Source organism: Frigoribacterium sp. PhB107, from assembly GCF_003751515.1.
Classification (GTDB): Bacteria; Actinomycetota; Actinomycetes; order Actinomycetales; family Microbacteriaceae; genus Frigoribacterium.
Genome location: NZ_RJKU01000005.1, coordinates 57,672 through 114,110, shown reverse-complemented (window position 1 = coordinate 114,110; position 56,439 = coordinate 57,672). Strand labels below are relative to the sequence as shown.

General features: G+C 71.7%; 54 protein-coding genes (2 of these 54 running past the window's edge). 35 read left to right on the top strand and 19 right to left on the bottom strand.

What is annotated here, in order from left to right:
- The 7 genes from EDF18_RS15965 to EDF18_RS16425 all read left to right on the top strand — a co-directional run.
- Positions 1-524: the end of an LPXTG cell wall anchor domain-containing protein gene (locus tag EDF18_RS15965; protein ID WP_148050113.1), read on the top strand. The gene continues 1,078 nt to the left of window position 1, outside the view; 524 of the gene's 1,602 nt are visible here — the last part of the coding sequence; the start codon falls outside the window, past its left edge; the stop codon is at positions 522-524.
- Positions 525-824: 300 nt separating this feature from the next.
- Positions 825-1,871, top strand: coding sequence for a hypothetical protein (locus tag EDF18_RS15960; RefSeq protein ID WP_123548833.1), 1,047 nt, complete (start codon positions 825-827; stop codon positions 1,869-1,871).
- Positions 1,872-2,016: 145 nt separating this feature from the next.
- Complete coding sequence (locus EDF18_RS15955) at positions 2,017-2,568, top strand: YbhB/YbcL family Raf kinase inhibitor-like protein (RefSeq protein ID WP_123548832.1); 552 nt, start codon at positions 2,017-2,019, stop codon at positions 2,566-2,568.
- A gap of 214 nt (positions 2,569-2,782) precedes the next feature.
- A complete protein-coding gene (locus EDF18_RS15950; RefSeq protein WP_123548831.1) occupies positions 2,783-4,009 on the top strand; it encodes an FAD-dependent monooxygenase in 1,227 nt (408 codons plus the stop codon).
- Between the two features lie 64 nt (positions 4,010-4,073).
- Positions 4,074-4,586 carry a MarR family winged helix-turn-helix transcriptional regulator gene (locus EDF18_RS15945; protein ID WP_123548830.1) on the top strand — a complete coding sequence of 171 codons (513 nt, stop codon included), beginning with the start codon at positions 4,074-4,076 and terminating at the stop codon, positions 4,584-4,586.
- A 161-nt stretch (positions 4,587-4,747) separates the two neighbouring features.
- Positions 4,748-5,284 (top strand): putative immunity protein, encoded by a 537-nt coding sequence (locus tag EDF18_RS15940; protein WP_123548829.1) that lies wholly within the window; start codon positions 4,748-4,750, stop codon positions 5,282-5,284.
- A 252-nt stretch (positions 5,285-5,536) separates the two neighbouring features.
- On the top strand, positions 5,537-5,683 hold the full coding sequence (locus EDF18_RS16425; protein ID WP_158614707.1) for a hypothetical protein: 147 nt from the start codon (positions 5,537-5,539) through the stop codon (positions 5,681-5,683).
- 85 nt (positions 5,684-5,768) lie between these two features.
- Here the strand turns inward: EDF18_RS16425 and EDF18_RS15935 are convergent, their stop codons facing one another.
- The 3 genes from EDF18_RS15935 to EDF18_RS15925 all read right to left on the bottom strand — a co-directional run bounded on the left by EDF18_RS15935 (position 5,769) and on the right by EDF18_RS15925 (position 7,977).
- Complete coding sequence (locus EDF18_RS15935; RefSeq protein ID WP_123548828.1) at positions 5,769-7,088, bottom strand: hypothetical protein; 1,320 nt, start codon at positions 7,086-7,088, stop codon at positions 5,769-5,771.
- Positions 7,089-7,297: 209 nt separating this feature from the next.
- Positions 7,298-7,663: a multidrug efflux SMR transporter gene (locus tag EDF18_RS15930; protein ID WP_123548827.1), complete on the bottom strand. Its 366-nt coding sequence runs from the start codon at positions 7,661-7,663 to the stop codon at positions 7,298-7,300.
- Entirely contained in the window at positions 7,663-7,977 is a 315-nt protein-coding gene (locus EDF18_RS15925; protein ID WP_123548826.1) for a multidrug efflux SMR transporter, read from the bottom strand. Before EDF18_RS15925 ends, EDF18_RS15930 begins: the two co-directional genes overlap by 1 nt.
- Positions 7,978-8,101: 124 nt before the next feature.
- Here EDF18_RS15925 and EDF18_RS15920 point away from each other — a divergent pair, with 124 nt between their 5' ends.
- A complete protein-coding gene (locus EDF18_RS15920) occupies positions 8,102-8,725 on the top strand; it encodes a TetR/AcrR family transcriptional regulator (protein ID WP_123548825.1) in 624 nt (207 codons plus the stop codon).
- A 340-nt stretch (positions 8,726-9,065) separates the two neighbouring features.
- On the opposite strand, the gene EDF18_RS15915 is transcribed toward EDF18_RS15920, so the two are convergent.
- Both EDF18_RS15915 and EDF18_RS15910 read right to left on the bottom strand, forming a co-directional pair.
- Positions 9,066-10,112: an NAD(P)-dependent alcohol dehydrogenase gene (locus EDF18_RS15915; protein WP_123548824.1), complete on the bottom strand. Its 1,047-nt coding sequence runs from the start codon at positions 10,110-10,112 to the stop codon at positions 9,066-9,068.
- A 149-nt stretch (positions 10,113-10,261) separates the two neighbouring features.
- Positions 10,262-11,392, bottom strand: coding sequence for an MFS transporter (locus tag EDF18_RS15910; RefSeq protein ID WP_233569207.1), 1,131 nt, complete (start codon positions 11,390-11,392; stop codon positions 10,262-10,264).
- Between the two features lie 386 nt (positions 11,393-11,778).
- Between EDF18_RS15910 and EDF18_RS15905 the strand changes: the two genes are divergently transcribed.
- The gene (locus tag EDF18_RS15905; RefSeq protein WP_123548823.1) at positions 11,779-13,212 is read left to right on the top strand and encodes an MFS transporter; all 1,434 of its coding nucleotides are present in this window, start codon (positions 11,779-11,781) and stop codon (positions 13,210-13,212) included.
- A 101-nt stretch (positions 13,213-13,313) separates the two neighbouring features.
- Here EDF18_RS15905 and EDF18_RS16420 read toward each other — a convergent pair whose 3' ends face one another.
- Together EDF18_RS16420 and EDF18_RS15895 are read right to left on the bottom strand one after the other, a co-directional pair.
- Complete coding sequence (locus EDF18_RS16420; protein ID WP_158614706.1) at positions 13,314-14,099, bottom strand: hypothetical protein; 786 nt, start codon at positions 14,097-14,099, stop codon at positions 13,314-13,316.
- Between the two features lie 174 nt (positions 14,100-14,273).
- Positions 14,274-15,029, bottom strand: coding sequence for a VanZ family protein (locus tag EDF18_RS15895; protein ID WP_123548822.1), 756 nt, complete (start codon positions 15,027-15,029; stop codon positions 14,274-14,276).
- Positions 15,030-15,124: 95 nt separating this feature from the next.
- Here EDF18_RS15895 and EDF18_RS15890 point away from each other — a divergent pair, with 95 nt between their 5' ends.
- A complete protein-coding gene (locus EDF18_RS15890; protein WP_123548821.1) occupies positions 15,125-15,316 on the top strand; it encodes a hypothetical protein in 192 nt (63 codons plus the stop codon).
- A gap of 324 nt (positions 15,317-15,640) precedes the next feature.
- Here EDF18_RS15890 and EDF18_RS15880 read toward each other — a convergent pair whose 3' ends face one another.
- Positions 15,641-16,219 (bottom strand): MarR family winged helix-turn-helix transcriptional regulator, encoded by a 579-nt coding sequence (locus EDF18_RS15880; protein WP_158614705.1) that lies wholly within the window; start codon positions 16,217-16,219, stop codon positions 15,641-15,643.
- A 170-nt stretch (positions 16,220-16,389) separates the two neighbouring features.
- Between EDF18_RS15880 and EDF18_RS15875 the strand changes: the two genes are divergently transcribed.
- The 6 genes from EDF18_RS15875 to EDF18_RS15850 all read left to right on the top strand — a co-directional run bounded on the left by EDF18_RS15875 (position 16,390) and on the right by EDF18_RS15850 (position 22,444).
- Complete coding sequence (locus tag EDF18_RS15875; RefSeq protein ID WP_123548819.1) at positions 16,390-17,835, top strand: hypothetical protein; 1,446 nt, start codon at positions 16,390-16,392, stop codon at positions 17,833-17,835.
- 335 nt (positions 17,836-18,170) lie between these two features.
- Positions 18,171-18,743, top strand: coding sequence for a hypothetical protein (locus EDF18_RS15870; RefSeq protein ID WP_123548818.1), 573 nt, complete (start codon positions 18,171-18,173; stop codon positions 18,741-18,743).
- Between the two features lie 70 nt (positions 18,744-18,813).
- Complete coding sequence (locus EDF18_RS15865; protein ID WP_123548817.1) at positions 18,814-19,413, top strand: helix-turn-helix domain-containing protein; 600 nt, start codon at positions 18,814-18,816, stop codon at positions 19,411-19,413.
- On the top strand, positions 19,410-20,864 hold the full coding sequence (locus EDF18_RS15860; RefSeq protein WP_123548816.1) for an MFS transporter: 1,455 nt from the start codon (positions 19,410-19,412) through the stop codon (positions 20,862-20,864). Before EDF18_RS15865 ends, EDF18_RS15860 begins: the two co-directional genes overlap by 4 nt.
- 9 nt (positions 20,865-20,873) lie before the next feature.
- A complete protein-coding gene (locus tag EDF18_RS15855) occupies positions 20,874-21,395 on the top strand; it encodes a tetratricopeptide repeat protein (protein ID WP_123548815.1) in 522 nt (173 codons plus the stop codon).
- A gap of 305 nt (positions 21,396-21,700) precedes the next feature.
- Complete coding sequence (locus tag EDF18_RS15850; RefSeq protein WP_123548814.1) at positions 21,701-22,444, top strand: SDR family oxidoreductase; 744 nt, start codon at positions 21,701-21,703, stop codon at positions 22,442-22,444.
- Positions 22,445-22,568: 124 nt separating this feature from the next.
- Here the strand turns inward: EDF18_RS15850 and EDF18_RS15845 are convergent, their stop codons facing one another.
- Positions 22,569-22,994 (bottom strand): VOC family protein, encoded by a 426-nt coding sequence (locus EDF18_RS15845; protein WP_123548813.1) that lies wholly within the window; start codon positions 22,992-22,994, stop codon positions 22,569-22,571.
- Between the two features lie 109 nt (positions 22,995-23,103).
- Here EDF18_RS15845 and EDF18_RS15840 point away from each other — a divergent pair, with 109 nt between their 5' ends.
- From EDF18_RS15840 to EDF18_RS15825, 4 genes are all read left to right on the top strand, one after another.
- Complete coding sequence (locus tag EDF18_RS15840) at positions 23,104-24,081, top strand: YafY family protein (protein ID WP_199732476.1); 978 nt, start codon at positions 23,104-23,106, stop codon at positions 24,079-24,081.
- A 184-nt stretch (positions 24,082-24,265) separates the two neighbouring features.
- Positions 24,266-25,171, top strand: coding sequence for a sugar phosphate isomerase/epimerase (locus EDF18_RS15835; protein WP_233569206.1), 906 nt, complete (start codon positions 24,266-24,268; stop codon positions 25,169-25,171).
- 129 nt (positions 25,172-25,300) lie between these two features.
- A complete protein-coding gene (gene iolG, locus EDF18_RS15830) occupies positions 25,301-26,305 on the top strand; it encodes an inositol 2-dehydrogenase (RefSeq protein ID WP_123548810.1) in 1,005 nt (334 codons plus the stop codon).
- Between the two features lie 7 nt (positions 26,306-26,312).
- Positions 26,313-27,095 (top strand): TIM barrel protein, encoded by a 783-nt coding sequence (locus EDF18_RS15825; protein ID WP_123548809.1) that lies wholly within the window; start codon positions 26,313-26,315, stop codon positions 27,093-27,095.
- Between the two features lie 28 nt (positions 27,096-27,123).
- Here EDF18_RS15825 and EDF18_RS15820 read toward each other — a convergent pair whose 3' ends face one another.
- Positions 27,124-28,308: a Gfo/Idh/MocA family protein gene (locus EDF18_RS15820; RefSeq protein WP_123548808.1), complete on the bottom strand. Its 1,185-nt coding sequence runs from the start codon at positions 28,306-28,308 to the stop codon at positions 27,124-27,126.
- 169 nt (positions 28,309-28,477) lie between these two features.
- Between EDF18_RS15820 and EDF18_RS15815 the strand changes: the two genes are divergently transcribed.
- The 4 genes from EDF18_RS15815 to EDF18_RS15800 all read left to right on the top strand — a co-directional run bounded on the left by EDF18_RS15815 (position 28,478) and on the right by EDF18_RS15800 (position 32,363).
- Positions 28,478-29,446, top strand: coding sequence for a sugar ABC transporter substrate-binding protein (locus EDF18_RS15815; protein ID WP_123548807.1), 969 nt, complete (start codon positions 28,478-28,480; stop codon positions 29,444-29,446).
- 69 nt (positions 29,447-29,515) lie between these two features.
- Positions 29,516-30,559, top strand: coding sequence for an ABC transporter permease (locus tag EDF18_RS15810; protein WP_123548806.1), 1,044 nt, complete (start codon positions 29,516-29,518; stop codon positions 30,557-30,559).
- Positions 30,556-31,524, top strand: a complete 969-nt coding sequence (locus EDF18_RS15805; RefSeq protein ID WP_123548805.1) for an ATP-binding cassette domain-containing protein — start codon at positions 30,556-30,558, stop codon at positions 31,522-31,524. The genes EDF18_RS15810 and EDF18_RS15805 overlap by 4 nt, the downstream gene beginning before the upstream one ends.
- Positions 31,525-31,601: 77 nt before the next feature.
- On the top strand, positions 31,602-32,363 hold the full coding sequence (locus EDF18_RS15800) for a GntR family transcriptional regulator (RefSeq protein WP_123548861.1): 762 nt from the start codon (positions 31,602-31,604) through the stop codon (positions 32,361-32,363).
- A gap of 48 nt (positions 32,364-32,411) precedes the next feature.
- Here the strand turns inward: EDF18_RS15800 and EDF18_RS15795 are convergent, their stop codons facing one another.
- From EDF18_RS15795 to iolD, 3 genes are all read right to left on the bottom strand, one after another.
- Positions 32,412-33,134 (bottom strand): NADPH-dependent F420 reductase, encoded by a 723-nt coding sequence (locus tag EDF18_RS15795; protein ID WP_233569205.1) that lies wholly within the window; start codon positions 33,132-33,134, stop codon positions 32,412-32,414.
- Between the two features lie 78 nt (positions 33,135-33,212).
- Entirely contained in the window at positions 33,213-33,824 is a 612-nt protein-coding gene (locus EDF18_RS15790) for a TetR/AcrR family transcriptional regulator (protein WP_123548804.1), read from the bottom strand.
- A gap of 134 nt (positions 33,825-33,958) precedes the next feature.
- Positions 33,959-35,836: a 3D-(3,5/4)-trihydroxycyclohexane-1,2-dione acylhydrolase (decyclizing) gene (iolD, locus tag EDF18_RS15785; protein WP_123548859.1), complete on the bottom strand. Its 1,878-nt coding sequence runs from the start codon at positions 35,834-35,836 to the stop codon at positions 33,959-33,961.
- 6 nt (positions 35,837-35,842) lie between these two features.
- Here iolD and EDF18_RS16415 point away from each other — a divergent pair, with 6 nt between their 5' ends.
- Positions 35,843-35,986 (top strand): hypothetical protein, encoded by a 144-nt coding sequence (locus tag EDF18_RS16415; protein ID WP_158614704.1) that lies wholly within the window; start codon positions 35,843-35,845, stop codon positions 35,984-35,986.
- Here the strand turns inward: EDF18_RS16415 and iolB are convergent.
- The 4 genes from iolB to iolC are packed head-to-tail and all read right to left on the bottom strand — an operon-like array spanning position 35,968 to position 40,409.
- A complete protein-coding gene (gene iolB, locus EDF18_RS15780; RefSeq protein WP_123548803.1) occupies positions 35,968-36,885 on the bottom strand; it encodes a 5-deoxy-glucuronate isomerase in 918 nt (305 codons plus the stop codon). The genes EDF18_RS16415 and iolB overlap by 19 nt on opposite strands.
- Before the next feature lie 35 nt (positions 36,886-36,920).
- Positions 36,921-38,450, bottom strand: a complete 1,530-nt coding sequence (locus EDF18_RS15775) for a CoA-acylating methylmalonate-semialdehyde dehydrogenase (RefSeq protein WP_123548802.1) — start codon at positions 38,448-38,450, stop codon at positions 36,921-36,923.
- A gap of 26 nt (positions 38,451-38,476) precedes the next feature.
- Complete coding sequence (locus EDF18_RS15770; RefSeq protein WP_233569204.1) at positions 38,477-39,436, bottom strand: class I fructose-bisphosphate aldolase; 960 nt, start codon at positions 39,434-39,436, stop codon at positions 38,477-38,479.
- Positions 39,423-40,409 (bottom strand): 5-dehydro-2-deoxygluconokinase, encoded by a 987-nt coding sequence (iolC, locus tag EDF18_RS15765; RefSeq protein ID WP_123548801.1) that lies wholly within the window; start codon positions 40,407-40,409, stop codon positions 39,423-39,425. Before iolC ends, EDF18_RS15770 begins: the two co-directional genes overlap by 14 nt.
- A 117-nt stretch (positions 40,410-40,526) precedes the next feature.
- Here iolC and EDF18_RS15760 point away from each other — a divergent pair, with 117 nt between their 5' ends.
- From EDF18_RS15760 to EDF18_RS15745, 4 genes are all read left to right on the top strand, one after another.
- The gene (locus EDF18_RS15760; RefSeq protein WP_123548800.1) at positions 40,527-40,991 is read left to right on the top strand and encodes a hypothetical protein; all 465 of its coding nucleotides are present in this window, start codon (positions 40,527-40,529) and stop codon (positions 40,989-40,991) included.
- 149 nt (positions 40,992-41,140) lie between these two features.
- Positions 41,141-42,352 (top strand): DUF4232 domain-containing protein, encoded by a 1,212-nt coding sequence (locus EDF18_RS15755; RefSeq protein ID WP_148050112.1) that lies wholly within the window; start codon positions 41,141-41,143, stop codon positions 42,350-42,352.
- 104 nt (positions 42,353-42,456) lie between these two features.
- The gene (locus EDF18_RS15750) at positions 42,457-42,705 is read left to right on the top strand and encodes a DUF4287 domain-containing protein (RefSeq protein WP_123548798.1); all 249 of its coding nucleotides are present in this window, start codon (positions 42,457-42,459) and stop codon (positions 42,703-42,705) included.
- A 220-nt stretch (positions 42,706-42,925) separates the two neighbouring features.
- Complete coding sequence (locus EDF18_RS15745) at positions 42,926-44,398, top strand: hypothetical protein (RefSeq protein ID WP_123548797.1); 1,473 nt, start codon at positions 42,926-42,928, stop codon at positions 44,396-44,398.
- A gap of 76 nt (positions 44,399-44,474) precedes the next feature.
- Here the strand turns inward: EDF18_RS15745 and EDF18_RS15740 are convergent, their stop codons facing one another.
- Complete coding sequence (locus EDF18_RS15740; protein ID WP_123548796.1) at positions 44,475-46,376, bottom strand: ABC transporter ATP-binding protein; 1,902 nt, start codon at positions 46,374-46,376, stop codon at positions 44,475-44,477.
- A 309-nt stretch (positions 46,377-46,685) separates the two neighbouring features.
- On the opposite strand from EDF18_RS15740, the gene EDF18_RS15735 reads away from it, so the two are divergent.
- From EDF18_RS15735 to EDF18_RS15725, 3 genes are read left to right on the top strand one after another with little or no spacing between them, the layout of a single operon-like run.
- A complete protein-coding gene (locus tag EDF18_RS15735) occupies positions 46,686-47,624 on the top strand; it encodes a DUF1837 domain-containing protein (RefSeq protein WP_148050111.1) in 939 nt (312 codons plus the stop codon).
- Positions 47,621-50,200, top strand: a complete 2,580-nt coding sequence (locus EDF18_RS15730) for a DEAD/DEAH box helicase (protein WP_123548794.1) — start codon at positions 47,621-47,623, stop codon at positions 50,198-50,200. The genes EDF18_RS15735 and EDF18_RS15730 overlap by 4 nt, the downstream gene beginning before the upstream one ends.
- Positions 50,201-50,206: 6 nt before the next feature.
- A complete protein-coding gene (locus tag EDF18_RS15725) occupies positions 50,207-50,575 on the top strand; it encodes a DUF3892 domain-containing protein (protein ID WP_369878407.1) in 369 nt (122 codons plus the stop codon).
- Between the two features lie 117 nt (positions 50,576-50,692).
- On the opposite strand, the gene EDF18_RS15720 is transcribed toward EDF18_RS15725, so the two are convergent.
- Entirely contained in the window at positions 50,693-51,847 is a 1,155-nt protein-coding gene (locus tag EDF18_RS15720) for an ROK family transcriptional regulator (protein WP_199732475.1), read from the bottom strand.
- A 98-nt stretch (positions 51,848-51,945) separates the two neighbouring features.
- Between EDF18_RS15720 and EDF18_RS15715 the strand changes: the two genes are divergently transcribed.
- The 3 genes from EDF18_RS15715 to EDF18_RS15705 form a co-directional block, all read left to right on the top strand.
- Complete coding sequence (locus EDF18_RS15715; protein ID WP_123548791.1) at positions 51,946-54,261, top strand: alpha-galactosidase; 2,316 nt, start codon at positions 51,946-51,948, stop codon at positions 54,259-54,261.
- A 212-nt stretch (positions 54,262-54,473) separates the two neighbouring features.
- Positions 54,474-55,829, top strand: a complete 1,356-nt coding sequence (locus EDF18_RS15710) for an ABC transporter substrate-binding protein (RefSeq protein WP_123548790.1) — start codon at positions 54,474-54,476, stop codon at positions 55,827-55,829.
- Positions 55,829-56,439 carry the 5' portion of a carbohydrate ABC transporter permease gene (locus EDF18_RS15705; RefSeq protein ID WP_123548789.1) on the top strand. 343 nt of this gene lie beyond the right edge of the window, so the window shows 611 of its 954 coding nt (coding positions 1-611); it begins with the start codon at positions 55,829-55,831; its stop codon lies beyond the right edge, outside the window. Before EDF18_RS15710 ends, EDF18_RS15705 begins: the two co-directional genes overlap by 1 nt.

The following is a 56,439-nucleotide window of genomic DNA, read 5'->3' as shown; positions in this document are numbered from 1 at the left end:
TCACCAGCCCCACGGAGGGGCAGGTCGTCACGGGCGGCACCGTCACGATCTCGGGCACCGGCCCCGTCGGCACGGGCATCGTCCTGACCGTCGCCGACTCGTCGTTCCTCGACGGGACCGTCACCGAGACCCCCGCCGCGGGCCGCTTCTACATCACCGACCTCGCCGACCCGATCCTGGTCGACGACGCGGGCAACTGGACCGTCTCCGTCGAGCTGCTCCCCGGTGAGTACGTGACCCAGGCGATCGCTGCCGAGCTGAACGCAGACGGCTCCGTGAACGAGACCGGAGGTGTGTCCGAGCCTTCGAACGTCGTCGCCTTCTCGCTCGTCGCGGCCCCGGCCGCTGTGGTACCTCCCGTCGTGACGCCGGCGGCTCCCGTCGCCCGTCCGGCAGGTCTCGCCTACACCGGGTCCGAGGCGTCGCAGGGCGTCGTCGGCGCCGCGCTGCTGCTCCTCCTCGGCGGAGGGCTGCTCGTCGCCGCCCGTCGCCGCCGTGCGCTGACCGTCGACTCGGCCGAGTAGCACCGCACCGCACCACCGCACCTCAGCTGCACCTCAGCTGCACCTCGCCCGCCCCGGGCGGCACCACGGACTTCCGTGGTCGTCGCCCGGGGCGGGCGTCGCTCTGGCTGGCGCGGCATGCCCCCTGGACGCGGGCGAGTTCGTCGTCCGCGGGCTGTGGCGACGGCCCGCTCGCGACGAACAGGCCCGTGGTCGATCGGTCAGACGAGCCGAGGAGGCGGGCGAGCAGACGAGGCAGTTCGGATGACTTCCGCAGGTCCTCCCGGGGGTCTGCACATCGGGGGCCAGCACGATGTGCTCATGCCCGACTTCAAGCGTCTCCTGGGCGCCGCCGCGAAAGCGCTCGGCGACTCGAACTCCTCCTCGTCCTCCCGCAACGGCCAGCCGCCGCGACCGGGCGCCGGCTCCGGGTCCAGCTCGGGTTCCGGCACCGACTGGCGTGACCTCGTCCGCACGGCGGCCGACAAGCTGACCGGCGACGGCAACCAGCAGCAGCAGGGCGATCAACGAGGAGGCGGCCCGCAGCAGGGGCAGGCTGGCTACGGCCAGCAGGGGCAGGCCTACGACCAGCAGGGCCGGCAGGGCTACGGCCAGCAGCGGCAGAGCCAGCAGGGCGGCTACGACGGGCGTCGGCAGGGCGAGCAGCAGCGCCCGGCCCAGCAGCACGGCGCGTCCGGCGCTCCCCGCGCGACCGAGGCCGACCGCGTCGCCCTCGGCAAGTACGACTACCTCCTCCGCACGGCCGAGCCCGAGCAGCTCGAGCAGGTGCACCGCGACGCGTTCGCCCGCCTGACCCCGCAGCAGCGCGAGCTCGTCCAGGCCCGCCTCACGGAGGAGCTGCCCGCCCACGAGCAGCCCCGCAGCGGCAGCACCGACGACCTCGCACGGGCCGCCACCCGCGGCGAGACCGTGCACCCCGGGCTGATGCAGCGCGTCTTCGGCGGCCACGGACGCCCCGGCCAGGGCTCGGGCGGTGCCGCCACCGGCGCACGTCAGGGGTCGGGCGCAGGAAGGTTCGCCGCGGGAGCAGCGGCGGGCGCGGGAGTCGCCGCACTCGGCGGCCTCGCACTTGCGGTCGCTGGCGGTGCCGCCGTCAGCAGCGTCGCGGGCCCGCTCCTCTCGGGAGCGCTCGCGAACGGCGTCGACTTCGGCGGCCTCGCCGAGAACTTCGGGCTCGAGGGCATCGCCGGGCTCTCCGAGGGCCTCGGCGGCCTGACCGAGGGCGTCGACGGCATCGCACAGGGCGGCGAGGAGTACCTCACCGGCCTCGGCGAGCAGGTCGGCGGCCTCGGCGAGGGCTTCCAGATCCCCGGGCTGGGCGACCTCGGCGGTCTCTTCGACCGCTAGCGCGCCTCCTGCGGCACCACACCTGCCCGCACCCGCGGGCCCCGCTCAGACCCTCGTGCGCGCACGGGGGTCTGCGCGGTTTCCGAGGGTGCCGGAGCATGATCCCCCAGGAGGCGCCACCCGGCCGCCCCAGGAAAGGACCGTCATGAGCGACACCACCGGAAACGACCCCTTCGCCCGCCTCCCCGAGGTGCCGAGCTTCACCGTCACGAGCGCCACCGTCGAGGACGGCGCCCCCTTCGCGCAGCAGCAGTACTCCGGGGCCTTCGGCGTCCCCGGCGGCCAGGACGTGTCGCCGCAGCTCTCGTGGTCGGGTGCCCCTGAGGGCACCAAGAGCTACGCCGTCACCGTCTACGACCCCGACGCCCCCACGCAGTCGGGCTTCTGGCACTGGGCCGTCGCGAACATCCCGGCGTCCGTGACCGAACTGCCCGAGGGCGCCGGCGACGCGACCGGCGCGCAGCTCCCCGAGGGGGCGTACCAGTTGCCGAACGACTCGCGGGCTCCCTCGTTCATCGGTGCCGCACCTCCTGCGGGCCACGGCCAGCACCGCTACTTCGTGACGGTGCACGCGCTCGACGTCGAGGACATCGAGGTGCCCGCCGACGGGACGCCCGCGTTCCTGAACTTCACGATCGCGTCGCACATCCTCGCGCGCGCCACGCTCGTCGCGACCGGCGAGATCCCCGCCGAGTAGCCGGCCCAGGAGGCGGCAGCGGCACGGGTTGCCCCGAACTGCTGCTCCCGACTCACGGGGGCAGCAGTTCGGGGCGACTCGCCGTCGCCACCTGCCGCGTGTGCCGGGGCTAGGGCAGCCTCGGCAACATGTGCTTTCACTGTGGAGTCACATCATGGTGAAGCTAGTCTGACGTCATGCAGCCGAGATCGGCCGCTCCACGGAAGGCTCCACGATGACCACACCCCCCTCCTCCCCGGCCGCGCGCCCCCGCGTCCTCGTCACCGGAGCGAGCATCGCCGGCCCGGCACTCGCCTGGGGCCTCGCGAAGTCCGGCTTCGACGTCGTGCTGCTCGAGCGCTCCGCCGAGCCCCGCGAGACCGGCCAGAACATCGACGTCCGCGGGCTCGGTCGCGAGATCCTGACCCGGATGGGCGTCGAGGAGGCGGTGCTCGCGAACCTGACCGGCGAGGACGGCACGCGCTTCGTCGACGAGTCCGGCCGCCCCTACGCCGTGTTCCCGAGGGAGGAGGGGCAGGACGGCCCCACGGCGGAGGTCGAGATCCTGCGCGGCCGGCTCGCCGGCATCCTCGCGGACGTCGTCCCCGCCGACGTCGAGCGCCGCTTCGGCGACTTCGTCGTGGGGGCCGAGCAGGACGCGACGGGCGTCGACGCCACCTTCGACAGCGGCGCCGAGGAGCGTTTCGACCTGTTCCTGGTGGCCGAGGGGCGCAGCTCGCGCACCCGCCGCCTCCTCTTCGCGGACGAGACCGAGCTGCGCGACTTCGGCGTCAGCATCACGTACGGCACGATCGACCGCCGGCCCGGCGACGTCGACTCCTGGGACTGGTTCACCGCGGCCCGCGGCCGCGTCGCGTCGGTGCGGCCCGACAACCTCGGCACGATCAGGGCGTGCATGTCGTTCGAGTCCGAGCCGATGGGCTTCGAGGGGCTCCCGGTGGAGGCGCAGCTGCAGCTGCTGAGGGAGCGCTTCCGAGGTGCGGGCTGGCAGACCGAGCGCATCCTCGACGGCTTCGACGCCCGTCCGGACGAGTTCTACACGCAGCGGATGGAGCAGGTCGTCATGTCGACCTGGAGCCGGGGCCGCATCGCGCTCGTCGGCGACGCCGCCTGGGGCTCGGGCCCGACGGGCATGGGCACGACGCTGTCGCTGGTCGGTGCGCACATCCTCGTCGGCGAGCTCGCCGCGAACCCGGATCGCCCGGCGCATGCCTTCGCCCGGTACGAACGGCAGATGCGTCGCTACGCCGACAGCGCGCAAGGGCTGCCGCGCGGCGGGGCGAAGCTGATGCACCCGTCGTCGGGCGCCGGGGTGAAGGCGATCCAGACGATGCACCGCGTCACCGCGTCGCGGCCGGTCCGGAAGTTCTTCCAGGCGAACCTGCTCACGAGCGAGAAGCACGTGCCGGTGCTGGCCGAGTACCCGCAGCTGCGTGCCTGAGGCCGGCGACCCAGGGCCCGATGCGGGGACGATCGCGACGACGTCTCGATGGGAGGATCGACCCATGACGACGCCGACGCCGCCCCCGCCGACGCCGAGGACGCAGGTGCTCGAGGCCCTGCGGCACTACGCCGTGACCTACCAGGAGTCGGCCCACCAGCTCGCCCGCTGGATGGAGCTGCCGACCGTCGACGGCACGGCCCTCGGCGAGGTGATCTGGGCCGAGCGCGAGGACGCGCCGCTCACGCCGGCGAAGCTCTCGAGCAGGATCGGCCTGACCTCGGGCGCGACGACCGCCCTGCTCAACCGGCTCGAGGCCCAGGGCCTGGTCGCCCGCAGCCGCGAGAGCACCGACCGCCGTGTCGTGACGCTGCGGGCGACCGAGCAGGCGCACGAGCGCATCGAGCCGTTCCTTCGCCGGGGCGGTGCCGCCCTCGAGGCGGCCCTGGACGACTACGACGACGAGGCGCTGGAGGCGGTGCGCGCGTTCCTGACGCGGCTCGCCGCGGTGCTGCCAACCGCCTCCGACGCGTCGCCGCCGCCGCCCGCGGACGAATCGCCGACCACCGCCTCCTGAGGGACCGCCGCCTCCTCGAGCCCCTCCGTCTCTCGGCGGCCCTCCGCCTCCCGGACGACGTCTCGACGAGTTGCCCCGAACAGCTGCCTCCGAGCGAGCGAGGCCGCACGTCGGGGCAACTCGTCGTCGACGCGGCGCGGGCGCCGTGCCAGGGTGCAGGGATGACCTCCCCGCAGGCGCTCTCGGAGACCGATCGCCGGCTCGTCGCCGCGTGGGCGGCCGACTGCGCGGAGCGCGTCCTGCCCCTCTTCGAGCAGGAGGCGCCCGCCGACGACCGCCCTCGCGACGGCATCACGCGCACCCGCGCCTTCGCCCGCGGAGAGCTCGACGCCGTCGGCGAGATCCGTCGCCGCTTCGTCGCCGGTCGTGCCGCACAGGCCGTGACCTCGCCCGCGGCCAGGGCCGCCGCGTGGTCGGCAGGGCAAGCGTCGGGCGTCGCGCACATGGGCGCGCACGCCCTGGGCGCCGCGGCCTACGCCGTGAAGGCCGTCACCCTGGCCGCCCCCGACGACGACGGGACCGCAGGAGGCGCGGCCGAGATCACCTGGCAGCTGCGGCACCTGAGCCCGCCGGTCCGCAGGGCTCTCGCGCGCCTCCCCCTGCTCGGAGAGGACAGCTCGGGCCCGCTCGGCACCGGCCTGCTCGCGTCGGGCACGCTCGGCGACGCGATCCGCACGCTCCAGGGGGGCCTGCGCTAGCCGCCCGCGCCTCCCCTCGCGCTCGCACTCGCGCTCGCACTCGCACTCGCACTCGCACTCGACGAGTTGCCCCGAACCGCTGCCCTGAGCCCCGGGAAGCAGCAGTTCGGGGCAACTCGACGCCGCCACTGTCCACTTCGCGAAGGCAGCCGACCGCGTCGCTAGATGCTCTAGCCGACCGTGACAAGATGCACATGCATCGAAATCCGACGTCGACCCCATGCAGCGCAGAGCTGCCGAGAGGAGCCCACCATGAGCATCATCCGCCCCACGAGCCCCTTCTCCGAGGTCCGCGACCACGAGCGCCAGGTGACGCTCTTCGTAGTCGCGTCGTCGGCCGTCGCGACCTGCGCCAGCCTCGTCGTCGGGATGCTCTTCCTCCTCGGCCTCAGCCACTGACACGTCGCCTCCCGCGTTCCGGGACGCCGACGGCCCCGCACCCTGACGAGGTTGCGGGGCCGTCCTGGCGTCGGGGCGACCAGCCCTAGGAGCGGCGGCCCCGGAGGCGCGACGCAGCCACGGCCACGCTGCCGGCGGCGACGAGACCGGCGGCCAGCACGAGCCACGCCGACGCGTCCGAGCCGGTGTAGGCGAGGCCCGCCGGGCGCGTCGTGCGCACCGGGACCACGGCGACCGGCGCGACGGCGGTGGGGACGACGGCGGCCGGCGCCGTCGGGACGGGCAGGACGGGCGCCGCGGCGGCGACCGAGAACTGCACGGGCACGGAGAAGTCGGAGGCGGCGCTCCCGTCACGACGGAGCACGGCCGCGTCGCTCACGTAGTCTCCGGCGGGCAGCACGAACGAGGCCGTGAAGTGCCCGGTCTCGTCGATCGGCACGAGCGTGAAGGCCACGCCCTCCTCCGGGTCGAACGCGATCGGCTCCTCGTCCGTGACGAACCCAGGGTCGTCGGCCGGGGCCTCGTCCTCCGCGACGCGGACGAGTTCGACGCCGTCCGCCTCGTCGGCGACGCCCTCGTCGCTGCCCTGGTCGGGCTCAAGGGACTCGACCAGCGAGGCGTCGACGACGCTGACGAGGGCCACCTGGCCCGGCTCGCCGTTCTCGCCCTGGACGCTGACGACTCCCGCGGTCGCGGAGACCGGTGCCTCGAGGTGCGGGGCGACGACGAAGGCGCTGACGCGGATCTCGAGCGAGGCCTCGTTGCCGGACTCGTCGAACACGTTGAGGGTCACGATGTCCGGGACGGCGGCGTCGTTCGGCACGACCACGATGATGGTCGTGTCGCCGTCGATGCTGAAGGTGAGGCCGGGCGCGGGGCGGATCCAGCTCGAGAGGTCCTCGCCCTGCGATCCGACGAGGCCGACCGTGGCCTCGTCGCCGGGGGTGAAGCCGACGGTGCCGAAGAAGCTCGCGAAGCCCGGGTGCAGGTCACTGCCGTCCTGCGAGAAGACCTCGGGGGCGTCGACGACGACCTCGTCGCCGCCGTCCTCGGGTGCGACCTCGGGGGCCGCCGACGGGGTCGGGGCGACCGGCGCCACGACCTCGGGCTCGGACGGGGCGGCCTCGCCGTCCGCGGCGAGGGTGGTCTCGGCGCCGGGCGCAACGGGGACGCTCTCGGCGGCGCCTGCCTCGGCAGCGCTGGGCGACACGGGGAGGCTCTCGGCGACGCCGGCCTCGGCAGCGGGCGAGACGGTCGTCGTCGCGTCGGGGCCCTCCGCCACGACGGACGACGACGCGGGCACGTCGCCGTCGGCGGCGAAGGCCGCGGCGGGCGTGAGGACGAGGGCGGCGGCGAGCGCCGCCGCGGGCAGGGCGCACGCGCGGATGCGGCGGGAAGTGGTCACGGATCCCCCAGGAATCGAGTCGGGTCGAGCCGGAGACGCCCGGCGGACCGACGCTAGAGCGGCGCGGGGCCCCTCCGCGCCTCCGGGTGCGCCGGGAGGACCGGCCGTGATCCGATCGTGACGAGATCGTCCCCCGTCGGGCACCGAGCGGGGGACGGCCGCGGGCGCGCGGCCGCGGAGCGCGAGGGAGCAGGCGCCCAGGGCGGTCCTCAACGGGCGCCGGCCGCCTCCTCGTCCACGGCCGGTCTCGCGGCCGGCCCCGACTTCAGCAGCTTCAGCCCGACGACGCTGCCGACGATCCCCGCGAGCAGCAGCACCCGCACGACCGTGACGGCCTCACCGCCGGTGAGCATGCTCCAGGTGACGGTGAACGCCGCGCCGAGCCCGGCCCAGATCGCGTACGCGGTGCTGATCGGGATGTGCCGCGTCACCCAGCCGAGCGTCAGCATCGAGGCGGCGAGGCCGAGCACGAAGACGACGGAGGGGGCGAGCACCGAGAGCCCCTCGCTCCGACCCAGCGCGGTCGCCCAGACCGCCTCGAGCACGGCGCTGACGACGAGCACGACCCACGGCATCAGCTGACCACCTTGAGGCCGACGACGCAGCCGATCAGCACGGCCAGCAGCAGTGCGCGGGCGACGGTCAGCACCTCTTGGCCGCGGACGACCGCGATGATCACCGTCAGCACGGCACCGATCCCGACCCAGACGGCGTAGGCCGTGCCGACGGGCAGGTCGTTCATCGCCAGCGCGAGGCCGACCATGCTCAGGACGAGCGCGACGACGAACAGCGCGGTCGGCCCCTTCTTCGTGAAGTTCCCCGAGGCGCCGAGCGCCGAGGCCCACACGGCCTCGAGCACCCCCGCGACGATCAACAGCACCCAGGCCATGACGGGCCCCTCTCCTCCGGCGCACCGAGCCGACCTCGTGTCGACACCCTGCGCGACTCGTTGTCGCACAGTCGTGCGGAATCAGTTCTAGCACGTTTTCGCACAGTCGTGCCAGAATCGACGGATGCCCCGCACCGTTGATCTCGACGACCGCCGCCGCATCGTCGGCGAAGCCGCCTGGCGGGTGCTGGTCCGGGACGGACCGACGGAGGTGTCCGTCCGCAAGGTCGCCGCCGAGGCCGGGCTGCCTCCCTCGTCCCTCCGCTACACGTTCCCGACGCAGGCGAGCGTGCGCGACGCCGCGGTCGAGCTGCTGGTGTCGCGGCTGCGCGAGCGCGTCGACCGGGCGGCGGACGCGACCGGCGGACGCGACGCGGCCCGGGCCGTCCTGCTCGAACTGCTCCCCCTCGACGACGAGCGGCGCGCCGAGATGGAGGTGACCGTCGCCTTCACCGCCCTCGCCCTGACCGACCCCTCGCTGCGGACGGCGCACGAGCAGACGCACGCGGCGGTGCGCGACGTCTGCGCGCTGGCGCTGGTGCACCTCGACGCCGGCGGCGCGGCCAGCCCGCGCCCGGCGGGCGGCGCGGCCAGCACCCCCGAGCCGGCCCACGTCGACGTCGAGCTCACCCACGCCGTCGTGGACGGCCTGGCCCTGCACCTGCTCGCCCAGGCCGTCGGGACCGACGCCTCCTGGGCGGTCACGGCTCTCGACGCGCACCTCGCGCTGCTGGCACTGCGCCCCTGACGCACTGCATCGAGTTCCGTGCACTGCACCGCGTCTAGACCCGGTGCAGTGTACGAAACCCGGTGCGAAGTGATGCGGCGACGCTGACGGCCAGCCCGGCGCCCGCAGGAGGTGCGGCTCGCATCGACGAGACGGGGTCCAGCCGCCCACCGCAGCCGCCCTGCCGCCCGCACCCGCCGAAGCCGCGCACACCCCTCGGCGCGCCCGAGGGTGTGCGCGGGTCCGACGGGTGTGCGCGGGTCGGAGGGGTCCGAGCGGGAGCGCGCCGACCAGCCGACGCCGCACACGCACGAACGCCCCCGCGCACGGCGAGGGCGTTCATGCGACCAGCGGGTGAGACCTACGCGAACGTCGCCGCGTCGATCACGAAGCGGTAGCGCACGTCCGACTTGAGCACGCGGTCGTAGGCCTCGTTGATCTGGTCGGCGCTGATCAGCTCCGTCTCGGGCAGGATGCCGTGCTCGGCGCAGAAGTCGAGCATCTCCTGGGTCTCGCGGATGCCGCCGATGGCCGATCCGGCCCAGCTGCGGCGAGCCGGGATGAGCGCGAACGCGGGCACCTCGAGGGGCTCCGAGGGGGCACCGACGTTGACGAGGGTGCCGTCGACGGCGAGCAGGCCGAGGTAGGCGCCCATGTCGATCTTGGCCGACACCGTGTTGACGATCAGGTCGAACGAGTTCGCCAGGTCGGTGAAGGTCTGCTCGTCGCTGGTCGCGTAGTGCGCCTTGGCGCCGAAGCGCAGCGAGTCCTCCTCCTTCGAGGTGGTCTGCGACAGCACGGTCACGTCGGCGCCGAGCGCGGCGGCGATCTTCACGCCCATGTGGCCGAGGCCGCCCATGCCGACGATGGCGACCTTGGTTCCCTTGGTGACGCCCCAGTGGTGCAGCGGCGAGTAGAGCGTGATGCCGGCGCAGAGCAGCGGCGCGACCTTGTCGTAGTCGAGCGACTCGGGCACGCGCAGCACGAAGTCCTCGGTGACGACGACGGCCTGCGAGTAGCCGCCCTGCGTGACGGTGCCGTCGGCGGGGTCGACGCTCGTGTAGGTGCCGGTGTTGCCCTTCGCGCAGTACTGCTCGTCGCCGCGCTGGCAGTACTCGCACTCGCCGCACGAGTTGACCATGCAGCCGACGCCGACGCGGTCGCCGACCTTGTGCTTCGTGACCTCGGAGCCGACCTCCGAGACGGTGCCGACGATCTCGTGGCCGACGACCTGCGGGTACTGGATCTCGCCCCACTCGCCACGGACGGTGTGGATGTCGCTGTGGCAGATGCCGGCGTAGGCGATGTCGATCATGACGTCCTTCGGGCCGACGTCGCGGCGCTCGATGGTCGTCGGGACGAGGGGCTCGGTGGCGGACGGTGCCGCGTAGGCCTTGACGGTGCGCATGTGTGCTCCTGTGTTCGTGTTCGGTGATGATGTCGGGAAGTGGAGAAGAAGAGGGAAGAGGGAAGAGGGAAGAGGGAAGAGGGAAGAGAGAAGTAAGAAGGAGGCGCGGTTCCGGCTGCGGAGCCCGCCCGCGTCGACGAGGCGCCGCGTCACCACCGAGCGGGGAAGGCGCTGCGCCTGCCCCACACCGTGAGGCCGAGGGCGACGGCCCCTGCTCCCATCATGACGACGGGCAGCACGAGAGGGCCGACCCCGCCGAGCAGCAGCGCTCCGAGGACACCCGCGGCGAAGATGGCGACGTTGAAGGCGACCGGCAGGAACGAGTTCGCGACGTCCGCCTCCGCGCCTCCTGCGGTGGTCAGGGCCGCCTGCAGCTGGGCCGAGGCTCCCCCGAAGGTCAGTCCCCAGAGCACGGAGGCGGCGAGCACCGCGGCCGGGGACGCCTGGCCTACCAGCAGCACGGCCCCCGCGACGACGAACAGGGCGACGCTGCCGTGCAGCAGGGGCCGGGGGTGCCGGTCGAGCAGCGCGCCGGTGACGACGATGCCGCCGATCGACGAGACCCCGTAGACGAGCAGCGTCAGGTCGACGCCGAGGCCCGAGCCGCCGGCCCGCAGGTACGGCGCGACGTACGTGTAGATCGTGTTGTGCGCGATCATCCACGCGGCGATGACGGCCAGGATCACGACGACCCCGGGGAGGCGGAGGACGCGGCCGAGCGGGAGGCGGCCCGAGGCCGGGGCGGGCGCCGGGGTCGCGTCGGGCACCACGGCGAGCACGAGCACGAGGGCGACGAGCCCGATCAGGCTGAGGCCGCCGAACGACCAGCGCCAGTCGAGGGTCGTGCCGAGCCAGGAGCCGAGGGGCGTCCCGAACGCGAAGCCGACGGGAGCTCCCGCCGAGACGATCGCGAGCGCGCGACCCGCGCTGCCGGGCGGGCTGATGCGGCGGCCGTGCACGGCGAGCATGCCCCAGATCGTGCCCGAGAAGGCCCCGGCGACGAACCGGGACGCGAGTGCGACGCCGACCGTCGGGGCGAAGGCGGTCACGACGTTCGCGAGGACGAGCCCGCCGAGCGCCGCCGCGAGCACGGGGCGACGCCGCAGCCCACGGGTGAGCGTGATCGCGGGGACGGTCGCGACGACGGTGCCCAGCGCGTACGCGCTGATGAGCAGCCCGACGGTGCCCTCGCCCGTGTCGAGCCCGGACGCGATCTGCGGCAGCAGCCCGGCCGGCATCGTCTCCATGGCGACGAGCACGAAGCCGATCGTCGCGAGCACGACGAGCGAGAACAGCGGCAGACGGGTCGGGGTCGACGTGCCGGGCTCGCCCGAGAGGGCGACGTCGGCAGCGGGCGCGGGCGCGGGTGCGGGTGCGTTGGTCAGGACGGGTCCTCTCAGGGTCGAGGGCAGGGGCGCGCTGCGGTCAGCAGCAGCGGCAGGAGGAGGAGGGGGCGACGCCGACCTGCGGCGTCACGCCTCACGCTACGCACGCGCCCCGCAGGCTGACAGGCACTGCCAGGGCACCCCTCCCGACGAGCGCTCCTTCTCCGCCCCCCTGGCTGGTGTCAACCCCTCCAGGTGAACGGCAGGTGTCATTTGCGTGAACTGCAACCTCGTGTTCAGCTATGAGTTCGCCCACACCGCCGTGGACGAGGAAGGCCGAGATGACCACCGACCACCGCGCCCCGCGCACCCCGACCGAGACGTCGTCGCGACGAGGGCTGACCGCCTTCCTCGCGGCCCCGCCGCCCGCTCCCCGACTCGACGACGCGACCGTCGCGCGCCGCTACCCGCGCCTCCGACTGCAGGTGTTCCTGGGCATCTTCATCGGCTACGCCGCCTACTACCTGATCCGCAACAACGTGCCGCTCGTGTCGACGATCTTGAAGGACGAGAACGGCTTCAGCACCGTCGGCCTCGGCGTCATCACCAACGGCGTGCTGCTCGCCTACGGCTTCAGCAAGTTCCTCAGTGCGATCGTGAGCGACAAGAGCAGCGCGCGGTTCTTCCTGCCGATCGGTCTCGCACTCTCGGCCCTCGCGAACCTGTTCATCGCCTTCGTCCCCGCGGTGGGCGCCTCCGTCGCGTTCTTCGCCGTGGTGATGATCTTCAACGGGTTCTTCCAGGGCATGGGCTGGCCGCCCAGCGGCCGCACCCTGGTGCACTGGTTCTCCACCTCCGAGCGCGGCGGCAAGACCGCGATCTGGAACGTCGCGCACAACGTGGGAGGCGCGGGTGCCGGAGGCCTCGCCGGTGTCGCGCTCGCGTCGTTCGGCACCTGGCAGAGCGTGTTCTGGTTCCCCGCGGTCGTCTGCCTCGTCATCGCGGTCGTCGCGTTGGTGCTGCTGCGCGACACCCCCGAGTCCGAGGGCCTGCCGCCCATCGAGGAGTACCGGAACGACCCGGCCCCCGTCGAGACCGACGCCGCCGACGAGGGCGCCTCGACCTGGTCGACGATCCGCCGCTACGTGCTCACGAACCGCACCATGGTGAACCTGGCCCTGGCCAACGTGTTCGTCTACACGCTGCGCTACGGGGTGCTCGTCTGGGCGCCGGTCTACCTGTCCGAGGTGCGCGGCGCGAGCCTCGGCGAGGGCATCGCCGGGTTCTCGCTGTTCGAGCTGGCCGGGATCCCCGGCACCCTGCTCTGCGGCTACATCAGCGACAAGGTGTTCAAGGGCCGCCGCTCCCCCACGGGCATCCTGTTCATGACCGCGGTCGGCGTCGCCGTCGCCGTCTACTGGCTGTCGCCGGTCGAGGGCCCGCTCTGGATCTCGCTCGCCATGCTCGTCGCCATCGGCGGCCTCATCTACGGCCCGGTCATGCTGATCGGCCTGCAGGCGCTCGACCTCAGCCCGCGCTCGGTCGCCGGCACCGCGGCCGGGTTCACGGGGCTGTTCGGCTACGTGCTCGGCGCGACGCTCGCCTCCACCGGCATCGGCCTGGCCGTCCACGCGTTCGGCTGGGACGTCACCTTCGTGCTGATCCTCGCCTGCGTGGTTCTCGCCATCGTGCTGCTGGCGGTCGTCGGCCGCGACGAGCGCGCGCTGAACGAGCGCAAGCGCGCCCGTGACGCCGAGGAGGCGGAGGCCCGCTAGGCGGGACCACCTGCGCTCGTCGCACGCGTACCTCCCCCAGAACGACGAACCTCCGTGATCTTCCGCGGAGGTTCGTCGTTTCCACGTCGGGACGGCGCCCCTCAGCTCGACTCGTCGAGCACCCTCACGAGCTCGGGCCAGAGGCTCGCCGCCCACAGCTCGTGGACCCGTCGCCACGACCAGAGCTGACCGTTCAGGCGGGCGCTGCCGACGGCCGGCTCGGGCTCGGGGAACGGCACGAAGACGCAGTCGCCGCGGTCCCGGACGAGCCGCTCGGACTCGGCGTTGAGCCGCGCGATCTGCCCGTGGACGCGGCCTCGCGCCCCGCGCGACGTGAGCCGCAGCCGGTCGATCGGCGGGATCCCCGCGACGAGCACCGGGCTGAGCACGCTCCCCGGGTGCCGTGCGGCGTCGAGCAGCCGGTCGAGGTCGCGGCGCCACGCGGCGGCGGAGGTCATCAGCAGCACGTCGCTGAACCCCAGCGCGACGACGACCGCGTCGACGTCGGGCACGGCCGAGGTCGGCTCGTCGGCCGCCTCCCGCACGGTCAGCACCTGGGCCGGGCCCTCGACCCAGACGAACGGCCGTCCCCGCGCGGCGCCGACCGCGGCCGCGACGCGGCTGAGCGTCGTCAGCTCCTCCTCGAGCACGCCGAACCGGGCCGCGGCCGCGTTGCCGACGTAGGCGACCCGGTCGGCGGTGACGTCCTCGAGCAGCGAAGGAGGCGCGGTGGCCGCAGGCGGGAACGTCCCCGAACGCACGGCCCGACGGAAGAGCGCGAGCCGGAGCCTCAGCGCCGGCCGCAGGCAGGCCCAGACGACGTCACGCGGCTGCAGCGTCGTCACGCCGCGCTCCGTCGCGCCGCGGTCGCTCCGGGGGTAGGTCATCGCCCCTCCTCGGTCGGTCCGACCCTACGCCCGGACCGCCCGACGGCGACGGCGAGCGTGGTGGGCGAAGCGCGGTGCGCCGTGCGCCGTGCGCCGTGCGCCGTGCGCCGTGCGCCGTGCGCCGTGCGCCGTGCGCGCAGGCGACCACGCGCGTCGGCGCGTCCGTCCGCACCCTCAGGACCCGCGCGCACCCTCGCTCGCGCGCGCGGGTGTGCGCGGTTCCGAGGGGTGCGGACGCCGTCGCGACGGGCCTGCCGTCGCGAGCACCGCCTCCTGCGGGCTCGAGGTCGTTCGCATGTTCGCGCTCGTGTTCGCGCTCGTGTTCGCGCCCGTGGCGGCCAGCTCGAGGCGCCGGCCCGAGAGGACCCGACACCCGACGCGCAGCACGGCCCGCCAGAGCACCGCGCCGACGACGGCTCCGGCGGTGTTGGCGATCACGTCGTCGATGTCGGTCGCACGGTTGCCGCCGATCGTGAGGTGCAGCACCAGCTGCAGCAGCTCGACCGAGACGCTGGCGACCAGCGCGATCGCGGCGACCGGCACGATGCCGCGCAGGCGACGCCGCCCCGCCGGCCCAGGCCTCGCTCGCCCACGTGCCGCCAGCCCGCGGCCCGTCAGGTACGCCCCGAGGGGCACCGTCATCACGATGTTCAGCCAGAACGACCGGAGGTGCAGCGAGCTGAGCGCGTCGAGGTTCATCATCGGGCGCCACGGCGAGTCCGGAGGTGCGTCGAGGTCGATCACGAACGGGAAGAACGTGACCGCGACCAGCGCCCCGAGGTAGGCGACGAACGACGTCCGCCAGAGGGTCGTCCCCACGTCGGCCCCGGCTCGCCGCGAGCGCAGCCCCACGAGCGCGACGGCGACGATCGTCACGGGGACGACGGTCGCGAGCGCGGGGAGGACGACGGGCGAGGATGCGGCGAACATGGGGTCCTTTCGTTCGACGTCCAGTCTCGCCGCCGGGCCTCGCGGTCCGCTTCGCCCGCAGGGCTGAATCCGCTCCGCCTGTGTAGACAGTCCCCATGAAGATGAACACGCGCCTCGGGCGCATCATGTACGGGATCAGCCTCGTCGTCAGCGTCGGCATGATCGTCCTCGTGTGGGCCGTGCTGCAGCCGAGCGTCGTGTTCTCGGTCTTCTTCACGTTGTTCGTGATCGGGATCGCCGTCTGGAACGGCCGCAAGGCCTTCGGCGCCTCGCCGGAGCCGCGCTGACTGCCCCCCCTGCTCCGGCCGCAGGCCCGGGTCCGGGTACGGGTCCGGGTCCCGGTCCGGCCGCAGGGCCGGGTCCGGGTCCGGGTCCGCAAATGCCGACCGCACCGCACGCAATGCGGGCTTTTCCGGTCGTTGCGAGTCTCCTCGCGCCTCCCCGGTCGGGTCTTGCGGCCGGAAGCGCCCCCGAGGCAGGTGCGACCGAAGGAGGCGCCTCTCGGCCCCGGCTCCCGGGCCCGTCCTCGCGATCGAGATGACGCGTCGCGGGGGTCTGCTCTTCCCGGATCCCTTCGACGCGTCACATGGTTCGAGAGCGGGGGGCTCGGGCTAGGCGGACGCTGAGCTCGTGCCCGCAGACCGCGCAGCCGCGTGCCGCGTCATCGAGGTCGCGAGCTCGGCGAGCGCCGTCGTCACGACGGCCAGCTCGGGTCGCGACGCGAGCCCGTCGAAGACCTCGAGGTAGTACCCGATCTCGCCCTCGATCAGGGCGACGCCGTCGGGGGCGATGACGAGGACGCTGCTGCGCCGGTCCGACGGGTGGGCGGCGCGGTCCAGGAACCCGGCGTCGGTCATCCGGTCGACGAGGCTCGTGACGGAGCCGGACGACAGATCGAGGTAAGCGGCGAGCTCGCGCGGCGTGACGTCGGTGCCGCCGTGCACGAAGTACAGCGCGCGGAGGTCCGAGACGCCGATCCCGTGGTCGGCCGCGACGATCTTCATCAGGGTCTCCGCGCGCATCTGCGCGACGCCGAAGGCCTGCATGAAGCCGGTGACGGAGTCGGGGCCGACGCCGGCGTCGTGACCGGCGCCTCCGTCGAGGGAGGGTGCCGCGGCCGGGGTCGGGTCCGGTGCGGTGTTCGATCGGGTCATGTGCCTGGGTCGGGTCGAGAGTGTCGGGGTGGTCATGTTCGCTCCTGCGCTGAGATCGGCATCCGTGCCGACCATTAGATTAGCGAGAATCTCGACCATCGAGACACCCCCCGTTCGGTGCGACGCAAAACGGATAGCCGAGGAGTTGCCCACCCGGTGCCCGCACCGCCCCGGCTCGCCGATCCCGACGTCGCTAGCCTGTCGGCATGTCCACACCTCGACCTGACAGCGAGAGCACGCCAGCCGCCTCCGGCGAGCTCCTGACGCCCCTCGCCGCCGTGGCCGTCGACGCCGCCACGATCGTCGTCGACGCCGTGCGACCGGTCGCGGCGATCGTCACGGACGACGAGGTCCGCTTCGTCACGTGGCCCGACGTGCCCCGTCCGGCCGGTGCTGTCGAGGAGGCGGAGGTGCGGTCGACACCGGAGGGCGCATGGGTCGTCTACCGCGACGCGAGCGGTGACGCGTCGCCGCGCCGGACCGCCGTGCACCTCACTCCCGAGGGCGTCACGGCCGCCGTCGACCTGGGCACCGGCCGGCCGATCGGGGCGGACGCCTCCGGCCTCTGGATCGGCGACGCCCGAGACGCCTCGAAGTGGATGGGCACGTTCCCGGGAGGAGAAGAGCTCGACGGCGGCGGGCTCGGCACCGACGCCGATGCCGACGCAGCCGATCTCGACCCGAGCACCCTCCCCTGGATCCCCGAGACGTCGTTCTGGCCCGACCCCGCCGACTGGACCGAGCCGATCGACGCAGGCCTCGCCGAGCACGACCACGACCACCACGCATTCGTGGTCGCCGACACGGACGACGACGTCGGTCCCGACGACGACGACGACGGCTGGACCCTCGCCTTCGGGAACCCCGGCGACGTCGGGGACTCTGCCGACTCCTCCTCCGACCCGCAGCCCGACGACCCGGGCCCGACTCCTCCGACCGACCTGCACCTCCTCAGCCCCGCAGGCGAACGCTCCACGATCCGGGTCGACCACCTCGTCGACGAGGTGCGCCGAGAGGGTGACGAGATCGTGCTGCGCTATCACCGGCGCGGCCCCCGCCACGAGACCTCGAGCTTCGGCGGCGGCTGGGACGTCGTCTACGAGCCACGCGAGGCCAGGGTCGACGTCGCCGACGGCCTCCCCGATGGCGTGGACACCGACGAGCTGCCGTGGCAGCCCGCGCCGGAGCCGCAGGAGGAGGACTGGCAGCGCGAGGAGGACCGTCGCGAGGAGGTGCTCGCCCCCTGGCGAGACCGTCTCGACCTGGCAGGCGTCGAGGGTGCGCGCTGGCCGCTCGCCCCTCTGGACCAGGCATCGCGCGATGCGGCCGCGGCAGCTCTGCGCGCCCAGTTCGAGCGGCTGGACGAGCCGGACATCGTCTGGACCCGCGAGCACCCCGAGCCGAGACGGGGCCGGAGCCCGTACCGCTCCCTCGAGGTGGAGACCGTCGGCAGCTGGCCGACGACCGAGCTGCTGGTCAGCTTCGAGCACGCCGACGTGCCGTTCCTGCGACTGCGTCGGCGCTACCGCGTCTTCGACGACACCGGCTGGCCACTCGACTGGCTCTGGGTCTCCGTGCACCTCGACGAGGACATCGCCACGCGACAGATCCCTGCCCGCACGGAGGCCGTCGACGGCGTCCTCGACATCTGAGCCCTGCCCTCGCCCGGCCGTCACCCTCCCCACCGACGCGCCGCGCCTCCTCGCCGACCTGCTGGCCGGGCTGCTGGGCCCGAGACCCGCCACCGGCAAGCCTTCAGCGGGCGGGTCCGTCGCCGGCGGGCCGTCGTGACGGCCCGCCCCCGACGAACCCGCCCGCCCGACATCCCAGCAGCCCTCGGGCCACCACGCGCGCGATCACAGACGTTCTTTCTGAGATCAGGGCTGATCTCAGAAGATCGCACCCCAGCGTTCTGAGATCGCGCCAGCGCGACGCCTCGACCGACGACCAGCCACCGACGCCAGCACCGACCTGGCAGGCTGACCGCATGCCCCGCCGCCCCCTCGAACCCGCGCCCGGCACCTCGGAGACCGCCCTCCGTCGGTCCTCGCTGGTGCAGCTGGTCATCCAGGGTGTGCTCGGCGTGATGGTCTTCTCGCCTCTGCTGCTCGGCGGCGACGACGACCTCGACGTCGTCCGCCTGTGGCTGCTCGCGATCTGGGCCACCGCCTTCGTGGCCCTGATCGTCCAGTTCCGGGCTCTCGGGTCGTGGCGCTCGGACCCCGTCCGTGACGACGAGACGATCCTCTGGGGCACGTCGGCCGTGCTGGTCCGGCCCACGGGCGGACTAGGCCACGGGGGGCGCTTCTCCCTCTCGAACCACCGCCTCCGCTACACGCCGGGCCCCGTCGCGCGCCTCCGAGGCGCGACCGCACAGGAGTGGTCCGCCGAGTCGCTCACCGGCGCCCGCGTGACGCCGAGCACGGGTCGGTCCTGGACGTCGGGGCGCTGGGCCGTGATCGACCGGGAGGGCGGCGACGCCGTCACCCTCGTGTCGACGGAGCCCCGGGCCGTCGCCGACGAGATCGACCAGGTGGTCAGGGAGCGGCTGCGCCACTGAGCTCATCACGGTCGCACGGAAATCCACAACACCTCTTGCGCAACAACTCTTGTGCACTTACCGTTGCCCCATGACCCGCGACGAACCCCGCTCCGCCCTCACCGACGCCGCCTCGATGCGCGCGCTGGCCCACCCGACGCGGCTGCGCCTCCTCGGCCTGCTGCGTCAGCGCGGTCCGCAGACCGCGGCACAGCTCGGCGACGTGGTCGACGAGGCGCCGGGCACGGTCAGCTACCACCTGTCGAAGCTCGCGGCGAGCGACCTGATCCAGGCCGCCGACCCGCAGAGCGCCGACCGTCGCGAGCGCTGGTGGCAGGCCACGGCACTCCTCACCTCGTGGGAGCCCGCCGACCTGCTCGACGACCCCGAGCGCCTCAGTGCGTCGGCGGCCCTCGAGAAGTCGATCGTCCAGGCGAACGCCGCGCGGTACACCCAGTACGTCGACGCGATGCCGGCCCTGCCGCGCGAGTGGGTCGCCGCGGCGGCCGGCGGCGACCGCGCGATCCGCCTCACGGTCACGGAGCTCGCCGCCCTCCGCGCCGAGCTCGAGTCCGTCGTCGACCGCTGGGTCGACGTCGGTGACGCGCACGACCCCGCCGACGACGACGGAGCCGAGACCGTCGTCCTCGCCTATCAGGCCTACCGGCACCCAGGAGGCGCGGGCGCGTGACCGAGGACGCCCCGGCCCCCGAGACGGTCGCCCCGGGACCTGCCGGCGCGACCAGCGCGACCAGCACGACCGGCGCGACCGGCGCGACCAACGCGACCCGCCCGACCCGCGCCTCCCGCACCGCCCTCTCGGCGCTCGTCGCGGCCCACGCGATCTCGCAGACCGGCAACGTGGTCACGGCCTTCGCGGTCCCCTTCTACGTCCTCGCGCTGGGCGGCTCCGGGGTCGAGATCGGCGTCGCCGCGGCCTTCGCGACGGCGCCGGTGATCATCGGCGGGCCCCTCGGCGGGGTCGTCGTCGACCGCGTCGGCCACCGCCGCGCCGCGATCGTGGCGGACGTCGTGAGCGGCGCCTCCGTGCTCGCGATGCCGGTGCTGGCGCTGACCGTGGGCCTGCCGTTCTGGGCGCTGCTGGCACTGGTCTTCGTCGCCGGCCTGCTCGACACCCCCGGCCAGACCGCGCGTCGGGTGATGCTCCCCGGCCTCACCGAGCGCGCCGGCATCCGCATCGAGCGGAGCGTCGGCCTGCTCGACGGCTCCGAGCGCTTCGCCAAGCTGATCGGGGCGTCGCTGGCCGGCCTGCTCGTCGCCGCCGTCGGACCGATCCCGTCGCTGTTCGTCAACGCCGCGACGTTCGCCGTCTCGGCGGTGCTGACCTGGACGCTGGTCCCTGGGCCTGATCCGTCCTGTGACGGATCAGCCAGCTCGACGAGCCCCCGCCCCGCAGCGCCCGCCGGCGAGGGCCCTGAGGGCCCCGAGGTGCCCGGCAGCCGCAGCCGCGACCGCACCGGCAGCACCGAGCCGACCCGCGCCTCCTACTGGCAGGACCTCGCCGAGGGAGCCCGCTTCGTCGTCCGCGACCCCCTGATGCGGCTGATCGTGGCGCTGGTGCTGGTCACGAACCTCCTCGACGCGGCGCGCGGATCGACCCTGCTGCCGCTCTACGCCAACGACCGACTAGGAGGCGCGGCCGCCCTGGGACTGCTGGTCGCGACCATGGGCGGCTGCGCCCTGCTCGGCAACGTCGTCTTCGGCTTCGTCGCGCACCGGGTGCCGCGGCGGGTCACGTTCGCGCTCTGCTTCGCGCTGGCCGGCGGCCCCGCGAGCCTGGCGTTCGCGCTCGGCGTTCCGCTGCCGGTGCTGGTCGCGGCGACGGCGTTGTCGGGGCTGGCGGCGGGGGCGCTCAACCCGATCCTCGCGACGGTCGAGCTCGAGCGCGTGCCCGAGCACCTGCGCGGCCGCGTGTTCGGGCTCCTCAACGCGGGAGCCTGGGCCGGGGTCCCGTTCGGAGCCCTCCTCGGCGGAGTCGCCGCCGACACGATCGGCCTCACCATCGCCTTCGGCATCGTCGCGGCCGTCTACGTGGCGGTGACGCTCACGCCGCTCGCGGGCGGGTCGTGGCGGCTGATGGAACGCGGCGCGGTCCGTCTCGAGAAGGGCAGAACGCCCTAGCCTCGGCTCATGAGCACCGACGATCAGACGAGCACCGACGACCGGACGAGCACCGACGACTGGGAGGCGCGCGTCGCCGCCCTCTGGGCCGACACCGAGGTCGACGACGCGCAGCGGATCACCCTGATGGAGGCGCTGGCGGCCGCAGCGCCTCACCCCGCCCTGGGCTCGTTCGAGCTGGGCGGCGCCCACGACTCGGGCGGGCAGGAGGCGGAGGCCGACGTCCACTACGCCGCCGCGACCGCGGCCGGTCTCGACGCCGTCGACCCCACGCGTGCGGCCCAGATGGTGGTGCAGCACGCCTCGACCCTCCGCAACCTCGGCCGGCTCGACGAGGCGATCGCGATGCTGCGTGACGCTCCCGAGCACCCTGCCACCGGCGCCGCGCCGAGGGTGTTCCTCGCGCTCGCGCTGCACAGCGCCGGCCGCGCCGACGAGGCGCTCCGGGTCGCGATCGAGGCCGTCGAGCCCACCCTGCCGCGGTACCACCGCTCGGTGAAGGCGTACGCGGCGGCCCTGACGGAGCAGTAGCGGCCACGGCCACTGCCGCGCTCGCGCCCACGCGTGCCCCTGTCCGTGTCCCGTCTCGTTCCGAGCATCACGTCTGATCACGGCGAGACGGAACGCTCGGAACGAGACGGGACACGACGACGCCCACGAGCCGCCGAGTCGCACCCAGGCACCCTCGAGGCTTCCTCAGCGAACCCGACGGTTCGGTCGCTACTCTCGCGGCACGGCAACACCCGTCGCACAGAGCGACATCTGCCGAGACCCGCAGAGCACCGTTGCTCGCGAACCCGAACGACCCGCAGCACCCGATGGCAAAGGAGCCACCCATGGACAGACTGACCAGCAAGATCGCCCTCATCAGCGGAGGCGCCCGAGGCATGGGCGCATCGCACGCCCGCGCGATCGTGGCCGAGGGAGGCAAGGTCGTCATCGGCGACCTGCTCGACGACGAGGGCCGCGCCCTCGCGGACGAGCTCGGCGACGCCGCTCGCTACGTGCACCTCGACGTGACGTCGCCCGACGACTGGGAGGCGGCCGTCGCCACGGCCGTCAGCGAGTTCGGCGGCCTCAACGTGCTGGTCAACAACGCCGGCATCGTCAACTTCGGCCGTCTCGGCACGTACACGCTCGACCAGTGGAACCTCATCCTCGGCATCAACGTCACGGGAGCCTTCCTCGGCATCACGGCAGCCAAGGAGGCGCTGGTCGCGTCCGCCCCGTCGAGCATCGTCAACATCTCCTCCACCGCAGGGCTGCAGGGCACCACGGCGCTTCACGGCTACGTGGCCTCGAAGTTCGCCCTCCGCGGCCTGACCAAGTCGGTCGCGCTCGAGCTCGGGGCCGAGAACGTGCGCTCCAACTCCGTGCACCCCGGCGTCATCCGCACCCCGATGACCGACGGCCTCGAGCTCGGCGACCAGCTCGGCGCCCTGCACCGCATCGGCGAGCCCCAGGAAGTCTCGAACCTCGTCGTCTACCTCGCCAGCGACGAGTCCAGCTTCCAGACCGGGGCCGAGTTCGTCATCGACGGCGGCGAGCTCGCGGGCGAGAGCGACAGCGTCAGCGAGTAGCCCGGGCCGGGCGACGCACCTCCGAGTGGACGATGCACCCCGCAACGACGGGGTGCATCGTCCACTTCGGGGTGTCAGGCCACGGGGTGCCGAGCTGCCAAGCGCCGGGCCTGCCCGCCGCCCGTCACGCCCCCGACTGCGGAGCCCGGACGTCGAGCGCCCACACGACGCCGAACCGGTCGCGGAGCTGCCCTGCCAACGGCGACCACGCGGAGGCGCCCAGCGGCTGCCGGATCTCGGCCCCGTCGACGAGCCCCTCCCACACCGCCGTGATCTCGGCGGCGTCGTCGCCGCTGAGGTAGACGTAGCAGGAGTTCGCCCCCTGGTCGTACTCCTGGTGCGGCCAGACGTCGAACGCCATGACGTGGACCCCGCTCGCGGTCTCGACCTGCCCCCAGACGATCCGGTCCGCCCACGCCGGGTCGTCGGAGGCGCCCATCTGTCCGTAGGTCATGGCCGTCACCTCGGTGCCGAGTGCGGCGGCCCAGAAGTCGAGAGCCTGGCGGGCGTCTCCGTCGAAGTTGAGGTGCGGGGTGGTCGAGATGGTCATGTCTGTCTCCTCGTCGTCGCGCAGTCCTCGGTGGTGAGGCCCGCGTCGACAGCGACTCTCCACCCCGATGCGGTCAGATCGTGACCGCATCCGGTGCGATCATCGGGACGTGACCAGCCCCTCCTCGCGGATCCTCACGCTCCTCTCGCTGCTGCAGGCGCGACCGGAGAGCTCGGCGACGTTCCTCGCCGAGCGACTCGGCGTGAGCCCCCGGACCGTCCGCCGCGACGTCGAGCGCCTGCGCGAGCTCGGCTACACGGTGACGACCCTGCGAGGGCCGACCGGCGGCTACCGCCTGTCGGCGGGTGCCGAGCTGCCGCCCCTGCTCTTCGACGACGACCAGGCCGTGGCCGTCGCGCTCGCCCTCGCGGTGGCGCCCGCCTCCGGCACCGCCATCGGCGAGGCGGCCGCCCGTGCGCTCGCCACCGTGCGGCAGGTGATGCCGTCTCGGCTGCGGCACCGGATGGACTCGATCGAGGTGCTCAGCACGCCGTCGGCGGTGGTCGTCGACCCGGAGGTACTGGTCGCGGTGATCGAGGCGACCACCGCCCGCGAGGTGCTCCGGTTCGACTACGCACCCGTCTGGGGCGAGGCCGAGGTCGGCCCACCGCTCTCGGTCGAGCCGCACGCCGTCGTCACGAGCAACGGCCGGTGGTACCTCCTGGCGTGGGCGCCCGCCGCTGCCGACTGGCGCACCTACCGCGTCGACCGGATGCGCCCGCGGGCGGCGACGCGCCGGTCGTTCAGCCGGCGCCGCGTGCCCGGCGACGACCCGGTCGCCTTCGTCGCGGCGCGGTTCCGGGGGTCGACCGACGCCTCCTGGCCCTGCGTCGGCACGGCGCTGCTCGACCTCCCGGCTCGCGACGTCGCGCCCTACGTCGACGCCGACGCCCTCGTCGAGCAGGGGGACGACGGCCGCACGAGGCTCACGACGGGCTCGTGGTCGTGGCGTGCCCTCGCGGCCCGGTTCGCCGGGTTCGACGCCGACCTGACGCTCGAGGGCCCCCCGGCTCTCGTCGAGGCAGGGCAGGAGCTGGCGCGTCGGCTGCTCGCCTCGCGAGACCCAGGCCCCGGCCCGCGGCCCTGAGGCACGGACCGCGTTCCGCGAGGGCACGGGAGGCAGCCGCGGGACGACCGTCTCCGTTGCCTCGCCCAGAACTTTGTGCCATTGTTAGGACAATTAGCCCCCACCGGGAAGGCATACAGCGACGTATGAACCAGAACCAGCCCGCTCACCGCACCCCGCTGCCGGCGCTCCGATGAAGGCGTCCGTGGCCGGAGCCCCCGTCAGCTTCGGCGTCTTCGAGCTCACCCCGGAGGGCGCCGACGTCGTCGGCCCCGACGAGCTCGTCGACGTCCTGGCCGAGAGCGGCTACGCCGGCGTCGACCTCGGGCCCGTCGACTACCTCGGCCGCGGCGACGAGCTGCGCGCCCGGCTCGCCCGCTCGGGTCTCGAGCTCGCCGGCGGCTGGGTCCAGCTGCCGTTCTCGGACGACGACGCCTTCGACGCCGCGCTCCCCCAGCTGCACGAGGCCCTGCGCATCTTCGCCGAGGCGTCCGAGGACGGCCCCTCGCGGCTGCCGCTCCCGACCCTCGCCGACGACGGGTCCGACGCTCGTCGCGCCGGCCCGGGCCGGGGCGCCACCGCCGACCCGCTCGACGAGCGCCGCTGGTCGACCCTCGTCGCCAACGTCGAGCGTGCCGCCGCCCTGACGCGGGCGGCCGGCTTCGAGCCGACCTTCCACCACCACGCGGGCACGTTCATCGAGTCGCCGGACGAGATCGACCGGTTCCTCTCGGCCGTCGACGTCGGCCTGACCCTCGACACCGGGCACCTCGTGATCGGGGGCGGCGACCCCGTGCTCGCGATCGAGCGGTGGGGCGACCGCATCAACCACCTGCACCTCAAGGACGTCGACGTCGCCGAGCTCCGGCGCGTGCTGGACCAAGGAGGCGGCATGCGCGAGGTCTGGTCGTCCGGCTCCTTCGTGGCGTTCGGCCAGGGCGACGTCGACCTCGGGGCGGTGATGGGCGCCGTCGACCGACAGGGCTTCGACGGCTGGATCGTCGTCGAGCAGGACGTGCTCAACGCCCCCGACGCCGACATCGCCGCGTTCCGGGCCGAGCGGGGCGCCGACCAGCTCGTCAACCGCGAGGCCCTCCGCGACTGGGCCTGACGCCTCGAGCACCTGACGCCCTGAGCACCCGACGACCACCGCCCTCTGGCGCCCCTCCACCACCAGACGCCCCCACTTCCTCCTGCCCCTCGGGGCCCCACGACGCCCACGGGCAGCAAGGACGACGACGTGACCACTCCCCTCCGCTTCGGACTCATCGGCACGGGCCGCATCGGCCAGGTGCACGCCGCGAACATCGCGGCCGACCCCGAGGCCGTGCTGGCCTGGGTCTGCGACCCCTTCGTCGAGGGCGCGCAGGCCGTCTCGGCCCGCCACGGCGGCACCGTGACGACCGACGCGGCCGAGATGTTCGCGTCGGGCGACGTCGACGCCGTCCTCATCGCCTCGCCCACGGCGACGCACGTCGACCTGCTGGGGGCGGCGCTCGACGTCGGCGTCCCCGCGCTCTGCGAGAAGCCGATCGACCTCGACATCGCGCGGGTCGACGCGCTGCTGCCCCGGGTGCAGTCCTCGGGCATCCCGATCGCGCTCGGCTTCAACCGGCGCTTCGACCCCGCGTTCGCCGCGGCGCGCGCCCGGGTGGCGGCCGGCGAGATCGGCGAGCTCGAGCAGCTCTCGATCGTGAGCCGCGACCCGGCGGCTCCTCCGGCGGCGTACGTCGGGGTCTCGGGCGGCATCTTCCGCGACATGACCATCCACGACTTCGACATGGCCCGGTTCTTCCTGCCGGACATCGTCGAGGTGACCGCCACCGGCACGACCGTCTTCGACCCGGGCGCCCGCGAGCACGGCGACTTCGACACCGCGATGGTGACGCTCCGCTCCTCCTCGGGGGCCCTGGTCTCGATCACCAACTCGCGGCACAGCGCGGTGGGCTACGACCAGCGGCTCGAGGCGTTCGGCGCCGAGGGCTCGCTGCAGGTGTCGAACGCGCTCACCAGCCTCGTCAGCGTGTCGACCGCCTCCCACGTCGAGGCGAAGCCGCCCTACCAGGACTTCTTCCTCGAGCGATACGCGGCGGCCTACGTCGCCGAGCTGCGCGCGTTCATCCAGCTGGCCCGGGGCGAGGAGTCGGCGAGCCCGACCTTCGCCGACGGTCGCGCCGCGCTCGTCCTCGCCGACGCCGCCGCCCGCTCGGCGGTCGAGCGCGTCTCCGTCGCCGTCGAGCTCTGACGCGACGATGCCAATCCAGCTGGCCGCCTCGGCCGAGATGCTGTTCGGGGAGCTCCCGGTCGTCGACCGCGTCCGGCGCCTGCACGAGCTCGGCTTCCAGGTCGAGATCTGGGGCTGGTCGACGAAGGACCTGCCGGCCCTCGCCGCCACCGGTGCGACGTTCTCGTCGATGACCGGCTACCTCGACGGCGACCTCACCACGACCGACGGCATCGCCGAGCTGCTGCGCACCGCCGAGCTGTCGATCGCCGCGGCCGAGGTCATCGACTCGCCGCGGCTCAACCTGCACGGCACCGGTCTCGACCCGGACGGGCTGCCGGTGCGCCCCCTGCGCCCGGACGAGGAGGTGGCGCCCGGCGACCGCGAACGAGCCCAGGAGACGCTCGCCCGCCTGGCACTGCTCGGCGAGCGCCACGGGCGCGTCTTCACCCTCGAGAACCTCAACACCGCGGTCGACCACCCGGGCACGCCCTTCGCCCGCGCCGAGGACACGCTCGCGCTCGTGAGCGCCGTCGACAGCCCCGGCCTGCGCCTCAACCTCGACCTGTACCACGCACAGATCGGCGAGGGGAACCTGATCGAGCTGCTGCGGCGCGCGCTGCCGTGGGTCGGCGAGATCCAGGTGGCAGACGTGCCGGGACGCTTCGAACCGGGGACGGGCGAGATCCGGTACCCGGCGATCGCGGCCGAGCTGCGCACGCTCGGCTACGAGGGCGTCGTGGGGCTCGAGGCCTGGCCGTCCGGCGACTCGGAGACGGCACTCGAGCGCTTCCGCGCCTCCTTCGCCTGAGGAGGCGCGACTCGGCGAGCCCGACCCGTCACAGGTCGTAGGTGGTCGGCCCCTCGACCTGCCCCACCGTCTCCCACGCCCTGGCCCGGTCGCTGCGGACCGCCGCCTCGACGATCTCGGCGGCCGACCAGGCGTCGGCGGCGGACGGCGCCAGCTGGCGCCCCTCGACCACGGAGCGCAGGAACAACTGCGCCTCGATCGTCTTGAGGTCGTCGAAGCCCATGCTCGTGCCGGCGCCCGGCTGGAACCGGGCGAAGTCGCCGAAGCCGGGCTGCGCCATGACGGTGCGGTACCCGCTCGTGTCGTCGGCGACCTGCAGCTCGTTCAGCCGCTGGAAGTCCCAGCGCAGCGACCCCTTCGTCCCGTAGACCTCGAGCGCGTACTCCGCGCGCGGCCCGATCGCGACGCGGCTCGACTCGAGCACGACGACGGCGCCCGAGTCGAAGCGGCCGAGCACGGCGGCGTAGTCCTCGTTCTCGACAGCGCCGGTGGCCCCGCCCTCGGCGCCCTTGCTGAAGTGGCCGGCGGCCCCCGAGCCCGGCAGCGGACGCTCGCGGATGAAGGTCTCGGTGAGCCCGGTCACGGAGTCGATGCGCCCGACGACGAACTGGGCCAGGTCCGCGCCGTGCGACAGCAGGTCGCCCAGCACTCCCGACCCTGCCCGGTCGCGCATGAAGCGCCAGGTCAGGGCGCCGAGCGGATCAGCCGAGTAGTCGGCGAGCAGGCTGACCCGCACGTTGGTCACGGTGCCGAGCGCGCCCGAGCGGACGAGTTCCCGGGCGCGGGCGACCGCGGGCGCGTGGCGGTAGTTGAAGCCGACCGAGGTGACGACGCCGGCGTCGGAGGCGGCGCGGGCGATCTCGGACGACTCGACGGCCGAGCGGCCCATCGGCTTCTCGATCCAGAAGGGCTTGCCCGCGGCGGCCGCGGCGAGCGCGACCTCGTGGTGGAGGAAGTTCGGCGCGCAGATCGAGACGACGTCGACCTCGGGGTCGGCGATCACCTCACGGTAATCTGCGGTGGTACGGCGATAGCCGAGCACCGTCTCGGCGTGGTGTCGTGCGCCGGCGTCCGTGTCGGCGGCGGACACCAGCTCCGCCCGCACCGGCAGCTCGGGATAGTGCTCCGCGACGGCGCGGTACGCCCGCGAGTGCAGCCGTCCCATCCATCCGAGCGAGACGAGGCCTACTCCTACGCGATCCGGTGTCGACATGGTTCTCCTGACGTCGTCGGCGGGACCCCTGTCGAGCAGGGGGCAGAGCGAGCTTATCCCAATGACAGAATGTATTGACAAGCATGACCCCCTCACACATACTCGGACCCGACACCGACGTCACCCCGGACCGTCCTGCGCGACGAGCTCCGCATCGAAGGGACTTTCAATGAAGAAGCGACTCCTCGCCGGCCTCGGCCTCGCCGCGACGACCGGGCTCCTCCTCGCCGGCTGCGCGGGAACGGGCCAGGAGACGGCCAGCCCCGACGACGGCGGCGGGGACCTCACCTTCGCCGTCGTCACCCACTCCGGCCCCGGCGACGCCTTCTGGGACCGCGTCAAGTCGGGGGCCGAGACGGCCGGCGACGACTACGGCGCCACGATCACCTACAACTCCGACGCCGACCCCGCGAAGCAGTCGCAGCTCATCGACAACGCGGTGGCGCAGGAGGTGGACGGCATCGTCGTCTCGATGGCCAACCCCGACGGCGTCGAGGACAGCGTCAAGAAGGCCGTCGCCGCGGGCATCCCCGTCGTGACCATCAACTCGGGCATCGAGCGCTCGTCCGAGTTCGGCGCCCTGACCCACATCGGCCAGAGCGAGACCGTCGCCGGCGAGGCCGTCGGCACGAGGCTCGCCGACGAAGGCCTCGGCAACGCGCTCTGCGTCATCCAGGAGGCCGGCAACGTCGGCCTCGAGGACCGCTGCGCCGCCGCGGCCAAGACCTTCGGCGGCACGATGACGAACCTCCAGGTCGACGGCACGAACGACGCCGACGTGAAGGCGACCATCAAGTCGAAGCTGCAGGCCGACCCGTCCATCGACGGGGTCCTCACCCTCGGCGGCCAGTACGCCATCGACGCGGTCGGCGCGGTCGAGGAGTCGGGCAGCGACGCGAAGATCGGCACCTTCGACCTGTCGGAGGACGTCGTGGCCGACGTCGAGAACGGCTCCATCCTGTTCGCCGTCGACCAGCAGCCCTACGTGCAGGGCTTCCTCGGCGTCACCGCCCTGCAGCTCTTCGTCACCAACGGCAACGTCATCGGCGGCGGCCAGCCGGTCTACTCCGGTCCCGCCTTCGTCACGAAGGACAACGCGGCCCAGGTCGCCGAGTTCGCCGCCAACGGCACTCGCTAGGCACACTCCCCGGGGGCGGGCGCGATCGGCAGCCGGCCCCCTCTCCTCCCCCCGACCCAGGAGTCACCGTTGACGACCACTGACATCGTGACGATCGCGACGAGGCCACGCCTCGAGCGACGTCCGCTCCGCAAGATCCTCGCCCGGCCCGAGACGGGCGCCTTCGTCGCCGCGCTCGCGGTGCTCCTGTTCTTCTCCCTCTACACGCCCCAGTTCCTGAGCTTCGCCGGAGCCGGCGTCTGGCTCGAGTCGGCCTCGACGTTCGGCATCATGGCCGTCGCGGTGGCCGTGCTGATGATCGGCGGCGAGTTCGACCTCTCGGCCGGTGTCATGACCGGTTTCTCGGCCCTCATCGTGGGCATCCTCACGACCCACTACGGCCTCAGCATCTGGGTCGCGGTCGTCATCTCGCTCGTCGTCTGCCTCGGCGTCGGCGCCGTCAACGGCATCCTCGTGATGAAGACGGGCCTGCCGAGCTTCATCGTCACCCTCGGCACGTTCTTCGCCCTCGCCGGCATCGACCTCGCCGTCACCAAGATCATCACCGGGCAGGTCGCCATCCAGGGCATGACCAAGGTGCCCGCCTACGACTCGATCCAGCCCCTGTTCGGCGCGTCGGTCCAGATCGGCGGCGGCACCTTCTACGTGTCCGTGCTCTGGTGGTTCCTCGTCGCGGCGGCGGCCACCTGGATCCTGCTGCGCACCCGCGCCGGCAACTGGATCTTCGCGGTCGGAGGGGCCCTGAACTCGTCCCGCCAGGTGGGCGTGCCCGTCCTCAAGACCAAGATCGGCCTGTTCATGGGCACGGCCGGGGCCGCCTGGCTGGTCGGCATGATCTCGCTCTTCCGCACCTCGACCGTCCAGGCCAACACCGGCGTGGGCCAGGAGTTCATCTACATCATCTGCGCCGTCGTCGGCGGCTGCCTCATGACCGGCGGCTACGGCTCAGCGATCGGCGCCGCCCTCGGCGCGCTGATCTACGGCATGGTCTTCCAGGGCATCACCTTCGCCCAGTGGGACACCAACTGGCTGCGCACGGTGCTCGGCGGCATGCTGCTCGCCGCGGTGCTGCTGAACAACTTCGTCAGGACACGAGCAGGAGGCGGGCGATGAGCACCGACACCACCAGCGACCGCGCCGACCGCGCCGCCAGCACCGACCGCTCCGGCGCCCCGGCTGTGCCGCCGCGTGCCGACGTCGGCACGACGATCGTCGAGGTCCGCGACATCGGCAAGAGCTACGGGGCGGTCAACGCCCTCTCCGGGGTCTCGACCACGGTCGCGGCCGGCCAGGTCACCTGCGTGCTCGGCGACAACGGCGCCGGCAAGTCCACCTTCATCAAGATGCTGGCCGGTGCCCACACCCCGAGCCACGGCGAGCTGCTGCTCGACGGCGAGCCCGTCACCTTCGCCTCGCCGAGGGCCGCCCTCAGCGCCGGGATCGCGACGGTCTACCAGGACCTCGCGGTCGTGCCGCTGATGCCCGTCTGGCGGAACTTCTTCCTCGGCTCCGAGATGACGACGGGGGTCGGCCCGTTCCGTCGCCTCGACGTGAAGGCGATGAAGAAGATCACCTTCGAGGAGCTGGCCCGCATGGGCATCGACCTGCGCGACGTCGACCAGCCGATCGGCACCCTGTCGGGCGGCGAGCGCCAGTGCGTCGCCATCGCCCGCGCCGTCTACTTCGGCGCCCGCGTGCTCATCCTCGACGAGCCGACGGCCGCCCTCGGCGTCAAGCAGTCCGGCGTCGTGCTCAAGTACATCGCCCGCTCGCGCGACCAAGGACTCGGCGTCGTGTTCATCACGCACAACCCCCACCACGCGTACCCGGTGGGCGACCGGTTCCTGCTGCTCAACCGCGGCATGAGCCTCGGCAACTTCGAGAAGAGCGAGATCACGCTGCCCGAGCTGACGGCCCTGATGGCAGGCGGCGCCGAGCTCGACTCGCTCGCGCACGAGCTCGAGCGCGAGATGCCGGGCTCGCCCGTCGCCCGCGAGCTGGCCGCCGACGCCTCGGAGACGACGACGCCGGCGACCGTGACGCCGCCGCCGACGACGAGCACCGCGCCGCGCAGCTGAGGCCGCGCGGCAAGGCCCGAGCCCTGCCGATCCGCCGCTGTGGGAGGATCGAGGACCACCGATCAAGAGCGGACATGATGCCTCAGGACGAGCAGCTGCTGCCCCCCGACTTCTTCCTCGGGCTCGATCGCTCCGGCCCGGTGCCGCTCTACTACCAGGTGTCGAACCTCCTCGAGGAGGCCATCCACGACGAGACGCTGCCCGCCGGCGCCCGGCTCGAGAACGAGGTGGCGCTGAGCGCGCGGCTCGGGCTCTCGCGCCCGACCATCCGTCGGGCGATCCAGGAGCTGGTGGACAAGGGCCTGCTCGTGCGTCGCCGCGGCATCGGCACCCAGGTCGTCCACGGCCGCGTCACCCGCAACGTCGAGCTGACGAGCCTCTACGAGGACCTGGAGCGGACGGGCCAGAAGCCCGAGACGCAGCTGCTCTCGTCGTCCGTCGAGGGCGCCGACGAGAAGACGGCCGAGGCGCTCGGCGTCGAGGTCGACAGCCCCGTCCTGCACCTCGCACGGATGCGCTCCGCCGACGGCGTGCCCCTGGCCGTGCTCGACAACGTGCTGCCCGAGCCGTTCGTCGACCTCGATATGGAGTCGCTCGAGAAGCACGGGCTCTACCAGCTGCTCCGCGGCCGCGGGGTGACGATGCGCGTCGCGAAGCAGCGCATCGGTGCCCGCTCGGCCACCGCCTCCGAGGCTCGCCTGCTCGACCTGCCCAAGAGCGCGGCTGTGCTGACCATGGGACGCACCGCCTTCGACAACTCCGGGCGCGCGGTCGAGCACGGTCAGCACTGCTACCGGCCTGACCTGTACTCGTTCGAGATCACTCTCGTCGAGCGCTGACCTGCGCCGGCGCAGGGTGCGGGTGCCCCCGGTCCCGCGGCGGGATCGTCAGAACTGACGGGCTGCGACGTCCGCACGGTTCGAGGCAGCCAGGAGTTCGCGAAGGCGGTCAGCCGTGACGGGGGCACCCGGGTCGGACAGGTAGTCCGCGGCGAAGGCCTCGAGGTCGGCGGCGTAGATCGGCGTGTAGGCCCCCGACTCGGGCTCCGCCCGCCATGACTCGGCCAGCGTGCCGGCGTCGACGGCCTCGAAGCCGAGATCCTCGACGACGGCTGAGACCTTGCCCTTGGCCTGGTCCTCATCGCCGGACACGGCGAGGGCCGTGCGGGGCGAGGAGTGGGCGAGCGTGGGGATGTGGTGGAACAGGATGTTGTTGAAGGCCTTGACGACGACTGCCCCCGGCAGCAACTCCTGCTCGAGTTCGGCGGTCGTGAGCTCGAGGGCGTCCAGGCGAGCGATCCGGCCGTCCCGGTGCGGGTAGTAGTTGCCCGTCGACAGGACGGTCCGGCCCGAGAACGCGTCCCCGGGAAGCGCCTGGTACGCGCCGAGCGGAACGGCCAGGACCGGGACGTCCCCGAAGTCGGCGGCCTCGCGAGGGTCGCCGGCCCGGGCCCGAGGTCCCAGCTCCTCGACGAGGTCTCGGAGCGACTCCGGCCCACGCGAGTTCGCGACCAGGACGTCGTAGCCGGCGGCGACCGCCAGGCGGGCGATGCCGCTCCCGATGTCTCCGCTGCCGATGATGCCGATGCGCTTCATGCCCGTCTCTTCCATGCTGTCTCCTTCGTCGATGTGTGCTTCGTGGTGCGGTGGCTCGTGGTCGTACTCGGGCGAACTCGCGGGACCGCCCTGTCAGCCGTGTGGGCCTCCGGGACGCGGTGCCGCCTCCGCCCATCCCGTCCGGGTCAGCGCCGACAGTGCTGCCGCGGTCTCGTCGTCCGCCAAGGCGGCACCGCTCGCCCAGCTCGTCGCCAGCGCCGAGAGGAAGAGGTCCCGAGCCCGGACGTCGCCGCGTGCCAGCCCAGCGCGTTGGGCCGCTGTCAGGAACTCGGCCGTCGTGGTCACGAACCCCTCGCAGGTCGTGGCCAGCGGCGACGAACTCGTCGTCGTCGCGGCCCGCAGGGGCTCGGGAAGCCCCTCGTAGGCCGCAGCCCACGTGACGACTGCCCTGAGCCAGCCGTCGAGCGCCTGACCGGCGTCGACCGATTCCTCGCGGAGGCTGTCGCGCGTGGCCACCAACTCCTCGTCACGCCCCGCCAGCAGTGCGGCCAGCAAGGCCTCTCGAGTCGGGAAGTGGCGGTAGAGCGTCCCTGCACCGACACCCGCACGTCTCGCGATCGCGTCCAGGGAGCCGCCGACGCCGTGCTCGACGAAGTGCTCCTCGGCGGTTCCGAGGATGAGCTCTCGGTTTCGCCGGGCGTCAGCCCTAGGTGCGCGCCCGGCCGCACTTACGTCGATCACCACGGGGCCTCCTCACTGAACGGAGACATTCTCCGCCTACAGGAGGAGAGTATCTCCGTTTGTGGCGCACGCACAAACGGAGACGTCCCCCGCGGGGCTGGTCTCGGGGTGAGCGGCCTCCGATCAGGCCCGCGGCGTCAGCCCAGCAGCGGGCGGCGGGCCGCCGAGCGCGTGACGTACTCGTCGTGCGCGCGCTGCGTGCTGGCCATGGTCGACACCTCGGCGACCGGCACGTCCCACCAGCCCTCGCCGCCGGGCGCGTAGAGCAGCGGGTCGCTCTCGACGTGGATCAGCGTCGCGGTGTCGGACGCCTTCGCGGCCGCCACGGCCCTGCCCAGGTCGGCGACCGCCTCCGGCCCGGCCTGGATCTCGATGGTCTCGACGCCGTAGCTGCGGGCGTTCGCGGCCAGGTCGACGGGCAGGGTCGCGCCGCTCCCGTCGCGGTACCGGGTGCCGTAGCGCTCCGAGCCGACCGTCTCGGAGAGGTGCCCGATCGACGCGTAGCCGTGGTTCTGGATCAGCACGACGATGATCTTGACGCCCTCGGCCACGGCCGTGACGAGCTCGGTGTGCAGCATCAGGTACGAGCCGTCGCCGACCATGACGATCACGTCGCGGTCCGGCGCCGCACGCCGGACGCCGAGGCCGCCGGCGATCTCGTAGCCCATGCACGAGAAGGCGTACTCGACGTGGTAACCGAGGGCGTCGCGAACCCGCCAGAGCTTGTGCAGGTCGCCCGGCAGCGAGCCGGCGGCCTGCACGACGACGTCGCGGGGGTCGGAGGCGGACTGCACGGCGCCGATGATCTCCGCCTGACCCGGCAGCGCCTGCCCCGAGGGCTCGAAGGCGCGGTCGACGACCGCGTCCCAGCCGGCCTTCTCGGCGGCAGCCCGGTCGACCCACTCGGCCGGGGCGCGCCAGTCGGCGAGCTCGGCGCGGAGGACGTCGAGCGCCTCGCGGGCATCCGCGATCACCGGCAGCTGCGTGCCGTGCTTGTACGCGTCGAACGACGCCACGTTGACGTTGACGAACTGCACGCCGTCGGCCTGGAACGCCGTCCGGCTGGCCGTCGTGAAGTCCGAGTAGCGGGTGCCGATGCCGATCACCACGTCGGCCTCGGCCGCGAGGCGGTTCGCCGCGGTGCTGCCGGTCGCCCCGACGGCGCCGAGGTAGCCCGGCTGGTCCCAGACGAGCGAGCCGCCGCCGGCCTGGGTGGTGCCGACCGGGATGCCGGTCAGCTCGACGAGGGCGCGCAGCGACTCCTCGGCGCCCGAGTAGAGGACTCCGCCGCCGGCGACGACGACCGGCGACTTCGCGGCGCGGATCGCGGCGACGGCGCGCTCGAGCGGGCCGCGCTCGGGCACGGGGCGGCGCAAGTGCCACTCGCGCGGCGCGAGGAACTCGACGGGCACGTCGAGCGCCTCCGCCTGGACGTCCTCGGGCAGGGCGATCGTGACCGCTCCCGTCTCGGCAGGATCGGTCAGCACGCGCATCGCGGCCAGCGCGATCGAGAAGAGCTTCTCGGGGCGGTCGACCCGGTCGAAGAACCGCGACAGCGGCCGGAACGCGTCGGTGACCTGCACGCTCGTGTCGTGCGGCAGCTCGAGCTGCTGCAGCACGGGGTCGGCGACCCGGGTCGCGAACGTGTCGCTCGGCAGCAGCAGGGCAGGCAGCCGGTTCGCGGTCGCCAGCGCGGCGCCGGTGAGCATGTTGGCGGCCCCCGGACCGACGGAGGCGGTGCTCGCGAAGGTGCCCCGCCTCCTGGTCATCCGCGCGTAGCCGACGGCCTGGTGCACCATCGCCTGCTCGTTCCGGGCCTGGTGGTACGGCATCAGGCCCGGCTGGTCGACCTCGAGCTGGTGCAGCGCCTGGCCGATTCCTGCGACGTTGCCGTGGCCGAAGATGCCGAACGTGCCGGCGACGGTGCGCTCGCGGTGGTCGCCGTCGACCGTCCACTGGTTCGCGAGGAACTCGATCAGCGCCTGCGCGACCGTCATCCGCCTGGTGGTGCCCATGTCGTCGTGTCCTGTCGTCGTGGCTTCGTCGCCGTGAGTGGTCGTCGTGCTGGTGCTGGTGCTGGTGCTGGTGGTGCGCTGCTGGTCGTGCAGGTGCTGCGGGTGCTGCGGGTGCTCGTGCTGGTCGCGCGTCAGGCTCGACGCTCGTAGGGGAGGCGCGGGTCGACGTCCTGCCCCTCCCACGTCCCCCTGATCCAGCCGTGGGCCGGGTCGTCCGAGATGTGCCAGACCCGTTCGGGGTCGGGCCCGGCCATGACGTTGAGGTAGTAGAGGTCGTAGCCGGGGGCCGCGACGCACGGGCCGTGCCAGCCGTGCGGCAGCAGGGCGACGTCGCCGGTGCGCACCTCGGCGAGCACGTCGATCTCCCCGGCCGGGGACGAGTAGGCGCGGACGAACCCGAACGGATCCGCCTCGGGCGGTGCCTCGCGACCCCGCTCGACCGCGGTCTCGAAGTAGTAGATCTCCTCGAGCCGCGACTCCCGCCCCGGCTGCAGCTCGTCGTGCTTGTGCGGCGGCCAGCTCGACCAGTTCTCGGCGGGCGTGACGACCTCGCAGACGATGAACCGACCGGCGTCGAGCGCCTGGGGCGTCCCGAAGTTGTGCACCTGGCGGCTGGAGCGACCTGCGCCGCGCAGCTCGACGGGCACCTCCTCGCGCCGGATGTGCCGACTGGGCCGCACCTCCTCGGTGGGCGCCTCGGCCACGGCCACGCGCCCCTCCCCCTCGATCGTCGCGGAGGCGCCGGTCGACAGGTAGAGGACGTCGGTCGGGCCGTCGAAGACCGAGGGCCTGCCCTCCAGCTGCGTCGTGTCGTGCTGTCCCGGCTCGAGGTCACCCGAGCCCTGGTGCCGGACGGTGAACGACCCCGACAGCGGGACGACGAGGCGCTCGACGCCGGCCGCGGGCAGCGCTAGTTCGCCGCCGGCCGCGAGCTCGGCGACGCGCAGCCCGGTGTGCTGCCAGCCGTCGATCCCGTCGTCGACGACGGACTCCCACTCGCCGCGGGCCAGGGCGCCCCTCGGGAACACCGTCTCGTTCTGCGTGGTCATGCCGCGCCTCCTCGTGCTGTCTCGGTCCTGGCGGCTCAGTTCTGCGGGAACCCGAGGTCGACGCCGCCGTGCGACGGGTCGAGCCAGCGCGAGGTGATCGCCTTCTGCTGGGTGAAGAACCGGACGCCCTCGGCACCGTGGGCCTTGGTGTCGCCGAAGAGCGAGTCCTTCCAGCCGCCGAACGAGAACGTCGCGACGGGCACCGGGATCGGCACGTTGATGCCGATCATCCCGACCTGCACCTCGTTCTGGAAGCGCCGCGCCGCACCTCCGTCGTTGGTGAAGATCGCGGTGCCGTTGCCGAACGCGCCGTCGTTGATCAGGGCGACGCCGTCCTCGTAGGAGGCGACGCGCACGATCGAGAGGACCGGCCCGAAGATCTCCTCCGTGTAGGCCCGCGACGTGGTGGGGACCTTGTCGAGCAGGGTCGGTCCGAGCCAGAAGCCCGCGGCGTCGCCGTCGACATCGATGCCGCGGCCGTCTATGACGACCTCGGCGCCGTCCTCCTCGGCGATCGCGATGTAGGAGGCGACCTTGTCGCGGTGCTGCTCGGTCACCAGGGGGCCCATGTCGCAGCCGCGACGACCGTCGCCGATGCGCAGCTTCGCCGCACGGTCCTTGATCTTGACGATCAGCTCGTCGGCGACGGGATCGACAGCGACGACGACGGAGATCGCCATGCAGCGCTCCCCCGCCGAGCCGAAGCCGGCGTTGATCGCGGAGTCGGCGACGAGGTCGAGGTCGGCGTCGGGCAGCACCAGCATGTGGTTCTTGGCGCCGCCGAGGGCCTGGACGCGCTTGTGGTTCGCGGTGCCCGTCTCGGAGACGTACCGGGCGATCGGGGTGGAGCCGACGAACGAGACGGCGCGGACGTGCGGGTGCGTGAGCAGCCCGTCGACGGCCTGCTTGTCGCCGTTCAGCACCGTGAAGACGCCGTCGGGCAGCCCGGCCTCGGACCAGAGGGCAGCGAGCCAGAGCGCGGCGGAGGGATCCTTCTCGGACGGCTTCAGGATGACGGTGTTGCCGGCGGCGATGGCGATGGGGAAGAACCACATCGGCACCATCGCGGGGAAGTTGAAGGGCGAGATGACGCCGACGACGCCCAGCGGCTGCTTCGTCGAGTAGACGTCGACGCCGGTCGACACCTGCTCGGAGTACTCGCCCTTGAGGTGGTGCGCGAGGCCGGTCGCGAACTCGACGACCTCCTGGCCGCGGGTGATCTCGCCGAGCGCGTCGGAGACGACCTTGCCGTGCTCGGAGGTGATGATCTCGGCGAGCTCGCCCTTCTTCGCCTCGAGCAGCTCGCGGAACCGGAAGAGGATCTGCTGGCGCTTGGCGAGCGAGAGATCACGCCAGGCGGGGAACGCGGCCTGGGCCGAGGCGATCGCCGCGGCGATCTCAGCGTCGTCGGCGAGGGCGACGTGCTTCGTCACGACGCCGAGCGCCGGGTCGTAGACGGGGGCCGTGCGGCCGGAGGTCGACGGCGACTCAGCACCGTCGATCCAGTGCGGCACGACGGGCAGCTCGGCGGCGGTGGCGGCAGCGTTCGTCAGGGTGTCAGACATGGTCCTGCTTCTCTTCTCGGGAGGGATCAGCCGTGCACGAGCGCAGCGGCGGTGTCGACCGCGGCGACCACGTCGCCGTCGGCCGGGTACAGCAGGGTGCGGCCGACGACGAGGCCACGGACGCCGGGGAGCCCGAGCGCGGCCTCCCACGACGCGTAGGTCTCGTCGGGGCGGCCGGAGGGGTCGCCGCCGAGCAGGAGGGTCGGCAGCGTCGTCGACGCCATCACCCGCTCCATCTCGGGCACGACGGGGAGCTTCAGCCACGACCAGGCGGACGTGGCACCGAGGCCCGAGGCGATGGCGACCGATGTGACGACCGCCTCCGGCGTGAGGTCGTTCTCGACGGCGCCGTCGACCCAGCGGCTCACGAACGGCTCGAGCATGATCGGCACCTGTGCCGCCGCGGCGGCGTCGACGGCGCGGGCGGTCGACTCGAGGGTGGCCGCGGTCGCGGCGTCGCCGAGGTTGATCCTGATCAGCAGCTTGGCGAAGTCGATGCCCGACGCGACGATGCTCGGCACGTCGTAGCCGGTGAACCGGTCGTCCATCTCGAACGAGGCGCCCTTGAGGCCGCCGCGGTTCATCGAGCCGACCACGACCTTGCCCTCGAGGGCGCCGAGCAGGGCGAGGTCCTCGATGACGTCGGGCGTGCCGAGCACGCCGTCGACGCCGGGTCGCGAGAGGGCGGTGACGAGGCGGGTGAGCATCTCGTAGCGGTCGGCCATCGCCGCGGGGTCGTCGCGGACGCCGAGCGCCCCACGGGCCGGGTGGTCGGCGGCGACGATGAAGAGGCGGCCGTCGTCGGCGAGCAGCGACCGGCGGGCACGGTCGCGCACCCGGGGCAGCACGGTCTGCGGGGCGAAGGTGCGGGCGTGGCGCAGCGCCTCGAAGTCGAGGGAGGCGGCGGCAGGGCTGGTGGCGGTGCGGGGGGCGGAGGCGGTGGTGCGGCTGCGGCTGCTGGTGGTGGTGACCTCAGGCGTCGACATGGGCGATGCTCCTCACGATCTCGTCGACCTCGGCGGTCGAGGGCATGGCGGTCGAGCACTCGCGGCGGCTGGCGACGATCGCGCCGGCGACGTTCGCGAAGCGGAGGACGTCCCGAAGCGACCAGTCCTCCTGCAGCAGGCCGTGGCAGAGCGCACCGCCGAAGCCGTCGCCCGCGCCGAGGCCGTTGACGACCTCGACGAAGTGGGGAGGCACCTCCACGGTCTCGTCGCGGGTCTTCGCGAGCACGCCGCGCGGGCCCTGCTTGACGATGGCCAGGTCGAGCCCGCGGTCGAGCAGCGCGTCGGCGGCCCGGTGCGGGTCGGTCTCGCCGACGGCGATCTCGCACTCCTCGCGGTTGCCGACAGCCACGCTGACGTGCTCGAGGGCGAGGGACACCTCGCGTCGGGCATCCTCGGGCGACGACCAGAACATGGGCCGGTAGTCGAGGTCGAGGATCGTGAGCGGCGTGCGTCCGCGTGCCTCCCAGGCGGCGTGGTGAGCCGTCCGGCTCGGGTCATCGGAGAGCCCGGTGACGGTGGCCCAGAAGATGCGCGCGCTCGTGATGGCGTCGAGGTCGAGCTCGTCGGCGTTCACGACCATGTCGGGAGCCTTGGGCGCCCGGTAGAAGTAGAGGGGGAAATCGTCGGGCGGGAAGATCTCGCAGAACGTGACCGGGGTGTTGAGGTCGGGCACCGTGCGGACGAACCGGGTCGAGACGCCGAGGCGCTCGAGCTCGCCCGAGACGAAGCGGCCGAAGGGGTCGTCGCCGGTGCGGGTGACGATCGCGGTGCGGAGGCCGTGCCGGGCGGCGGCGACGGTCACGTTCGCGGCGCTGCCGCCGAGGTACTTGCCGAACGTCTCGACCTGCTCGAGGCCGACGCCGTCCTGCAGGGGGTAAAGGTCGACGCCCGAGCGTCCGATGGTGACGAGGTCGAGGGGCGCGGACGTCGCGGAGGTGGTGGTGTCGGTCATACGTCGCTGTACACCTTGCTGATCGTGGAGTCGGGCCCGCCCGGTCGCGGCCCCCATGTGCTTACATATGAACATAGCGCACGACCGTCGGGAAGTCACGGTCACCCGTAGAGTCGAGTGACCCACACGTCCCAGCTCGACGGGAGCGACATGGCACTCCGCATCACCTCGGCCACCTCGAAGGTCGGCGTCGTCCTCGTGGCGGTCGTCCTCGGCTTCGCCCTCGGGTTCTTCGCGATGTTCCTGCTCGGCCCCACGGCCGGGGCCCTCACGCTCCTGGCCGTCACCGTCGCCACGGTCGTCTTCTGCGGGCGCACCTTCCGGGCAGAAGACGAGCCGACCGCCCCTCCTCGTCCCGCGTGGCGCCTCACCGGCGGGACGACCTCGAGCGTCGTGATGGCAGGGTTCTTCATCCTCCAGGGGCTGAGCACGGTCCTCGCCCTGGCCGCCGGCGACGACGGAGCCGCCGTCGCGGTCGTCTCGGCGCTGGTCTACGCAGCCCTCGCGGCGGCCTACGTCCTGTCGGCCGTCGCGCAGCGGGCAGGCCGGCTTCGAGCGCAGCATCCTGGCGGCGTCGGCTGAGGCTGCCCGCAGGCCGTCGAACGACCGACGCGTCCTCCGTCGAGCATGACGCCCTCGACCCGACCGACCCGACCCGACTCGACTCGACTCGACCCGCGATGCTCCCCCCGGCGGATGATGCCGACGTGCCGACGTGATGGACTCGTCCCATGACCGATGGTGACGCGCGACTTCCCCCGCACACGTCCCGACCCAGCGCCGTGACGACAGCGGCGACGGCCGCGGCGCTGTGGCTCGTGAGCGGAGGCCTGGCCGTCGCCGTCAGCTGGAGCGGACTGCTCCCGGCCAGCGTCGGCGCGGTCCTGCCCGCGACCATCCCGTTCTCGCCCGGGGTGCGCCCCTGGGCTTGGGGCGTGGGCACGACGCTGCTGGCCGCAGCCGTCGTCTTCCTCGTCGCGCGCCTCCTCGTCCCGCTCGCCGGTCGGGTCGACGACCGCACCGCGCGGTTCGCGCTCGCCTGGTTCGCGCTCGTCCTGGCAGGAGGCTCGGCCGGCCTCGCCCTGGACCTCGCGACGATCGTGGGCGCGCTCCCGGCACCGCGCCTCCGCATGCTCCTCGACGGCCTGGGCACGGACGCGACCGTCGGCGCCTGGTGGGGAGTGGTGCAGGGCTGGCTGCCTGCCCTGCTCGTCCGGCGGCACGCGACGGGCACGGCCACATCGCCTTCCGGGCCCGACGACCGGACGACCCCTCCGACGGGCTCCGCCGCCCGTCGGCGGCAGGCGGTCCTCGTCACGACCGCCGTCGTCGCGGCCGCTGCGGTCGTCGCCACCGGCGCGCTCGGGCAGCGTGCGGCACGCGTCGTGTCCGCGCAGGAGGCGGCGGTCGCCGAGGGCGCGGACCCCGGCCTGGGCGCCCTCCCCGACCCGTACGCCGAGGGCACGCCCGTCCCGACGCTGGATCCCGACCGCGATCCGGACCGCGACCCGTCGTGGTGCACCCGGGACCAGGCCATGCTGCTGCTCGGGGAGACCGGCGCGGCGACGGGTCACCGCAGCCAGACGCTGCGGCTGACGAACTTCACGGATGCCGCGTGCGTCGTCGAGGGCTATCCCGACGTCGCGTTCGCCGACCAGAACGGCAACGAGCTCGCGGTCACCGTCGAGCAGGGCGCGTCGTTCCTCGCGGAGGACCCGGGCTACGACCAGTTCGAGCTGCCCGCCGGGGCCTCGGCCGTCACGACACTGGGCTGGGACGCGGGCGCCACCTCCGGCGCCCTCGTCGCGAGGACCCTCTTCGCGGCGCCCTTCCCGACCGACGCACGCGGCTCGTGGCCCGTCGAGCTCGACGTCGTCGAGGGGTCGGTCGTGCACGTGACCGCGTGGGCGCTCGAGACCGGTGGGCAGGGCGCGACGCCCTGACGCGGTCTCGTTCCGAGCATCCCGTCGCGTCCTGGCGAGACGGGGTGCTCGGAACGAGACGGAACACGACGGACTCGGCGAGTCCGCCCGCTACCCTCTGAGCCATGACCGGAGACCGTGTCCTCGCACCCGAGCCGCCCGCCGACGGGGCGAAGCCGAAGGGCCCCGCGTCGTACTTCCCGAGCATCGAGAAGACCTACGGGCGTCCGATCCAGGAGTGGCTCGATCTCGTGAACGAGCGGCTCGACCAAGACGCCCACATGCAGGTCGTCGCGTGGTTGAAGTCCGAGCACGGCATGGGCCACGGCCACGCGAACGCGATCGTCGCCTACGTGCGAGCCGCCCGCGCCTGACCGGGACACCGCCCTGTCGCCGCAGCGCGGAACCTGACACGACCTGGAGATGATCTTTCCTCGATCGGGCGGATGACATCCGGCAACAGGTTGGTAACGCGGCGCCCGCAGAGACGAACCGGCTCGTACGGTAGGCCACAGGGCCCCACGACCACCTGGTCACCGGGCTCGTCGGGGGCGAGCACGAGGCTCGCGTCGATCATCCGTACAAGGGGGAACCATGAAGAGATCCGTGCTCACCGCACTGGTCCTGCCGTCCGTCGTCGCCGTGATGCTGGGGGGGACGGCGCTGTCCGCGCCGATGGCGTCGGCGGCGCCGGTCTCGAGCTCGACCGCGGCAGCAGTGCCCGACGACGGAGGCGCGGCGGCCGACCCGACATCTGCTCCCGTTCCCGACGCGGCAGCCCCCGCGGCCGAGGCCGCACCTGCCCCGGTCGAGTCCGCGCCCGCCGAGGCCCCTGTCGAGGTGCCTGTCGAGGCAGAGCCTGCCGAGTCCGGACCGGTCGAGTCCGCTCCGATCGACGCTCCCGCGGCCGACGACGCATCGGCCCCGGCCCCCGCCCCTGCCCCCGGCACGGACGAGGTCGTCGGCATCGCCGCCGCCACCGAGCCCGGCACCGTGACCATCGCGGGCACGACCGAGTTCGGCGACCTCCAGACCGCCGTCACCGACGGCTGGCCCGACGGCACGACCTTCACCTACCAATGGACCCGTGACGGCGCGGCCGTCGAGGGCGCCACCGCCGAGACCTACGTCCTCGTCCGGGCCGACATCGGTCGCGTCGTCGAGGTCGCCGTCACCGGCACCGGACCCGCTGCGGGCGACGAGCCGACCACCGTGGTGAGCGAGCGTCGCGTCGCCGCCGGCGTCGCCCCCACCTTCACCGCACAACCCGGCACCGACCTCACGGTCGTCGCGGGCGAGCCGTACTCGTTCACGTGGGAGGCCTCAGGCGATCCCGCGCCCAGCATCGAGATCGTCGCCGCCCCCAGCACGCTCGTCGCGACCCTGCCCGAGGGCGCCACGGTGACCCAGGCGCCTGGCTCCCTCACGATCTCGGGGACCAGCACCGCCTCCGGCTTCTTCTCCTTCGGCGTGACGCCCCTGAACATGGTGGGCATCGGCGAGCTCCTCGTCGTCGACCTCGAGGTCGCACCTGCTGCGCCGGCGGGCATCCTCGTCACGGTCGGCACGACCGCGAACGTCGTCGGGGTGGACCAGCAGTTCGCCCGCGCCTCCTCGCTCGACGGCAGCAGCAGCACGCTGAGCCTCGACGACGGCGCCGGGGCCGACGCGAGCGCGTACGTCGTCGACCGGTTCGAGAACCCGATCCCGTTCGAGGACTACGCCGACGGGACCGAGCGCACCACCGTGACCACGAACGGACCGCACGACGTCATCGGCGTCTCCCCGAGCGGCTTCCCCATGGTGACCTTCAACGGGCCCGGGTCGCGGAGCATGGCAGTCTCGCTCGGCGGCTTCACGGCGTCGATCCCGGTCGAGGTGCGGAGCACCGCCGCCGTCGTGCCGGCCGCGTCCGGCACGACACCGATCGCCACCGCGGGCAGCCTCGCCTACACCGGCGGCGAGCCTGCTGACGGCCTGTTCGCCCTCGCCGCTGGCCTCCTGGCCGCCGGGGCCGCCCTGACGGTCGTGCGCCTCCGCCTCCGTCGCCGCCGCGTCCAGCACTGATCACCGACGACGGGCCCGTCGCCCTCCCCCTGCGGGAGGGCGGCGGGCCCGTCGGCGTTCCGGGGCCTGCGCGGTCCTACGGCCGGACCGCCGCCTCCTCGTCGGGCTCCACGTCCTTCTGCACGGCGAACTGGGTGCGGTGCAGCTCTTCGTAGCGGCCGGCCGCGGCGAGCAGCTCGTCGTGGGTGCCGCGCTCGACGATGGAGCCGTCCTCGACCACGAGGATCAGGTCCGCGCTGCGGATCGTGGAGAGGCGGTGCGCGATCACCATCGCCGTCCGCCCCTCGAGCGCCTCGCTCAGCGCCGCCTGCACGGCGGCCTCCGAGGTCGAGTCGAGCGCCGCGGTCGCCTCGTCGAGGATGACGACGCGAGGCTGGGCGAGCAGGAGGCGGGCGATCGTCATCCGCTGGCGTTCGCCTCCTGAGAGCCGGTAGCCCCGCTCCCCCACCATCGTGTCGAGCTGGTCCGGCAGCGAACGGAGCAGCGGCTCGAGCCGGGCACGACGGACGGCGTCCCACACCTCGGCCTCGGTCGCCTCAGGCCGCGCCAGGCGCAGGTTGCTGAGGATCGTCTCGTGGAACAGGTGGCCGTCCTGCGTCACCATGCCCAGGGTGTGGCGCATGGAGGCGAAGGTGACGTCGCGCACGTCGGCGCCGGCGAGGCGCACGGCACCGCTGTCGACGTCGTACAGGCGCGAGAGCAGCTGGGCGATCGTGGACTTGCCCGCACCCGACGTGCCCACGAGCGCGACGGTCTGTCCCGGCTCGATGCGGAACGAGACGCCGTGCAGCACCTCTTCGCCGCCGCGGGTGTCGAGGGTCGAGACCTCCTCCAAGGAGGCGAGCGAGACCTTGTCGGCAGACGGGTACGCGAAGCGGACGTCGTCGAACTCGACGCTCACCGGGCCCTCGGGGACGGAGGTGGCGGCCGGCTTCTCCTGGATCAGCGGCTTGAGGTCCAGCACCTCGAAGACGCGCTCGAAGCTGACCACGGCGCTCATGATCTCGACCCGGGCGCTCGCGAGGCCGGTCAGCGGCACGTAGAGGCGGGTGAGGAGGAGCGCCAGGGTGACCACCTCGCCGGTGTCTAGCTGGCCGGCGAGGGCGAGGAAGCCGCCGAGGCCGTAGACCAGGGCGAGGGCCAGCGCGGAGACGAGCGTCAGCGCGGTGACGAAGACGAACTGCAGCAGCGCGCTGCGGACCCCGATGTCTCGGACACGAGCCGCGCGCACGCGGAACTCCTCCGCCTCCTCGTCGGGGCGGCCGAAGAGCTTGACGAGGGTGGCGCCCGGGGCCGAGAAGCGCTCGGTCATCTGGGTGCTCATCGCGGAGTTGTGGTCGGCGGCCTCGCGGCGCAGTGCGGCGAGGCGGCTGCCCATGCGTCGGGCGGGGATCAGGAAGATCGGCAGCATGATGACGGCGAGCACCGTCACCAGCCAGGAGGTGCTGAGCATGACGATGAGGGTGAGGATCAGTGCGACGACGTTGGTGACGACGCCCGAGAGGGTGCCGCTGAAGGCTTGTTGGGCACCGATGACGTCGTTGTTGAGGCGGCTGACGAGGGCGCCCGTGCGGGTGCGGGTGAAGAACGCGATGGGCATCCTCTGGACGTGGTTGAAGACGGCGGTGCGGAGGTCGAGGATGACGCCCTCGCCGATCCGGGCCGAGAACCAGCGCGTCAGGAGCGAGACGCCGGCGTCGGCCACGGCCACGACGGCGATGAGGACGGCGAGCCGGATGATCATCGACACCTCGCCCTTGGCGACGATGACGTCGACCACGCGGCCGGCCAGGACCGGTGTCGCGACGGCGAGGAACGCCCCCACGACGGAGAGCGCGATGAAGATGACGAGCTTCGCCCGGTAGGGCACGGCGAACGTCATGATCCGCCGGACGGACTCGCGGGAGATGCCGTGCTTGCCGTCCCTCGCGGACGAGATCTTGTAGAGCGAGCTCCAGGCCGCGCCTTCCATGCTCATGGGTGGTTCCTTCCGTGGGGTGCAGGCCCGACGTCTGCGGCGGGCCGCCCCGGGGTTCGCGGTTCTGCCCCTGGGCGGCGTGAGGGGGGCAGTACGAGTCAACTCGGGTGGTGGGAGTTCTGCGGGCTGTGGTCGCGACGTGCCTGCCGACCTGCTGGGCCGATGAGCCGGGTACGTCGGCCACAGACTGCCCCCGAAGTACATGTGCGAAAAACCGAGTGGCGATCCGGAGAATGCCTCACGATTCCTGCAAACTATATGAGCGCGCCCCGAGTTGCGGAGGCCGACGTGCATCATCGGGGGTACGGCATGGTCGACGAGGCAATTATCGTTGAACAGTTCATTGAGCTAGCAAGGGGCACAGGCAACTCGATCATCGATTTTCTGCCAGCTTTTCAAGCAGCTGTTTCCATCCCCGAAACATCGACTGTTGTTAGAACGCACTTTCTTGCCCACGATGCCAATGGGGCTCCTGCCTCGGAGCTTCTGGCGGGCGCAATGGCGTCAGCGACCATGGACTTCTGTATACCTCGCTCGAAGATCGAGCGAGCGCACGCGGAGTACGAGAAAACCAACTCGACGGCGGCCATTGTGGGCCTGCACGAGCAGGCCCGCAACTTGTTCGTAAAGTCGGAGAGCTCTGGGGAAGGCGGCGAGCTCCTCTTGTTCCTACTTATGGAGCGGGTGCTACAGCGACCTCAATTGATCTCGAAGATGGCCCTGAAGACGAACACTGAGGTCCACGTGCACGGCTCTGACGGCATCCACGCCAGTCTCGCGAATGATGGGGTTCTGGACGTCTACTGGGGCGAGTCGAAGCTCTATAAGTCCAGCTCAGAGGCGTTCAAGGATTGTTTCGAAAGTATCGCTCCGTACCTGCGGCCTGATGGCGACGCACGCCGGAGACAGGACCTGCTCCTGGTACGTGATCACCTCAACGTGACCCAGATCGAGTTGGCGACTCATCTGCTCGAGTATTTCGACGAAACAAACCCGAAGACGTTGAAAGTGAGATGGAACGGGGTCTGTCTCGTCGGCTTTGACCACGACAAGTATCCGGATATATCTGACCTCGATGAGACCAAGCAACAGGAAATATCGAGGGCTGTGGGCCGCTGGCATAAGACGGTTGGAAACCGCGTAAAGGAATTCGAAGTCGTGGGCGTGAACATAGACCTGTTCTGCATCCCGATGCCCGACGTTGCGGATCTACGCGCTCGGGTCCTAAGTCGCATGGGGGCTAAATGACAACCGACACAGCTCTAGACGATGTCGTTTTTGCCTCCCGCAAGTTTAGGGAAGTGCTCGACGCCGCACGCAAACTGACCATCCGTTCGGAGTTCGCCACGGTGGTCTGGGACGAGGAGGTTTCCACGATCGACTGGGGATTCGCTTTGCTATACGCCAGCGCGATGACCTCGTCTCGTTCAGAACGGTCTCAGTCTGCAATTCTCCGGATCGCGACTGCTTGCATGCTATCCGCCGACGCGACAGATGCCCATAAAGCAGCATCTGCTGCACTGCTGGAACGCAGCGGTAATCACATGGCCGTTGAGTTGGCTGAGTCTCGGAACCGCCTGCCTGCTGATGCCTGGTTAAAGCTGCCTGGAGCGCTGCGCATGGAGGTGGTCCGCAGCCGTATTGACTACTCGGTTGGTCTCTCTGACGGGCGGGTACTGCCGGTCAACCCGTTCCAGGGGAGATTCTGGGAGGCCGTAGAGACGAACGACTGGCTGAGCGTCTCCGCGCCCACTTCCGCAGGGAAGTCCCGCATTATTCGAGAGCATTTTCTAGAGGTTGCCCGCCAGGCAGGGCCTTTCACGCTCGTCTACCTGGTACCGACTCGTGCCCTCATCGAGGAAGTATCCATGGACCTACGAAGAGAAGCGCCCTCTGATGTCGACGTCTTCACTATGCCCTGGGACCCTGACCTATCGGAGTCTCCAAGAACAGTGCTGGTAGTCACGCAGGAACGGCTCCACCTCGTCCTCGAGCTCTTTCCCATGCTTGGCGTGGACCTCCTCTTCGTCGATGAAGCACAATCGCTTGCCGGCGACGCGCGAGGTGTTCTGCTACAACACGCGATCGAGCGGACCGTCCGGCGGAGCCCAGAGACGCAAGTCCTCTTTGCCAGCCCTTTGAGCTCCAACCCGGAACTTTTGATCGAAGACGCGCCGCCCGATCGGAGCGCCCATGCCTTTGTCTCCGAGACGGTGACCGTCAATCAGAACATTCTCTGGGTCGAACACATCGACCGGAAACCTCAGCGCAGATCCGTCTCACTCGTCTCAGATGGGCACAGCCAAAAAGTGGGCGAACTCGTGCTGGCCCAACGTGCGACAAGTGTGCCCATGCGCATCGCCCTAGTGGCACATGCATTTGCCGGCAACACGCCCGGTAACGTCATCTACGTCAATGGTCCAAGCGAAGCAGAAAAAGTCGCAAAGGCCGTCTTCGAGCAACTTCCGACCTCAGGGGACGTCGATGAGGAAATAGAAGATTTGCGGGACTTGATTAAGACAGCCGTGCACAGCAAGTACTTGCTCGCCGACGTGCTCCTGCGGCGCGTGGCATTCCATTATGGCAACATGCCGCTCGTCATTCGAGCAGAAATCGAGCGTCTCTTTGGAGAGGGCAAGATTCACTACTTGATCTGCACTTCGACCTTGCTGGAGGGCGTAAACCTCCCGTGCCGAACCATCTTCATGCGCAACCCACAAAAGGGAACCGGAAATCCGCTCCGCGAAGGTGACTTCTGGAATTTGGCAGGACGCGCCGGCCGCTGGGGCAAGGAATTCGAAGGCAATGTGGTGTGCATCGACACTGACGATGACAAACTTTGGCCCAATCTGCCGCGGGTACGAAAGCGGTCACAGATTACTCGTGCTGTGAGCACAGGCCTGGAAGACGCGTCGGGACTACTCGCGTTCGTGCGATCCGTCGACGACGTTTACAACGACAGCGCTGCCGAAAGCCTCTTCGCATACCTCTGCGCCCGCCACCTTTCAGGCGATCCCATTCAGGGGCTCCTCGAGCGTGTCCTTCTCGACTCAGAACGAAGCGAGATCGAATCCGCGGTCCTTCTTGCAGCAGCTGAGCTCAGCATTCCTGTCGAAATTATTACGCGGCACGCCGGCATCGCGCCCATTTCAATGGAGCGACTCCTCTCCAGCTTTCGTCGATCTGGAAGGACGCCGGCCGAGTTAGAGCTACCGCTGCCGGAGGAACCTGACGCGAGACCACGCTTCCAAGAAGCCCTGGTGCTGGTTGGCGCTACCATGACGCATGTCTTCGGCGCGCCCCGTTCAAGCGAGGATCGTCGTAAGTGGCAACTCGCAAACCTGATCGTCAACTGGATGAAAGGCATGCCTTTGGCGCGCCTGATCGATCAGAGGCTTGCGACCAACCCGTCGCTTACCTCGGCGGTCGCAATTCGAGACGTCATGCGGGATATCGAATCCATCGCACGGTTCCACGCCCCCAAGTACCTTGCCTGCTACGCCGATGTGCTCGGTGTCTACGCAGCCGAGCTTGGATTGGAGGCCACGTCTCGGCCCGATTACGCAATGATGCTTGAACTTGGCGTATCCCGTACCAGTGAAGTCGTGCTGATGTCACTCGGCCTTTCCCGGACAGCTACCGTGGCCCTGTCTGATTTCATCGGAGTCGACCAGTGGTCACGGGCCGAAGCTGTCGAATGGCTCGCGGCTCAGAACCTTGATGGACTCGGTGTGCCTGTGATTCTTCAACGCGAGATCGGCGCCGTTCTCGAGGTTGCTATTCGACGCAGCGAGACGCTCAGTTCAGACGACGGTGCAATTTGAAGCGAGATGGGCCGCTCATTCCACCCCGCTGATGAATCCTCATTCATTCCAGGAATGTTCCAGCAACGCCTGCGACAGTCCGAGTCGAGGTGGCACCCGGCGACCTCGGCAACAAAGGAGTTAGCCATGACCCAACAAGTCACGAAGAGCAAAAAAGACCGAGACGGCGACATCACCGGCCTCTGCGGGGCAGCCTGGAGCCACACAAAGTCTCAAGCCGTCACAAACATCGGGGCGGACCGGTGGGCCTACTCCGTTCTCGCGGCTGGTCAGACTACATACGTGCGAGTTGGCACTCGTAACGGAAAGGACTACCTGACCACTAACGCCGACTCGACCGGACGGAACAATCTAGATAACCTTCCGGACTGCTGAGCCGAGCATAATACCCGTACCAGTAAGGGGCCTTGCCATGCTGGCGAGGCCCCTTGTTCGGTTCCAGAAGGCACAGAATGCCGCAGTGAAGGACCGTCTGGCGAAGGTCCTGTCGCTTCACGCCCCGAGAGCCCCGATCCGCGCCTGAACCGCGACCGCCGCAGCACCACGCGCCCATGCGCCGAAGTCCGCGTCCCCGGTGAGGACCCGCACCTCCGACGCGTCGGGGTCACGGTCGGCGGCGATGCCAGCACGCATCTCCGACGCCGCGACCGGGACGTCGACCAGGCCGATGCCCTCCCCCGAGAGCACCACGGTCCCGACCATCGTGAGGTTCGCGACCGCGGCGATCATGCGGCCGAGCGACCGACCGGCCGTGCCGACGACCTGCACCGCGACCGCGTTGCCCGCGGCGGCGAGCGCCAGCAGCTCCTCGTAGCTGACGAGTCGGCCGAGACCGACGGCAGCCGAGGCGCACATGCTCGTCGTCGAGAGCATCGCCGTCGAGCAGCCACGGTGCCCGTCGGCACAGATCGGACCGGTGGGGTCGAGGGGGAAGTGCCCTCCGAGACCGAGACCCGTGTCGGGCGTGATGACCTGCCGACCGTGGATCACCAGCCCGTAGCCGACACCGGCCCCGGTCGTCACCACGGCAAAGTCGTCGATCCCGCGACCGAGACCGAACCACCGCTCTGCCTCCGTCAGCGCCACGACGTCGTTCTCGACGACGACCGGCAGCCCGAGCCGCCGCGACAGCATCCCGCCGAGGTCCACCTCACGCCACTCGAGGAAAGGCGCACGCAGCACCACCTGCTGTCCGGTCACCTTGCCCCCGATGCTCACCCCGACACCCGCGATGTCCGCGACGTCACCGCCCGACCCGGCGAGCGCCTCCACCACCGCGGCCAGCACCTCCACCACCTCCTCGGGCGAGTGCCCGGCGAGGTCGGCGACGTGCTCGCCCAGCGTCTTGGCCCGCAGGTCGGTCAGCACCCCGAGTGCCTGGTCGCCGGTGAGCTTGATGCCGACGAAGCGCTGCAGGTCGACGCGCACGTCGAGCGGCTTGGCGGGGCGGCCGACGGCTCCGGCGAGCTCGACGGCTCCCTCGACGAAGAGACCGCGGTCGAGGAACGGCTTGCTCAGCCGCGTGAGGCTCGCCGGCGACAGGCCCAGCCGGCGTCCGAGCTCCGCCCGCGCGATCGGCCCGTGGATCAGCACCTCGCGCACCAGCTCACGCCCGGACTCGCCCAGCACCGGCTCCGTCGTCGTCATGCGACCGAGCATATCTTCCAGGCCGAACGAAAAGGAGGCGCCATTCGGCTTTCCGAGATCACTTGACAGCCCTATTAGTTCCGTCGTAGAACTAACCCATGCAGCGTCGCACCGAAGTCCGCACGACCGAGCTCCACCTCCGCCAGGGAGGCACGAGCGTCGTCCTCGACACCTCCGGCCCCGGCCTCCCCGGCATAGTCCACTGGGGCCCCGACCTCGGCGAGCTCAGCGCCGCCGCCCTCGCCGGAGTCGTCCTCGCCTCCCGCGCCCAGCGCACCTCCGGCGCCATCGACGAGCCGGCCCGCCTCACGCTCCTCCCCCTCGAGTCCGACGGCTGGCAGGGCACCCCCGGCCTCCTCGGCAGCCGCGCCGGCGCCTCCTTCTCACCGGCCTTCACCGTCACCGATCTCGCTGTCGCCGAGAACGGCGACAGCCCGAAGGAGGCGCGCGACACCACCGAGACCGGTGTCACCCCAGGCAGCGGCAGCACCCCCGGCAGCACCGGCGTCACGGGCACCTCCGGCACTGTCCTGACCATCACGGCCGACGACCCTGCCGCCGAGCTCCGCATCACGATCACCCTGCGTCTCGACCCCCACGGCCTGCTGCACCAGCGCCTCCGCCTCACCAACACCGCGGCTGGCTCGACCGGCGACGACGCCCGCGAGCTCGACGCCTCCGCCGCCGCCGCACTCGACACCGCCGCCACCTACGAGCTCGGCGAGCTCGCGGCGAGCTTCCCCCTGCCGCACACCGCCGGCGAGGTGCTCGACACCACCGGTCGCCACCTCCGCGAGCGCACCCCCCAGCGGCACGACCTCACGATCGGCCGCTACGACCGCGAGAGCCGCCGCGGCCGTCCCGGAGCCGACGCCACCCTGCTCGTCGCGTCCGGCACGCCAGGCTTCGGCTTCGAGCGCGGCCTCGTCCACGCCGCCCACCTCGCCTGGAGCGGCAACCACCGCGTCAGCGTCGAGCGCCTCGTCACCGGCGCCACCCACACCCGCGTCGCCGAGCTGCTGGCCCCGGGCGAGATCCGGCTGGGGCCGGGCGAGAGCTACGAGACGCCGGAGGCGCTCGGCTCGTGGGGAGACGGGCTCACCGAGCTCTCGGCACGGTTCCACCGCCTCCTTCGTGCCCGCGCCAACCACCCGGCGACACCGCGTCCCGTGACCCTCAACACGTGGGAGGCCGTCTACTTCGACCACGACCTCGGCCGCCTCAGCGCCCTCGCCGACGCCGGGGCCCGCGTCGGGATCGAGCGCTTCGTGCTCGACGACGGCTGGTTCCACGGCCGCCGCGACGACACCACCTCGCTCGGCGACTGGTGGGTCGACGAGACGGTCTGGCCCGACGGGCTCGCGCCGATCATCGACCACGTCACCGACCTCGGCATGCAGTTCGGCATCTGGGTCGAGCCCGAGATGGTCAGCCCCAACAGCGAGCTCGCGCGGGCGCACCCCGAGTGGATCCTCGGCCCCGGCGAAGGGCGCCTGCCGGCCATCGCCCGGCAGCAGCAGGTGCTCGACCTCTCGAACCCCGACGCGTTCGCGTACATCCTCGGCAAGCTCGACGCGCTGCTCACCGACCACGACATCGCCTACCTGAAGTGGGACCACAACCGCGACCTGCTGGAGTCGGGCGCCGGCGCCCCGGCACGACCGGCGGTCCACGAGAACGTCGTCGCGCTCTACCGCCTGCTCGACGAGCTGCGCAGCCGTCACCCCGGCGTCGAGATCGAGAGCTGCGCCTCCGGCGGGGCCCGCGTCGACCTGGGGATCCTCGACCACACCGACCGCATCTGGACGAGCGACTGCATCGACCCGATGGAGCGCCTCGTCAACCAGAAGCACACCGGACTGCTCGTGCCGTACGAGCTGATGGGCGCCCACGTCAGCGGGCCCCGCTCGCACTCGACCGGACGCCGCCACGACCTCTCGTTCCGTGCGGGAGTCGCCCTGCCCGGCCACTTCGGCGTCGAGTGGGACATCAGCTCGCCCGACGTCGACGACGCAACCCTCGACGAGCTCGCCGCCTGGATCGCCGTGCACAAGGCGCACCGGTCGCTCCTCCACACGGGAGTCGTCGTCCACGCCGACCTGCCCGACCCCGGCATGGACCTGCGCGGTGTCGTCGCCGCCGACCGCAGCCGCGCGCTCTACACGTTCACGCAGGTCGCGACCAGCGCCAGCTACCCGGCCGGCCCGATCACGCTGCCCGGCCTCGACGACGACCGCGAGTACCGCGTCGCCCTCGCGGCGCCGACCGCCACCGTCGGCGGCCCCGGCCAGTCGCCACTCGCCTGGGCCCTCGACGGGGTCGTCCTCACCGGCCGCGCCCTGCGTCTCGGCGGCGTGCAGGCCCCGGTCCTGTTCCCCGAGCAGCTCGTCCTGCTCGAGGCCACCGCCCTCTAGCCCCGCCCCCCCCTCTCCTCATTCAGGAACATCTCGCCTGATCCTCGCGAGGGGGAGACCGATCGTCCTGATCCGTGCACCGATCAGGAATCCCCGACCCGCACCTCCTGAAATCCGAGGAGGCGCCCCGCACGACCCAGCACCAGCACCAGCACCAGCACCAGCACGACCCACGCGGCCCCGGCCGCACCCCCAGCGCAAGGAGGCGCACAGTGAGTCCCCGATCCCACTCCCCCGGTCCGACCAACGGCGAGCACCACGGCACGCGCAAGCACCGCGGCCGCCTCGCCGCAGCCGCGCTCGGCACCGCCGTCGTCCTCGCCGGCCTCACCGGCTGCGCGCCCGGCAGCGGCCCCGACGCCGACGGCGTCACGACGCTCGACTTCTTCCAGTTCAAGCCGGAGGCGGTGCAGGACTTCGCCGACATCATCACCGACTTCGAGGCCGAGAACCCCGACATCCGCGTGGTGCAGAACGCCGTGCCCGACGCCGACACGGCGATCCGCACCCTGCTCGTCAAGAACAAGGTGCCCGACGTGCTGACGCTCAACGTCAGCGGCAACTTCGCCGAGCTGGCGCGGGCCTGCGTCTTCGCCGACCTCAGCGACGAGCCCTCCGCCGACACGGTGAACCCCGCCGTGCAGGAGATCGTGCAGGACCTCGGCAGCTGCGACCAGGGAGGCGGACAAGAGGTCAACGCCCTCCCCTTCGCCAACAACGCCTCGGGCATCATCTACAACCCCGACATCTTCGCGGCGCAGGGCGTCGAGGTCCCCACCACGTGGACCGAGCTGATCGCCGCCGCCGACACCTTCGAGCAGGCCGGCATCGCGCCGTTCTACTGCACGATGAAGGATGCGTGGACGGCCGGCCCCGCCTTCGTCAACCTCGGCGGCGCGCTGATGCCCGACGGGTTCTTCGACGACCTGCGGGCCGAGGGATCGGGCGTGAAGGACGGCGCCGTGTCGTTCAGCAAGGACTTCGGCCCCGCCATGGAGAAGCAGACCCAGCTCTTCTCCTACTGCCAGGACGACTTCGCCAGCCGCGACTACAACGCGGGCAACCTCGCCTTCGCGAACGGCGAGTCGGCGATGTACCTGCAGGGCTCGTACGCGATCCCGGCGATCCGCGCCAATGCGCCCGACGCCTCCATCGGCACTTTCCCCTACCCCGTGACCGAGAACGCTGACGACCGCATCGCCGTGTCCGGCGTCGACGTCGGCCTGTCGATCGGTCGAGACAGCGACAACAAGGAGGAGGCGCAGCGCTTCGTCGACTACCTCATGTCGCCCGAGGTGGTGCAGGCCTACTCGGAGTCGCAGTCCACCTTCTCGCCTCTCAACGACGCCCAGCCCAACACCGACCCTGCGCTCGCGGGGCTCGAGCCGTACTTCACGAGCGGCCGGATCATCGGCTTCATCGACCACCAAGTGCCCGCGTCGATCCCGCTGGTGAACATGCTGCAGACCCTGGTCATCACCGGCGACGTGACCGAGTTCCTCACCGACCTCGACGACGAGTGGAGCAAGGTCGCCGCCCGCACCACCACGCAGAGAGAAGGCAAGTGATGACCGCCACCGCACCGCGGCCGACGACCGACGCCGGCCCTGAGGGGCCGACCCGCGCCTCCTCGACGAAGCACGCCCCGACCCGCCGGGCCGGCCAGGGCAAGACGCCCCGCGCCTTCTACTGGATGGTCGTGCCGGCCGTCGTCATCTTCTTCGGCCTGCACACGATCCCCGTCGTCACGGGAATGTTCTTCAGCCTCACCAACTACGCGGGCTACGGCACGTGGAGCTTCGTCGGGCTGTCGAACTACCTCAACCTGTTCCGCGACGACCGGGTGATCGCGTCGTACCTGTTCACGTTCGGGTTCGCCGTCGTGTCGACGATCGCCGTCAACGTGATCTCGCTCGCCATCGCACTCGGCCTCAACTCGAGGATCAAGTTCCGCACGGCGTTCCGCGGGATCTTCTTCATCCCCTACGTGCTGGCGATCCTCATCATCGGCTACGTCTTCAACTACCTGTTCGCGAACTCGTTCCCGACGATCCTGCAGTCGATGGGACTGCCGGGCGCCAACATCCTGGCCGACCCGCAGTGGGCCTGGGTCGGCATCGTCATCACGACGGTGTGGCAGGCGTGCGCGTTCAACGTGATCCTCTACCTGGCGGGGCT

Coding starts and splice junctions, on each gene's coding strand:
- EDF18_RS15745 (WP_123548797.1), top strand. CDS start 42,926: ATGAAGAGATCCGTGCTCACCGCACTGGTCCTGCCGTCCGTCGTCGCC.
- EDF18_RS15855 (WP_123548815.1), top strand. CDS start 20,874: ATGAGCACCGACGATCAGACGAGCACCGACGACCGGACGAGCACCGAC.
- EDF18_RS15795 (WP_233569205.1), bottom strand. CDS start 33,134: ATGGAAGAGACGGGCATGAAGCGCATCGGCATCATCGGCAGCGGAGAC.
- EDF18_RS15715 (WP_123548791.1), top strand. CDS start 51,946: ATGCAGCGTCGCACCGAAGTCCGCACGACCGAGCTCCACCTCCGCCAG.
- EDF18_RS15930 (WP_123548827.1), bottom strand. CDS start 7,663: ATGCCGTGGGTCGTGCTCGTCGTCAGCGCCGTGCTCGAGGCGGTCTGG.
- EDF18_RS15750 (WP_123548798.1), top strand. CDS start 42,457: ATGACCGGAGACCGTGTCCTCGCACCCGAGCCGCCCGCCGACGGGGCG.
- EDF18_RS15775 (WP_123548802.1), bottom strand. CDS start 38,450: ATGTCTGACACCCTGACGAACGCTGCCGCCACCGCCGCCGAGCTGCCC.
- EDF18_RS15770 (WP_233569204.1), bottom strand. CDS start 39,436: ATGTCGACGCCTGAGGTCACCACCACCAGCAGCCGCAGCCGCACCACC.
- EDF18_RS15875 (WP_123548819.1), top strand. CDS start 16,390: ATGTCCACACCTCGACCTGACAGCGAGAGCACGCCAGCCGCCTCCGGC.
- iolD (WP_123548859.1), bottom strand. CDS start 35,836: ATGGGCACCACCAGGCGGATGACGGTCGCGCAGGCGCTGATCGAGTTC.
- EDF18_RS16425 (WP_158614707.1), top strand. CDS start 5,537: ATGAGCATCATCCGCCCCACGAGCCCCTTCTCCGAGGTCCGCGACCAC.
- EDF18_RS15845 (WP_123548813.1), bottom strand. CDS start 22,994: ATGACCATCTCGACCACCCCGCACCTCAACTTCGACGGAGACGCCCGC.
- EDF18_RS15725 (WP_369878407.1), top strand. CDS start 50,207: ATGGGCCGCTCATTCCACCCCGCTGATGAATCCTCATTCATTCCAGGA.
- EDF18_RS15940 (WP_123548829.1), top strand. CDS start 4,748: ATGACCTCCCCGCAGGCGCTCTCGGAGACCGATCGCCGGCTCGTCGCC.
- EDF18_RS15820 (WP_123548808.1), bottom strand. CDS start 28,308: ATGTCGACACCGGATCGCGTAGGAGTAGGCCTCGTCTCGCTCGGATGG.
- EDF18_RS15890 (WP_123548821.1), top strand. CDS start 15,125: ATGAAGATGAACACGCGCCTCGGGCGCATCATGTACGGGATCAGCCTC.
- EDF18_RS15740 (WP_123548796.1), bottom strand. CDS start 46,376: ATGAGCATGGAAGGCGCGGCCTGGAGCTCGCTCTACAAGATCTCGTCC.
- EDF18_RS15755 (WP_148050112.1), top strand. CDS start 41,141: ATGACCGATGGTGACGCGCGACTTCCCCCGCACACGTCCCGACCCAGC.
- EDF18_RS15895 (WP_123548822.1), bottom strand. CDS start 15,029: ATGTTCGCCGCATCCTCGCCCGTCGTCCTCCCCGCGCTCGCGACCGTC.
- EDF18_RS15950 (WP_123548831.1), top strand. CDS start 2,783: ATGACCACACCCCCCTCCTCCCCGGCCGCGCGCCCCCGCGTCCTCGTC.
- EDF18_RS15905 (WP_123548823.1), top strand. CDS start 11,779: ATGACCACCGACCACCGCGCCCCGCGCACCCCGACCGAGACGTCGTCG.
- EDF18_RS15815 (WP_123548807.1), top strand. CDS start 28,478: ATGAAGAAGCGACTCCTCGCCGGCCTCGGCCTCGCCGCGACGACCGGG.
- EDF18_RS15945 (WP_123548830.1), top strand. CDS start 4,074: ATGACGACGCCGACGCCGCCCCCGCCGACGCCGAGGACGCAGGTGCTC.
- EDF18_RS15880 (WP_158614705.1), bottom strand. CDS start 16,219: ATGACCACCCCGACACTCTCGACCCGACCCAGGCACATGACCCGATCG.
- iolC (WP_123548801.1), bottom strand. CDS start 40,409: ATGACCGACACCACCACCTCCGCGACGTCCGCGCCCCTCGACCTCGTC.
- EDF18_RS15915 (WP_123548824.1), bottom strand. CDS start 10,112: ATGCGCACCGTCAAGGCCTACGCGGCACCGTCCGCCACCGAGCCCCTC.
- EDF18_RS15800 (WP_123548861.1), top strand. CDS start 31,602: ATGCCTCAGGACGAGCAGCTGCTGCCCCCCGACTTCTTCCTCGGGCTC.
- EDF18_RS15825 (WP_123548809.1), top strand. CDS start 26,313: ATGCCAATCCAGCTGGCCGCCTCGGCCGAGATGCTGTTCGGGGAGCTC.
- EDF18_RS15955 (WP_123548832.1), top strand. CDS start 2,017: ATGAGCGACACCACCGGAAACGACCCCTTCGCCCGCCTCCCCGAGGTG.
- EDF18_RS15730 (WP_123548794.1), top strand. CDS start 47,621: ATGACAACCGACACAGCTCTAGACGATGTCGTTTTTGCCTCCCGCAAG.
- EDF18_RS15720 (WP_199732475.1), bottom strand. CDS start 51,847: ATGACGACGACGGAGCCGGTGCTGGGCGAGTCCGGGCGTGAGCTGGTG.
- EDF18_RS15735 (WP_148050111.1), top strand. CDS start 46,686: ATGGTCGACGAGGCAATTATCGTTGAACAGTTCATTGAGCTAGCAAGG.
- EDF18_RS15925 (WP_123548826.1), bottom strand. CDS start 7,977: ATGGCCTGGGTGCTGTTGATCGTCGCGGGGGTGCTCGAGGCCGTGTGG.
- EDF18_RS15805 (WP_123548805.1), top strand. CDS start 30,556: ATGAGCACCGACACCACCAGCGACCGCGCCGACCGCGCCGCCAGCACC.
- iolB (WP_123548803.1), bottom strand. CDS start 36,885: ATGACCACGCAGAACGAGACGGTGTTCCCGAGGGGCGCCCTGGCCCGC.
- EDF18_RS15920 (WP_123548825.1), top strand. CDS start 8,102: ATGCCCCGCACCGTTGATCTCGACGACCGCCGCCGCATCGTCGGCGAA.
- EDF18_RS15850 (WP_123548814.1), top strand. CDS start 21,701: ATGGACAGACTGACCAGCAAGATCGCCCTCATCAGCGGAGGCGCCCGA.
- EDF18_RS15865 (WP_123548817.1), top strand. CDS start 18,814: ATGACCCGCGACGAACCCCGCTCCGCCCTCACCGACGCCGCCTCGATG.
- EDF18_RS16420 (WP_158614706.1), bottom strand. CDS start 14,099: ATGACCTACCCCCGGAGCGACCGCGGCGCGACGGAGCGCGGCGTGACG.
- EDF18_RS15960 (WP_123548833.1), top strand. CDS start 825: ATGCCCGACTTCAAGCGTCTCCTGGGCGCCGCCGCGAAAGCGCTCGGC.
- EDF18_RS15870 (WP_123548818.1), top strand. CDS start 18,171: ATGCCCCGCCGCCCCCTCGAACCCGCGCCCGGCACCTCGGAGACCGCC.